This window comes from Thermovenabulum sp. (assembly GCF_049723235.1).
Lineage (GTDB): Bacteria > Bacillota > Thermosediminibacteria > Thermosediminibacterales > Thermosediminibacteraceae > Thermovenabulum.
Genome location: NZ_JBNARB010000004.1, coordinates 1 through 57,671, shown reverse-complemented (window position 1 = coordinate 57,671; position 57,671 = coordinate 1). Strand labels below are relative to the sequence as shown.

The 57,671-nt window shown below is 37.1% G+C and carries 55 protein-coding genes and 10 tRNA genes (1 of these 65 running past the window's edge); 10 read left to right on the top strand and 55 right to left on the bottom strand.

What is annotated here, in order from left to right:
• Positions 1 to 134: the beginning of a phosphatase PAP2 family protein gene (locus ACPLOV_RS03300; protein WP_424908380.1), read on the bottom strand. Its footprint begins 421 nt before the window's first position; 134 of the gene's 555 nt are visible here — the first part of the coding sequence; its start codon is at positions 132 to 134; its stop codon lies beyond the left edge, outside the window.
• Positions 135 to 145: 11 nt separating this feature from the next.
• Positions 146 to 559: a universal stress protein UspA gene (locus ACPLOV_RS03295; protein WP_424908381.1), complete on the bottom strand. Its 414-nt coding sequence runs from the start codon at positions 557 to 559 to the stop codon at positions 146 to 148.
• Positions 560 to 881: 322 nt separating this feature from the next.
• On the opposite strand from ACPLOV_RS03295, the gene ACPLOV_RS03290 reads away from it, so the two are divergent.
• The 5 genes from ACPLOV_RS03290 (at position 882) to ACPLOV_RS03270 (ending at position 5,694) form a co-directional block, all read left to right on the top strand.
• Positions 882 to 1,925 (top strand): Ldh family oxidoreductase, encoded by a 1,044-nt coding sequence (locus ACPLOV_RS03290; protein WP_424908382.1) that lies wholly within the window; start codon positions 882 to 884, stop codon positions 1,923 to 1,925.
• Between the two features lie 51 nt (positions 1,926 to 1,976).
• Positions 1,977 to 2,888, top strand: a complete 912-nt coding sequence (locus ACPLOV_RS03285) for a peptidase (protein ID WP_424908383.1) — start codon at positions 1,977 to 1,979, stop codon at positions 2,886 to 2,888.
• A gap of 84 nt (positions 2,889 to 2,972) precedes the next feature.
• Positions 2,973 to 3,818, top strand: a complete 846-nt coding sequence (locus ACPLOV_RS03280) for a fumarate hydratase (RefSeq protein WP_424908384.1) — start codon at positions 2,973 to 2,975, stop codon at positions 3,816 to 3,818.
• 18 nt (positions 3,819 to 3,836) lie between these two features.
• Positions 3,837 to 4,397, top strand: a complete 561-nt coding sequence (locus ACPLOV_RS03275) for a Fe-S-containing hydro-lyase (RefSeq protein WP_424908385.1) — start codon at positions 3,837 to 3,839, stop codon at positions 4,395 to 4,397.
• A 49-nt stretch (positions 4,398 to 4,446) separates the two neighbouring features.
• Positions 4,447 to 5,694 carry an NAD(P)-dependent malic enzyme gene (locus ACPLOV_RS03270; protein ID WP_424908386.1) on the top strand — a complete coding sequence of 416 codons (1,248 nt, stop codon included), beginning with the start codon at positions 4,447 to 4,449 and terminating at the stop codon, positions 5,692 to 5,694.
• Positions 5,695 to 5,779: 85 nt separating this feature from the next.
• On the opposite strand, the gene ACPLOV_RS03265 is transcribed toward ACPLOV_RS03270, so the two are convergent.
• From ACPLOV_RS03265 to ACPLOV_RS03060, 42 genes are all read right to left on the bottom strand, one after another.
• On the bottom strand, positions 5,780 to 6,142 hold the full coding sequence (locus ACPLOV_RS03265; RefSeq protein ID WP_424908387.1) for a cupin domain-containing protein: 363 nt from the start codon (positions 6,140 to 6,142) through the stop codon (positions 5,780 to 5,782).
• 48 nt (positions 6,143 to 6,190) lie between these two features.
• A complete protein-coding gene (locus ACPLOV_RS03260) occupies positions 6,191 to 6,421 on the bottom strand; it encodes a MoaD/ThiS family protein (RefSeq protein WP_424910636.1) in 231 nt (76 codons plus the stop codon).
• 19 nt (positions 6,422 to 6,440) lie between these two features.
• Entirely contained in the window at positions 6,441 to 8,147 is a 1,707-nt protein-coding gene (locus tag ACPLOV_RS03255) for an aldehyde ferredoxin oxidoreductase C-terminal domain-containing protein (RefSeq protein WP_424910635.1), read from the bottom strand.
• 16 nt (positions 8,148 to 8,163) lie between these two features.
• Positions 8,164 to 9,624 (bottom strand): tripartite tricarboxylate transporter permease, encoded by a 1,461-nt coding sequence (locus ACPLOV_RS03250; protein WP_424910634.1) that lies wholly within the window; start codon positions 9,622 to 9,624, stop codon positions 8,164 to 8,166.
• Between the two features lie 20 nt (positions 9,625 to 9,644).
• Entirely contained in the window at positions 9,645 to 10,127 is a 483-nt protein-coding gene (locus tag ACPLOV_RS03245; RefSeq protein WP_424910633.1) for a tripartite tricarboxylate transporter TctB family protein, read from the bottom strand.
• Between the two features lie 12 nt (positions 10,128 to 10,139).
• A complete protein-coding gene (locus ACPLOV_RS03240) occupies positions 10,140 to 10,313 on the bottom strand; it encodes a DUF362 domain-containing protein (RefSeq protein WP_068747420.1) in 174 nt (57 codons plus the stop codon).
• Between the two features lie 84 nt (positions 10,314 to 10,397).
• Positions 10,398 to 11,441, bottom strand: a complete 1,044-nt coding sequence (locus ACPLOV_RS03235; protein WP_424908392.1) for a Bug family tripartite tricarboxylate transporter substrate binding protein — start codon at positions 11,439 to 11,441, stop codon at positions 10,398 to 10,400.
• A gap of 58 nt (positions 11,442 to 11,499) precedes the next feature.
• Positions 11,500 to 12,261, bottom strand: coding sequence for a CoA-transferase subunit beta (locus tag ACPLOV_RS03230; RefSeq protein ID WP_424908393.1), 762 nt, complete (start codon positions 12,259 to 12,261; stop codon positions 11,500 to 11,502).
• A 15-nt stretch (positions 12,262 to 12,276) separates the two neighbouring features.
• A complete protein-coding gene (locus ACPLOV_RS03225) occupies positions 12,277 to 13,179 on the bottom strand; it encodes a CoA transferase subunit A (protein ID WP_424910632.1) in 903 nt (300 codons plus the stop codon).
• 5 nt (positions 13,180 to 13,184) lie between these two features.
• Positions 13,185 to 13,628 (bottom strand): hypothetical protein, encoded by a 444-nt coding sequence (locus tag ACPLOV_RS03220; protein ID WP_424908395.1) that lies wholly within the window; start codon positions 13,626 to 13,628, stop codon positions 13,185 to 13,187.
• A gap of 17 nt (positions 13,629 to 13,645) precedes the next feature.
• On the bottom strand, positions 13,646 to 14,305 hold the full coding sequence (locus ACPLOV_RS03215) for a nitroreductase family protein (RefSeq protein ID WP_424908396.1): 660 nt from the start codon (positions 14,303 to 14,305) through the stop codon (positions 13,646 to 13,648).
• Positions 14,306 to 14,338: 33 nt separating this feature from the next.
• Positions 14,339 to 15,295 carry a 3-dehydro-scyllo-inosose hydrolase gene (gene iolN / locus ACPLOV_RS03210; RefSeq protein ID WP_424910631.1) on the bottom strand — a complete coding sequence of 319 codons (957 nt, stop codon included), beginning with the start codon at positions 15,293 to 15,295 and terminating at the stop codon, positions 14,339 to 14,341.
• A 353-nt stretch (positions 15,296 to 15,648) separates the two neighbouring features.
• Complete coding sequence (locus tag ACPLOV_RS03205) at positions 15,649 to 17,601, bottom strand: sigma 54-interacting transcriptional regulator (protein ID WP_424908398.1); 1,953 nt, start codon at positions 17,599 to 17,601, stop codon at positions 15,649 to 15,651.
• Positions 17,602 to 17,762: 161 nt separating this feature from the next.
• A complete protein-coding gene (gene lonB / locus ACPLOV_RS03200) occupies positions 17,763 to 19,430 on the bottom strand; it encodes an ATP-dependent protease LonB (protein WP_424910630.1) in 1,668 nt (555 codons plus the stop codon).
• Positions 19,431 to 19,530: 100 nt separating this feature from the next.
• Positions 19,531 to 20,796, bottom strand: coding sequence for an ATP-dependent Clp protease ATP-binding subunit ClpX (clpX, locus tag ACPLOV_RS03195; RefSeq protein ID WP_424910629.1), 1,266 nt, complete (start codon positions 20,794 to 20,796; stop codon positions 19,531 to 19,533).
• Between the two features lie 17 nt (positions 20,797 to 20,813).
• Positions 20,814 to 21,404, bottom strand: coding sequence for an ATP-dependent Clp endopeptidase proteolytic subunit ClpP (gene clpP, locus ACPLOV_RS03190; RefSeq protein WP_068747410.1), 591 nt, complete (start codon positions 21,402 to 21,404; stop codon positions 20,814 to 20,816).
• A 29-nt stretch (positions 21,405 to 21,433) separates the two neighbouring features.
• A complete protein-coding gene (gene tig, locus ACPLOV_RS03185) occupies positions 21,434 to 22,768 on the bottom strand; it encodes a trigger factor (RefSeq protein WP_424910628.1) in 1,335 nt (444 codons plus the stop codon).
• A 132-nt stretch (positions 22,769 to 22,900) separates the two neighbouring features.
• Positions 22,901 to 22,984, bottom strand: a tRNA-Leu gene (locus ACPLOV_RS03180).
• A 1-nt stretch (position 22,985) separates the two neighbouring features.
• Positions 22,986 to 23,061 (bottom strand) — tRNA-Lys (locus tag ACPLOV_RS03175).
• 127 nt (positions 23,062 to 23,188) lie between these two features.
• Positions 23,189 to 24,676, bottom strand: a complete 1,488-nt coding sequence (locus ACPLOV_RS03170) for a UxaA family hydrolase (protein WP_424910627.1) — start codon at positions 24,674 to 24,676, stop codon at positions 23,189 to 23,191.
• Positions 24,673 to 26,211, bottom strand: a complete 1,539-nt coding sequence (locus ACPLOV_RS03165; protein ID WP_424910626.1) for a tagaturonate reductase — start codon at positions 26,209 to 26,211, stop codon at positions 24,673 to 24,675. The genes ACPLOV_RS03170 and ACPLOV_RS03165 overlap by 4 nt, the downstream gene beginning before the upstream one ends.
• 22 nt (positions 26,212 to 26,233) lie before the next feature.
• The gene (gene iolB, locus ACPLOV_RS03160; protein WP_424910625.1) at positions 26,234 to 27,040 is read right to left on the bottom strand and encodes a 5-deoxy-glucuronate isomerase; all 807 of its coding nucleotides are present in this window, start codon (positions 27,038 to 27,040) and stop codon (positions 26,234 to 26,236) included.
• A gap of 371 nt (positions 27,041 to 27,411) precedes the next feature.
• On the bottom strand, positions 27,412 to 28,680 hold the full coding sequence (locus tag ACPLOV_RS03155; protein ID WP_424910624.1) for an ROK family transcriptional regulator: 1,269 nt from the start codon (positions 28,678 to 28,680) through the stop codon (positions 27,412 to 27,414).
• A gap of 231 nt (positions 28,681 to 28,911) precedes the next feature.
• Positions 28,912 to 28,985: transfer RNA gene (locus tag ACPLOV_RS03150), tRNA-Gln, on the bottom strand.
• A 10-nt stretch (positions 28,986 to 28,995) separates the two neighbouring features.
• Positions 28,996 to 29,072, bottom strand: a tRNA-His gene (locus tag ACPLOV_RS03145).
• A 7-nt stretch (positions 29,073 to 29,079) separates the two neighbouring features.
• Positions 29,080 to 29,156: transfer RNA gene (locus tag ACPLOV_RS03140), tRNA-Arg, on the bottom strand.
• 10 nt (positions 29,157 to 29,166) lie between these two features.
• Positions 29,167 to 29,242: transfer RNA gene (locus ACPLOV_RS03135), tRNA-Gly, on the bottom strand.
• 6 nt (positions 29,243 to 29,248) lie between these two features.
• Positions 29,249 to 29,324, bottom strand: a tRNA-Pro gene (locus tag ACPLOV_RS03130).
• Positions 29,325 to 29,422: 98 nt separating this feature from the next.
• On the bottom strand, positions 29,423 to 29,902 hold the full coding sequence (locus ACPLOV_RS03125) for a metallophosphoesterase family protein (RefSeq protein ID WP_424909669.1): 480 nt from the start codon (positions 29,900 to 29,902) through the stop codon (positions 29,423 to 29,425).
• On the bottom strand, positions 29,884 to 30,477 hold the full coding sequence (locus tag ACPLOV_RS03120) for an XTP/dITP diphosphatase (protein WP_424909670.1): 594 nt from the start codon (positions 30,475 to 30,477) through the stop codon (positions 29,884 to 29,886). Before ACPLOV_RS03120 ends, ACPLOV_RS03125 begins: the two co-directional genes overlap by 19 nt.
• The gene (gene rph, locus ACPLOV_RS03115; RefSeq protein ID WP_424909671.1) at positions 30,474 to 31,226 is read right to left on the bottom strand and encodes a ribonuclease PH; all 753 of its coding nucleotides are present in this window, start codon (positions 31,224 to 31,226) and stop codon (positions 30,474 to 30,476) included. The genes ACPLOV_RS03120 and rph overlap by 4 nt, the downstream gene beginning before the upstream one ends.
• 35 nt (positions 31,227 to 31,261) lie before the next feature.
• Positions 31,262 to 32,257 (bottom strand): GerMN domain-containing protein, encoded by a 996-nt coding sequence (locus tag ACPLOV_RS03110; protein ID WP_424910623.1) that lies wholly within the window; start codon positions 32,255 to 32,257, stop codon positions 31,262 to 31,264.
• 62 nt (positions 32,258 to 32,319) lie between these two features.
• A complete protein-coding gene (locus tag ACPLOV_RS03105; protein WP_424909673.1) occupies positions 32,320 to 32,829 on the bottom strand; it encodes a DUF2179 domain-containing protein in 510 nt (169 codons plus the stop codon).
• A 54-nt stretch (positions 32,830 to 32,883) separates the two neighbouring features.
• Positions 32,884 to 34,776: an N-acetylmuramoyl-L-alanine amidase gene (locus ACPLOV_RS03100; protein ID WP_424910622.1), complete on the bottom strand. Its 1,893-nt coding sequence runs from the start codon at positions 34,774 to 34,776 to the stop codon at positions 32,884 to 32,886.
• A gap of 165 nt (positions 34,777 to 34,941) precedes the next feature.
• Positions 34,942 to 35,652, bottom strand: a complete 711-nt coding sequence (locus ACPLOV_RS03095) for a redox-sensing transcriptional repressor Rex (protein ID WP_424909675.1) — start codon at positions 35,650 to 35,652, stop codon at positions 34,942 to 34,944.
• 135 nt (positions 35,653 to 35,787) lie between these two features.
• Complete coding sequence (locus ACPLOV_RS03090; protein WP_424909676.1) at positions 35,788 to 37,452, bottom strand: Na+/H+ antiporter NhaC family protein; 1,665 nt, start codon at positions 37,450 to 37,452, stop codon at positions 35,788 to 35,790.
• A gap of 342 nt (positions 37,453 to 37,794) precedes the next feature.
• A tRNA-Ala gene (locus ACPLOV_RS03085) sits at positions 37,795 to 37,870 on the bottom strand.
• Positions 37,871 to 37,922: 52 nt separating this feature from the next.
• A tRNA-Val gene (locus ACPLOV_RS03080) sits at positions 37,923 to 37,999 on the bottom strand.
• A gap of 15 nt (positions 38,000 to 38,014) precedes the next feature.
• Positions 38,015 to 38,090, bottom strand: a tRNA-Ala gene (locus ACPLOV_RS03075).
• Positions 38,091 to 38,154: 64 nt separating this feature from the next.
• Positions 38,155 to 38,679 (bottom strand): signal peptidase I, encoded by a 525-nt coding sequence (lepB, locus tag ACPLOV_RS03070; RefSeq protein WP_424909886.1) that lies wholly within the window; start codon positions 38,677 to 38,679, stop codon positions 38,155 to 38,157.
• A gap of 74 nt (positions 38,680 to 38,753) precedes the next feature.
• The gene (locus tag ACPLOV_RS03065) at positions 38,754 to 39,476 is read right to left on the bottom strand and encodes an N-acetylmuramoyl-L-alanine amidase family protein (RefSeq protein WP_424910621.1); all 723 of its coding nucleotides are present in this window, start codon (positions 39,474 to 39,476) and stop codon (positions 38,754 to 38,756) included.
• Positions 39,477 to 39,547: 71 nt separating this feature from the next.
• Complete coding sequence (locus ACPLOV_RS03060) at positions 39,548 to 40,957, bottom strand: MFS transporter (RefSeq protein ID WP_424910620.1); 1,410 nt, start codon at positions 40,955 to 40,957, stop codon at positions 39,548 to 39,550.
• Positions 40,958 to 41,140: 183 nt separating this feature from the next.
• Here ACPLOV_RS03060 and ACPLOV_RS03055 point away from each other — a divergent pair, with 183 nt between their 5' ends.
• Entirely contained in the window at positions 41,141 to 41,317 is a 177-nt protein-coding gene (locus ACPLOV_RS03055) for a hypothetical protein (RefSeq protein ID WP_424909889.1), read from the top strand.
• Here ACPLOV_RS03055 and ACPLOV_RS03050 read toward each other — a convergent pair.
• The 8 genes from ACPLOV_RS03050 to fba form a co-directional block, all read right to left on the bottom strand.
• Positions 41,314 to 42,423, bottom strand: coding sequence for a CapA family protein (locus ACPLOV_RS03050; RefSeq protein WP_424910619.1), 1,110 nt, complete (start codon positions 42,421 to 42,423; stop codon positions 41,314 to 41,316). The two genes, ACPLOV_RS03055 and ACPLOV_RS03050, sit on opposite strands and share 4 nt — an antisense overlap.
• A gap of 13 nt (positions 42,424 to 42,436) precedes the next feature.
• Positions 42,437 to 43,522 carry a mannose-1-phosphate guanylyltransferase gene (locus ACPLOV_RS03045; RefSeq protein WP_424910618.1) on the bottom strand — a complete coding sequence of 362 codons (1,086 nt, stop codon included), beginning with the start codon at positions 43,520 to 43,522 and terminating at the stop codon, positions 42,437 to 42,439.
• Between the two features lie 118 nt (positions 43,523 to 43,640).
• Positions 43,641 to 44,687 carry an S-methyl-5-thioribose-1-phosphate isomerase gene (gene mtnA, locus ACPLOV_RS03040; protein WP_424910617.1) on the bottom strand — a complete coding sequence of 349 codons (1,047 nt, stop codon included), beginning with the start codon at positions 44,685 to 44,687 and terminating at the stop codon, positions 43,641 to 43,643.
• A gap of 78 nt (positions 44,688 to 44,765) precedes the next feature.
• Positions 44,766 to 45,944 (bottom strand): dicarboxylate/amino acid:cation symporter, encoded by a 1,179-nt coding sequence (locus ACPLOV_RS03035; RefSeq protein WP_424910616.1) that lies wholly within the window; start codon positions 45,942 to 45,944, stop codon positions 44,766 to 44,768.
• 57 nt (positions 45,945 to 46,001) lie between these two features.
• Positions 46,002 to 47,210: a threonine ammonia-lyase gene (ilvA, locus tag ACPLOV_RS03030; protein WP_424909326.1), complete on the bottom strand. Its 1,209-nt coding sequence runs from the start codon at positions 47,208 to 47,210 to the stop codon at positions 46,002 to 46,004.
• A 31-nt stretch (positions 47,211 to 47,241) separates the two neighbouring features.
• A complete protein-coding gene (locus ACPLOV_RS03025; RefSeq protein WP_424910615.1) occupies positions 47,242 to 47,622 on the bottom strand; it encodes a RidA family protein in 381 nt (126 codons plus the stop codon).
• 58 nt (positions 47,623 to 47,680) lie between these two features.
• Positions 47,681 to 48,379, bottom strand: coding sequence for a helix-turn-helix transcriptional regulator (locus ACPLOV_RS03020; RefSeq protein ID WP_424909327.1), 699 nt, complete (start codon positions 48,377 to 48,379; stop codon positions 47,681 to 47,683).
• Between the two features lie 152 nt (positions 48,380 to 48,531).
• On the bottom strand, positions 48,532 to 49,461 hold the full coding sequence (gene fba, locus ACPLOV_RS03015) for a class II fructose-1,6-bisphosphate aldolase (RefSeq protein WP_424909328.1): 930 nt from the start codon (positions 49,459 to 49,461) through the stop codon (positions 48,532 to 48,534).
• A 154-nt stretch (positions 49,462 to 49,615) separates the two neighbouring features.
• Between fba and hflX the strand changes: the two genes are divergently transcribed.
• The 3 genes from hflX (at position 49,616) to ACPLOV_RS03000 (ending at position 52,789) form a co-directional block, all read left to right on the top strand.
• On the top strand, positions 49,616 to 50,842 hold the full coding sequence (hflX, locus tag ACPLOV_RS03010; protein ID WP_424909329.1) for a GTPase HflX: 1,227 nt from the start codon (positions 49,616 to 49,618) through the stop codon (positions 50,840 to 50,842).
• Between the two features lie 294 nt (positions 50,843 to 51,136).
• The gene (locus ACPLOV_RS03005) at positions 51,137 to 51,412 is read left to right on the top strand and encodes an ACT domain-containing protein (protein WP_424910669.1); all 276 of its coding nucleotides are present in this window, start codon (positions 51,137 to 51,139) and stop codon (positions 51,410 to 51,412) included.
• Positions 51,413 to 51,424: 12 nt separating this feature from the next.
• On the top strand, positions 51,425 to 52,789 hold the full coding sequence (locus ACPLOV_RS03000; protein ID WP_424909330.1) for a PFL family protein: 1,365 nt from the start codon (positions 51,425 to 51,427) through the stop codon (positions 52,787 to 52,789).
• A 145-nt stretch (positions 52,790 to 52,934) separates the two neighbouring features.
• Here the strand turns inward: ACPLOV_RS03000 and ACPLOV_RS02995 are convergent, their stop codons facing one another.
• From ACPLOV_RS02995 to ACPLOV_RS02985, 3 genes are read right to left on the bottom strand one after another with little or no spacing between them, the layout of a single operon-like run.
• The gene (locus tag ACPLOV_RS02995) at positions 52,935 to 53,612 is read right to left on the bottom strand and encodes a GntR family transcriptional regulator (protein ID WP_424910614.1); all 678 of its coding nucleotides are present in this window, start codon (positions 53,610 to 53,612) and stop codon (positions 52,935 to 52,937) included.
• Positions 53,613 to 53,642: 30 nt separating this feature from the next.
• Entirely contained in the window at positions 53,643 to 54,728 is a 1,086-nt protein-coding gene (gene uxuA / locus ACPLOV_RS02990; RefSeq protein ID WP_424910613.1) for a mannonate dehydratase, read from the bottom strand.
• Positions 54,725 to 56,341, bottom strand: a complete 1,617-nt coding sequence (locus ACPLOV_RS02985; RefSeq protein WP_424910612.1) for a mannitol dehydrogenase family protein — start codon at positions 56,339 to 56,341, stop codon at positions 54,725 to 54,727. Before ACPLOV_RS02985 ends, uxuA begins: the two co-directional genes overlap by 4 nt.
• A gap of 184 nt (positions 56,342 to 56,525) precedes the next feature.
• Between ACPLOV_RS02985 and yedA the strand changes: the two genes are divergently transcribed.
• A complete protein-coding gene (yedA, locus tag ACPLOV_RS02980; protein WP_424910611.1) occupies positions 56,526 to 57,461 on the top strand; it encodes a drug/metabolite exporter YedA in 936 nt (311 codons plus the stop codon).
• The last annotated feature ends 210 nt before the right edge of the window (positions 57,462 to 57,671 follow it).

Here is a 57,671-nt window from a genome sequence, read left to right as displayed (position 1 = left end):
GCTCCTCCTAAATGGGTAATTTTTGGCATAATAATATCCAGATACTTACATCTTATTTTATGGTTAAAAAGAAAAAATAAATTTTTATCTCCATGATGTATTAAATTTAAAAATTTTTTAATATTATCCCTCACCTGAAAGCCTCCTATTCCACAACCTCCACAGGTATGCCATTTTTTTCTACCGCTTTTATCAAAGGATTGATAATATCCTTTTCCTTCGTTGTACCAAAATTATTCTGTAAAGGTTTTCCTACTATTATATGAGTAATCTTATTTTTTTTTGCGTAATCGGAAAGGGTGTTATAGACGTTTTCACCTGCTAATATTGAGACATAACCTCCCAGGGATTTTGCATATTCAAAAAGTTCAAGAAGTATTTTATGATCCTTAAGGTCTTTATTTAACTCCATTGACTTATTAACGTATACTACGCAAAATTCGCCTCCTAACTCTCTGGCCCTGTCAGCACCCCTCTTTATAAGCCTCTCGCAGCTTTTTTGAGGAGTTACACAGACCATTACCCTGTGCACCACTGCAGGGTCAAAAATAGTCATCATGGGAAAACCCCTTTCAATATATAACTACACTTTCATTATATAAAAATTAATCTTTTCTTTCAATTGAAATTAATAAAACTAAATAACATTAATTCGATTTCATTCATTCCAGGATAATTTCATATTGAAATACATATTGCATATTGCAATATTCCGAACTAACAAGCCGTAAAAATTATTGGCATTAGCTGCAGAGATTAACCATTTTAAAAGGATAAGGACTTTATTAATAATTTTTTTGTTTTTCTTTCCATTGGTATAACTCTTGCTATAAATAATAAATAAACAATTCGTGAAATACTTTGTCAAAGGAGGTGAATTCTTGGATAGTACAGTTATTCCCGTATCAAAACTAAGAGGGTTTTTAATAGAACTTTTTAAAGAAGTAGGTTTAAATAATTCTCATTCCGAGATAGTTGCAGATTCTATTTTATGCGCAGAATTAAGAGGAGTAAAGTCCCATGGGTTGGTTCGAGTATCTACTTATATAGAAAGGGTTGAAAAAAAAGCAACCAATATAAATGCAAAAATAAAAACTGAAAAAATTAAAAAGGCTACTGCATTAATCAATGCGGACCATGGTTTCGGGCAAATCGCAGGTTTCTACGGAATGAAGTTGGCAATTACCCTGGCAAAAAAATATGGAGTGGGTTTGGTAGGCATTAAAAACTCCAACCACTTTGGAATAGCCTCTTTTTATTCGATGTTAGCATTAAAACACGACATGATAGGAATTGTATTTACCAACTCTTCTCCCGCAATAGCCCCTTATGGCAGCAGTGTTCCGCTTTTAGGAACCAATCCGCTTTCCATAGCAATACCTTCTTTAAAAGAAAAACCAATAATATTAGATATGTCTACATCGGTAGTGGCAAGAGGAAAAATAAGGTTAGCCAAGCTAAAAAAACAGAAAATACCTTTCGGCTGGGCTTTAGATCCTGCCGGAAGGGATACCGATGATCCCGATTTAGCACTTAAAGGAAGCCTTGTTCCCATAGGTGGTCCAAAAGGTTCGGGATTATCTTTAATAATAGACATCCTGTGCGGAGTGCTTACTAACACCTGCCTTACGGGTGAAGTAAAAAATGTCACCGATATGACCGGTCCCTCAAAAACCGGACATCTTTTCTGTGCTATAAATATCGATGACTTTATTGAAAAGGATGTATTTAAATCTAATATTGATGAAATTATTAGAAAAATCAAATCTCTACCCTCAATTAACAATCTTCAAATATTTCTACCGGGTGAAATAGAAAACAACCTTGAAGAAAAGACTTTGAGAGAAGGTATAAATTTGGATTCAAATTTAATCGACGAATTCAACAGTTTGGCATCCCGGTATAAAATTAAAAATTTAATATAAAAATTTTCAAATAAAAATTTTTAATATAAAATTGAAAGGAGAAGGTAAAAAATGTTTGACAAAACAAGAGAATTTATGAAAAAATTAGGATTACCGGAGGGTGATCTGTACTCCCTTCCCACATCTGACAAAAGATTCCCCGATGGAGCCCATTACAGATTGGAAGTGCCTACCATTAACAGTTCGGAAGCATTTAAAGCTTTAATGGAAGAAGCGGAGAGGTTAGGAGTAACCATAAACAGGGTTGATGAGACCTATGGTTGCTTCAGACACACCTTAGAAGAACTAAAAGAATACGTAGCTATTGCAAAATACTACCGGGTCGAATTGAACCTTTCGGTAGGTCCAAGGGCTACTTACGACACCAGCGCCACAAGACTCAGTCAGCAGGGGGTTAGAATCGGTTACAGGTTGAGGGGTATGGAGCAAATAGTTAGAGCCATTGAAGATGTAAAGAGAATTGCTGAAGTAGGCTGCCGCGGGGTTTTGGTTTACGATGAGGGCTTGCTCTGGGTGCTTAATGAAATGAGGAAAGCTGGCGAGCTCCCAAGCAATATGCATTTTAAAGTATCCGCCCATTGCGGTCACGGCAATCCCGCCAGCTTCAAACTATTAGAAAACCTCGGAGCCAATTCAATTAACCCTGTTAGAGACATGACCTTACCCATGGTAGCAGCTCTAAGAGCCTCGGTCAATGTTCCATTAGATGTTCATACCGATAACCCTCCAGGATCCGGTGGTTTTATAAGGGTTTATGAAGCACCGGAATTGGTACGCGTAGGCGCACCTATTCACCTCAAGACTGGAAACTCAGTCATCAGCGGTCATGGTGAATTAACCACAGCTCAAAATGGTAGAGATATGGCAAGACAGGCCGCCATTGTAAAAGAAATGGTGGAAAGATACTATCCGGAAGCTGTACAGAGCAAAGCCGGCACACCGGATATGGCAATTCCCGAGTAATTTAATTTAAACTAAGAAAAACGCATAATGCCCCTACTATTTTATTTTAGTAGGGGCGTGAATTTATTAGAAGGAGGGAAATATATGAGGGAAATCCATGTAGACGAAATAATATCTGCAGTAGAAAAACTTTGTATTGATGCAAATATAATATTACCCGATGACGTAAAAAGAGAAATTAATAAATATTATGAAACGGAATCTTCTCCCTTAGGAAAAGAAGTTTTAAAAGATATTATTAAGAATTATCAAATTGCCGAGGAAAAGAACATTCCAATATGTCAGGACACCGGGTTTGCAGTATTTTTTGTCAAGCTTGGTCAGGATTTAAGAATAGTCGGCGGGAATTTGACCGATGCTATCAACGAGGGCGTAAGAAGAGGTTACAAAAACGGTTATTTAAGAAAATCCATAGTCAACGATCCATTAATCCATAGAAAAAATACCGGTGATAATACACCGGCTATTGTACACTATGAAATAGTTCCCGGAGATAAATTGCAAATTACTTTTGCACCCAAGGGTGGCGGCAGTGAAAACATGAGTGCTCTTCGTATGTTAAAGCCTGCTGATGGTGTAGAAGGTGTTAAAAAATTCGTTTTAGAAACCGTAGATAAAGCCGGTTCCAACCCATGTCCTCCTATTATAATAGGTGTTGGTATTGGCGGTACAATAGAAGTTGCCACATTGATAGCAAAAAAGGCTTTATTAAGACCTATCGGTCAACATCATCCTCAGCCGGAAATTGCCGATTTAGAAAAAGAACTCTTAAATGAAGTAAATAAACTCGGTATAGGACCTCAAGGATTCGGAGGTACCACAACAGCTTTAGCTGTTCACATTGAAACATTCCCCGCACATATAGCAAGCCTTCCCGTTGCAATAAATATACAATGCCATGTAGCAAGGCATAAAGAAATAGAGCTTTAGTTTATAAGGAGGGAAATCATGATTAAATCAATTAAAACTCCTTTAACTCCTGAAATCATAGACGATTTAAAAGCAGGTGATAAGGTGCTTATTACCGGCATAATCTATTCAGCAAGAGATGCGGCTCATAAACGTTTATATGAAATGATCAAAAAAGGAGAAGAGCTTCCTGTAGATATAAAAGGACAAATAATATACTACGCAGGGCCTTGTCCTGCAAAACCAGGAACTGTAATTGGTTCTGCCGGTCCTACCACCAGCGGCCGCATGGACCCCTATACACCCCTTCTTATAGAAAAAGGTTTAAAAGGTATGATAGGTAAAGGACTTCGTTCAAAAGAGGTTGTCGACGCCATCATAACTTATAAGGCAGTATATTTTGCTGCTATAGGAGGAGCGGGGGCGCTTTTAGCTGATACTATTAAAAAAGCCGAAGTAGTAGCTTTTCCGGAGCTTGGCCCCGAAGCCATTTATGAATTCCATGTGGAAGATTTTCCTGCAATAGTTGTCATAGATAAAGACGGTAACGATTTATATAAAACCGGCAAAGAAAATTACAGGAAAATAAACTTACTGTAATTTTAAAAATCTCTTTTATTTTTAAATATTTTCAGGGAGGTCATTGATTATGTCATTAAGAGAAGAAGCATTAAAACTTCATTATGAAAATAAAGGAAAACTTGAAGTTATCAGTAAAGTACCGGTAGACAGTAAAGAGTCTTTAAGCCTCGCTTACACCCCCGGAGTAGCGGAACCCTGCAAAGAGATACATAAGGACCCGGAAAAAATTTACGATTATACCTTCAAAGGCAATACGGTAGCAGTAGTTTCTGACGGAACCGCTGTATTAGGATTGGGAAATATCGGTGCAAAAGCTTCTTTACCGGTTATGGAAGGTAAAGCGGTTTTGTTTAAGTGTTTTGCCGGTGTAGATGCATTTCCTATATGTATTGATACTACCGATGTGGATAAAATTGTAGAAACCGTAAAATTAATTGAGCCGGTTTTCGGTGGCATTAATTTAGAGGACATTGCAGCTCCTGCTTGCTTTGAAGTTGAAGAAAAATTAAAAAAGTGTCTTTCAATACCGGTATTCCACGATGATCAACATGGTACAGCAATCATTACTCTTGCAGCATTATATAATGCATTGAAAATCGTAAAAAAGGATATTAATGAAATTACCGCAGTAATTAACGGTTCTGGTGCTGCTGGCACCGCAATAGCAAAAATTTTTATACGAGCCGGTATAAAGGATGTAATAATGTGTGACCGAAACGGAATTATTTACGAAGGTAGAAAAGAAGGAATGAACTGGGCAAAAGACGAGCTTGCAAAGATTACAAACAAGGAAAAAAGACAGGGAACTTTAAAAGATGCTTTAATCGATGCGGATGTTTTTATAGGGGTATCTTCAGCAAATATAGTTAGCAAAGAAATGGTAAGGAGTATGAAAAAAGATCCAATTATTTTTGCAATGGCCAATCCGGTTCCTGAAATTGACCCAAAGGATGCATATGAAGCCGGAGCAAAAATTGTAGGTACCGGTAGGTCTGATTATCCAAATCAGATAAATAACGTATTGGCTTTCCCCGGCGTTTTCAGAGGAGCTCTTGACGTTATGGCCACTCAAATAAATGAAGAAATGAAGTTAGCAGCAGCCCACGCATTATCGGAAATTATAGCAGACCATGAATTGAGAGAAGATTATATTATCCCAAAACCCTTTGACGAAAGAGTTGCCCCTTCAGTAGCAAAAGCCGTAGCAAAAGCTGCTATCGAAACAAAGGTAGCAAGGAAAATTGTCGATCCCGCAGAAATAGAAGAAAGAACAAAAATTCTTGTTAAAAAAGCTAATTCTTATTTCAAAAAATAATAATTACTATTTAATACAAGATGCAATAATCCCCCGCAAAAAAAATTGCGGGGGATTAATATTATGGCTCTATTTCTTTAAAAAATTACTTATTTAAATGTTCGGGCAACGGGGGGGCATATGCCCAAACGATTTTTATAGGTTCATCGCCCGTGTTTACAATTTCATGTTTTACTCCAACGGGAGCAAAAATGGCAGTGCCCGGCGTTAATTCATATTCCCCTTCACCTTCTACTATGAGCTTACCCTTTCCTGAAACTATAAACATAGCTTCTTCTTGATTATCATGGTTATGAGCCGGTATTTTGCTTCCTACCTCAGTTACGTTTACACCCATTGATATTTGAGTTGCACCAACGGTTTTATTGCAAATTAATACTTTAGAAACCCTGGGAGGAATTCTTTTTACACCTTCAATTTCGCTTTCATGAACAGTAAATTTACCCATATTTTCTTCTCCTTTCAATAAAATATTTTATTTTATATAATTTTTTCTTTACCCGCCCAGATAAACCGGAAATATTTCAATACTATCTTGATCAAGAATAATGTAATTTTTTTCCTGCCACTTTCCATTCACCACAATCATTCCTACTTCTTCTTCCGGTATTCTTAACTTTTTTATTAGTGACTCTAAGGTCATATTTTCCTCATAGTTAATGGTAAATTCTTTATTGCCCATTTCACTGTATTTTGCCAAATGTAAATGAAGTTTTACTTTTACCATATATTCCCCTCATTAAATTTTAAATTATTGCCTTTTTCATTTCCTCTTCGGGTACATCAAAAACCGCATTTGTAGGAGGCAGTTCTTCCTTATAGCAAAATTCAGGTAATTTATCCATACAAGGGCTTATTCCAGCTTTAATGTTAAATTCTCTTTCAATTTTCAAGGTATTAATTCCCATATCCCATATTTTTTTCGTTTCTATTTCTATTCCCAAATAATAATAGATTAAATTTTTCATCGTAGAAGGTTCTTTAAACAATGGCCCTCTTGCAAATATGCAAAATCCCAAGCTATCCAGGGTGGTCATCTTTATTTGAAGGTTTCTCGATAAATCCCCCTGTTTTTCTTTACCCAGAGGATTCACTTCGTTCCTGGAACCAAATGCATTGCCCGCTGTATGATCCGCTCCCATAGGAGATATAGCGTAAAGTACACCGTTTCCCTTTAATGCCCGCGGATCATATCCCGGAAAACCTTGCCCCTTTGCAGCAGGAATTCTATTAGCACCCAGGACTTTCCCGGTTATTTCTACACCATTTCCTAATACTCGTCCCAATACGGTATTATTTTTTATTTCTTCAAGAAGTTTTAAACAGCTTTCCTCATTTCCGTATTCCGCCAAACCCGCATCGATAGCTACTCCCAGAACACAACCCATTTCAATCGTATCAAGGCCTAAATCATTAATTTCCTTGTTTAGCTTTGCAACCGAATCTAAATTTGAAAACCCAAGATTTGACCCAACCAGAGCTATCGTTTCATATTGCAATGTGGATACAATCTTCTTTCCGCATTCATCCGGATATACATTGCTGCATCTTATAACACACCCGGGCATACAGGAAATTCCTGTTTTACCCTCTCCTCCTCTTTTTACTATGGTATCGTACATTGTTTCACCGCTTAAATTCTTGGCAAATTCAAAAGCACCAAATTTAAAATTTTTTGTAGGCAAAGCCCCAATTGCATTGACGGCATTTACTATCTGAGCCGTACCGTATTTTTTGTACGAATCTCCTGTCTTTGGATCTGCCAATAATTCTTTATTTATCGCTTTAGCAAGCTCTAAAAAAGCTTCCCTGTCATAATAATTTATTTTACTGTTCTTTGTATTTTTTACTACAATCGCCTTTAATCCTTTACTCCCCATTACGGCCCCTACTCCGCCTCTTGCGGCAAATTTTAATTCGCCGTTAGGATCGGAGGCTGCAATGCTTGCGGCACGCATTTTTCTTTCGCCTGCAGGGCCAATGCACAGGATTGCAATATCTTCGCCGTATTTTTTAAATAGCTTTTCAACAGTTTCATAGGTGCCTGAGAATTTTAATTGGTTGTCATAAGTAAGGCTAATTTTTTCCTCATCTATTTCCAAAACATATGAATTTTCGTCATCGGGTAAATTTTCGACTACGATTGCCTTAATTCCATTTTTTGAAAGGTAGGTCCCTATCAAACCGCCACTATTGGCTTCTTTAATTCCGTTGGTCAGCGGGCTTTTGCAACCAACCGATATTCTACTTGAGCTGGATACCGCCGTCCCGGAAAGCAAACCGGGTGCTATTACTAACTTGTTTTTTTCACCCAAAGGATCGCATTCCGGTTCAACTTCATCATATATTATTCTTGAGGTTAGCGCTCTACCACCTAAAAGTTCGTAATCCTTTTTTGGTTCTTCTATTTTCACTTCTTTTGTCTTCATGTTTACCCTGATTATCTTATTCATTTGCTATTACCTCCTTTCAATTATTGACAATCTTTTTCATAAGAACCGTTTGTGTAATAAAGGTGGCTATTATCAAAACCAGGAGTATAAGGCTTATTGGCCTTGTGATAAAAGATAACAACAAACTCCCCATTCCGCCAGTGCTGATTAATGCTTTTCTAAAGTTTGTTTCAATCATCGGCCCCAATATTATCGAAAGAACTATGGGGCTAACCGGATATCCGGATTTTTCTAAAATGTACCCGAGCAATCCGAATATTACCATAAAAAGGACATCGTAGATATTGTTCTGCAACGCATAGGAACCAACCACGCAGAGAATTGATATAAAAGGAAGTAAAAACCATTTTGGAAAGTTAAGCATTCTTAACATCGCATTGCTTCCCAGAATTCCCAGGAAATAAGCGATAAACTCACTTATTATTAAAAATACTATTATCATGTAAAAATATTTTTTCTCGGTCATCATAAAGGTAGGTCCGGGCAATAATCCATGAAGATAAAAGGAACCCAACATAACAGCGGTTACCGAGTCTCCTGGTATTCCAAGAGTTAAAAGTGTAGTTATTGCACCGCCAATAGCTGAGTCATTTGCTATTTCCGGAGCGGCAACCCCTTCATAAGCACCTTCGCCAAAGGGCCTGCTCGGTTCTTTAATTAACTGCTTTGACACGCCATAGCTGACGAGGGAAGCTATATCCCCACCCGTTCCCGGAAGCAATCCTATTATCGCTCCTATAGGAGCTGACCAGGAAAAACACTTTAAGGTCTTTTTAACCACGTCCATTTTGGGAAAAAGATCTTTTATATTGTAATGAAAATTATCCACTTTAAAAGTTTTCTTGCTGCTTAACTGTACGAAAACTTCCTTCATTCCAAAAAGACCTATCATAGCAACAATATAGTTTATTCCACCGCTTAAAAGAGGAGAGCCGAAAGTAAATCTCATCAAGCCCGTAATAGGATCCATTCCAATAAAAGAAATTATTAAACCTATACAGGCAGCAGCAAATCCTTTTATTATATTTTCTTTACTTAAAATGGCTACCAAACTTAGACCCCACAAGCATATTAAAAAATACTCCTGACTCCCAAATTTTAAAGCAATACTCCCTATCAGCGGACCAAATATGGCCAAGAACAATATCCCCAGCAATCCACCGATAAAACTTACAAAAAGCGCCAATCCCAAGGCTACAGGAGCTTCTCCTCGCTTTTTTAATGGATATCCGTCAAATACTGTTGCCACTGCCGCAGCCGTTCCCGGAATATTTAAGGTAATGGCTGAAATAGACCCTCCCATAACCCCTCCGCAAAAAGCACCTATAATAAACGCCAGAGCATCTATCATAGGCCACCCAAAGGTCAAAGAAACTACCAGGACTATGGTCATAGTAACTGTTAATCCAGGCAAAGCACCCATTATTAAGCCGATGATTGCACCAACCGCCATGTATAAGATTAAAAATATGCTCATTTAAAATCCTCCTTTTTCAGCTACGGCAGGATTATCTTAAAAATACCGCTGAACACAAAATCTATTACCATTACCAAACCTACCGATGAAAGAACAACCTGAAAAATTTTCTTTATATTTAATTCCTTTCTTGCAAATAAAATCATTACACAAGCGGTAAATATTATCGTGGATACATTAAAATGAAGCTTTTTTAAAAAAGAAATATATATAACCAATCCCGCAAAGTAAAACAAAACATCCTTTAATTCATTTATGACATTTTTTCTGTATTCGCTATCTTCCCTGTAATTTTTCCAGAATTTCGATTGATTGAATATAATAATAAGCAATAAAATTAATAAAGTTACTCCTATTAAAAATGGAAAAATTATCGGTGATTCCACAGAAATTAGAGGAATGTTCTGAGAAGAAGAGATGGTATATAAATTAAAAAACACCAGGAAACAAATAATTGATGTCAAAATAATGGATATTACATCCAGTAATTTGGAATAATCCATTTATTTTCACCTCTAATTTTTCTCTAATATAGCTTCATAGGGACATACGTTTTTACATGCGTAACACTCTACACATTGATTTACATCTATTTCCGATTTTCCATCAATTATTTGAGCAGCTCCCGTCCCGCAAACGGCTACACATGCTTCACATCCCTCGCATTTTTCCTTGTCCACGTAGAGCATATAAATCCTCCTTTTTTTAAGATTACTTTTTAGTCTTCGCCCCCTATTTTCCATAGGGGGCGAAGATTTCTTTTTATTTAAACCTTAGTTGGGTCTTTTTATCCCAAACTGTTCCGGATTATTTTTTGCAACACCGGCATCGAACAGTATATAGGCTGATTTTGCAGTCCAATTATCCAGGAATTTTATCGCTTCTTGTCCGCTGTAGTCTACGGGTATTAGATAAAGTTTCTTGCAGTAATCCAGCCATCTTTGATCCTTAATAGATTCATCCATGGCTTTCTTTAAAACATCGATAATTTCCTGCGGTGTATCCTTTGCTGCAAAAAGACCAAAATATGGACCATAAGGTAAGTACTTGGAAAGCTCTGGGAAAATTTTTCCGATTGCCGGGATATCAAGCCCTTCAATAGGCTCATTGGTAAAGGAAGCAAGAATCTTTATCTGTTTAGATTTATGGGCTTCCACCATTGATTGAACCATTTCTATCGTTGCATCCACCTGGCCGCCCATTGCAGCTGTTATCGCAGGTCTTCCACCTTCATAGGGAACGAATGTAAATTTGCAGCCGAGTTCTTTTTCGAGAAGGAGTCCTGATATATGTGGAACTGTAGCGGGACCAGCGGTACTTATCCTCAATTTACCCGGGTTTTCTTTTGCAAACTTTATAAAATCTTCTACCTTATCAAATTTTGAATTCGGTGGGACTGCCAGTACCGGAATGGCCTGAGCGACTATTTTGACCGGTATAAAGTCTCTTGTGGGGCTCAGGTCAATTGTTCCCATTGTCTGCCATGTAGACATGATTTCCGAACCAAAAAAGAGTGTATATCCATCCTTGGGCTGGGACAATACTTGGGAAGCAGCAGTAGCACTTGCGGCTCCCGGCATATTAGTAACTCCTATACCTACGCCCAGCTTTTCCTGAACAATAGGCATAATTCCGCGGGCGATCAAATCGGTAGGTCCACCTGCAGGGAAACCTACTATTACGTTTATAGACCTTTCGGGGTATTTGGGTTTATTCTGCTGTTGCTGGTTTGCCTGCTGCTTTTGACCGCACCCGTATAATATGGATGTTAGCAAAGCGATAATGAGAAGCAGGGAAATCATTTTTACTTTTTTCATCCCGGAAAACCTCCCAGATTAAATTTTTTTTAAAGAAAACCCTATCATCCTCCCTTCGTTATTTAATGTAAAGTTTCAACGGATCTATTGTCGTCCTTAATAAATTTATCTCCTCTTCCGTAGGCTCCTCGGTAATTTTTATTCCTTCGGGAATTTCAATTTTTATCCCCGTATTTTCGATTATTTCTTCAGCAGAAACACCGGGATGTATTGAAAGTAGCTTTATTGATCTATTTTCATCAAAACCGAAAACACAAAGATTTGTAATGATAGTTATATTTTCACACATGGGTAGACCGCTTTCTTTTCGGGAATTACCGCCGCTTAGATACCCAACACTCGTTATATAATCCACATTTTCTACCAATTTCCTTTTATCGTGCTTCATTATAATCAATAATCTCCTGGCCAAGCTCGCTATATCGGCAGCTCCACCGCTCCCATTAATATGTCTTATTCCCTTTTCAGATCTAACCAGAGTGCTGTTTATATTTCCGAATCTATCGGTCTGCAATCCTCCCAAGAATCCCACATCCACAAGCCCTTTTTGCAGGACGTTTCCTAAGGTTCCAACAAAGCTTGTAAAATACTCGCTTTTATACCATAACCTTGGATCGGCAATACCAACACCCATCTCTTCAGCTTCCGGATTGATAACACCGATTTCGTATATTATGTTTAGATTGGGAGCATGAGTATTCTTAGCAAGCAGTGCGGCAATCTGGGGTAAACCTAAACCTACAACCACATTTTCATTATCATTAATAAGCCTTGCAGCGGTTACAGCCATAAGCTCATTTGTAGTGAAATTAATAGTCATACAATATCACCCCTCTTAATATCCGTATACCGGATCTGCTAAGATTTCATTGAGACGCCTTATGCCCCCAATTTTTTCTAAGAATTCTACAAAGTCTTTTGTTCCAAATACAAATTCATTTATGAACTTTTCAAATTCATCTTTGTTCTTGTTTATCTCAGCATACTGCATTAAAAACTTCTGATCATAATCATAGAATTTGTAAACCGAAGTGGGAAATGCTCCAAAAGGCATTTCAATCACGGCTGACGTGTACATGCTCGGAATAACTACCTTTTCGGGAAATCTTTTAATGAATTCCGTTGATACAATTTTTTCAACGGTTACAAATAGTTTTTTAGCAGATTTTGCCGTTTCCACATCCCAATAAGGTCCTTCAATTATCACATTCCCCTTTTCATCCGCATATTGCGCATGTATAACCGCAAAATCCGGTTGTATTGCTTTAAGATATACGTATCTTTCACCATCAAAGGGAGAATTTTCAACCCTTACAGCATCATCGTTTTTTTCCACCAATATCCTCAACATATCGGTCCCCAGTAAAGTTTTTGTGGGGATAAAAGGAACACCCATAGAACCTGCCAGGAATCTTAAGGACATACTCATACCCGTATATTCCCTTACATCTAACTTACCCTTATCTATTGCTTCGTTAATTCTTTCGAGCCTGCCGAATCTATCAAGGGAACCGCCGCTGTACTCCAATCTTTCCACCAATCCAGCTCCCACCATCAGATCAGTGTCCATTCCAGCAACTATTTGATAAACCCTTAGTTTTCTTTTTTGCTGTCTGATCATTTCCAGTACAAAAGCTATAGGATTCCTTGCTATGGCAAAACCACCAAAAGCAATTACCGCCCCTTCATCGGGTATCTGGCTTACCACTTCAGATAAGCTCTTTACCTTATTATTCAAACAAATCACCTCTTTACTATTTCAGAGGTTGCCATTTTAGCCAATGTTACTTTGCAATTTCCATTTTCGTCTTCTTCAATGGGTAATAATTCCGGTGAGAGCCCGCTATTTAATTCCAAGCAGTACATAAATATATTGGCTAACGGGCAGGAGAGGGGTTTAATATTGGCTTTTTTAAACATATTTTTAATTTCCAGTAAGCTGCAATTTTTAACGATCATCGTCATCGAAATTTCATTTTCAGTAATGTCAATATCTTCGCAAAATCCATTGTCTATCAACCATTTTTTTATATTTTTCTTATCCTTAATCTTTTCTCCCAGTTCTCTTTCCGCAAAATCTACGCCTATTCTGGTCAATCTATATCTGGCACCTTTTCCTCTTTCATTCCAGAACTCCTTTTGTACTTCAAATATTAATTCATCCTTGAATTTTTCTAAAAAATTCATATTCATACCCTCCTTCTTTACTCGGAATAATAGGCTTCGCCGAATTTTTCATTGAATACCAAATCTTTCAGCGGTATCCTTGGACGCGGATTGGGTATTCTCGAGGGTTTTCCAATGGAAAGAATGCTTATTACCTTGTATTCTTCAGGAATTTTAAAATATTCCTTTACCTTCAGCTCATCCCTAATATCGATACATGGTGCTATTACCCAGCAAGAACCTAAATCCAGGCTGGTAACGGTTAACAATATATTTTCTATCGCGGCTGAAGTGTCGTAAGGCAAATCCCAAACATCCTTTTTACCGATTACCATTAAAATTAGGTCCCCTTCACTTACAAAACCCGATACATCACCGGAAGTCAATTTTTTGAAAGCAGCAATTTTCTTTTCCTCATCTTCCAGAGATTTAAACCTTTCCTGCATTTGTTTGCTTAAAAATTCGCCCGTAAATCTCCTGCCGCTTGCATTTTTTGAGATTCTTGCAAGGAATTTTTTGCTTTCCTCGTCTCTAACAACTATAAATCTCCAGGGCTGAGCATTTTCTCCCGATGGAGCTAACCGCGCACTTTCAAGAATTAACCTCAAATCTTCTTCAGAAATTTTTTCATTGGTATAATTTCTTATGCTTCTTCTGTCGGCAACTACTTGAAAAAAGATATCTTTTTTGGATTCCATTATCTTATCCTCCTTTGGCCAATTTTTTTATTTTCATGAAGGGTACCCTAAGGAATATATGCTCTTACCACCTTTGAAGGGGCCTTTAATTACCGCTTCTATTAATTCTTTATCCCTTTCGGTAACAAGGTTAATATCGGGCAATTTACCGGGCGGGAATTTTTCGCGAATATCGTTATGTAATTTAATTAGGTAATCTATAATCATCTCAATTCCCTTTTCGGCTTTTTTAGCATCGGCAAGAGTGGGTTTCCCGATTACACCCTGAGGATATAGTATTACTTCCAAACCACCCATCCCTATCTGGGCATGTCCTGGAATTGGATATTGATATATATCTCCACCCTTATCCACATGGCCTTCGGGCATAAAACCTACAGGAGTGCTGTCTTCCATATCCTCTTTGTTATTCATTTCCGGGAACAAAGCCAATGAAAAAGAAGCTTCTACCTCATCGGCATGCCTGAAGGGAGTTTCCCATGGACCGCCGTGAGCTTTGTCCTTTAGTTCCTGGGCAATGACGGTCGGCCAGTTTACCATACAAATTACTGCCGGAACCTGATACATTTTACCGAATTCCTGAATGGCATTTGGAATTATATACTCCTGGCCATGTCCGTTAATCAATATCTGCTTCCTGAACCCCGCATTCCAGTAGCCGGCGATTATTGCTCTAAGATAACTTACAAAGGTTACTTCCGGGATTACTATCGTCCCCGGCATACCCATTTGGTTCCAGGGATGTGAGCCAAACCACACAGGTTGAGACACCGTACACCCGGTTTCTTTTGCAACCGTTTCGGCAATCCTGGTAACTATAAAAGTATCTTCTCCGTAGCACTGGCCTTTTCCATGATATTCGGTGCTACCTATGGGTATTATGATAATATCATTTTCTTTTAACCTTTCTTCCACCTGTCGCCCGGTCATGTTTTGGAAATATATCTTATCAGCTTTATCCATAGATCCTGTGGAAAGTTTATATTTCATTCTTACACCTCCAAAATATGTTAATATTTTCTATATTTTTTTTATTTTGATTTTTGACTATATTACACCTCCTTTTATAAATTTTGATAATTTCATTTATTAATTTGTTTAAAAACTAAATATAAATATTTACTTTAATAAATATTGGCATATGTCTTATTTATCTTTAATTAAAATTGTTTTTTAATATTCCTATTATTAAATTATTGCAAAAAAAATGCCATCCAAATCAACCTTGATTTTCAAGTAATGTACAAAATTAATAATTATTTTTATTTCATTTTGAAAATTAATAATTTCATATTGAAAATATTGATTAATGGAGTATTTCAATATTTAATCTCCATTGCATTTCAATAATTAATATTTAATTCTTTTAACCTTCTCCATAGAGTAGTCGTGCTGATACCCAGTATTTCTGCTGCTTTTTTTCTATTGCCATTAACCTCTTTTAATATCTTTAATATATACTCTTTTTCCATTCTATTTAATATTCCTTTGTTCATTTTTTCACCAATATTATTAATTCCACTTTCCAAATACTTTTCCATTGCACCTGAAGATGGGTCATATATACATTCTTTATCTATATCCAAAATTTCACAAACATCCTTTTCATCTACTACATTTTTTTCTACCGTAAGCATTAATCTTTCGATAAAATTTTGAAGTTCTCTTATGTTCCCCGGCCATGAATAATTTTTAAGAATTTTAATTGCTTCCTCATTAACTTTTTTAGGAGCCATTTTATTTTTTGACGCGTATATGCTCAAAAAATATTTAATTAACAAAGGAATGTCTTCCTTTCTTTCTCGTAAAGGCGGCATTTTAATATTTATAACGTTCAACCTGTAATATAAATCTTCCCGGAATTTTCCTTCCGATACATATTTTCTTAAATCTTTATTTGTAGCCGCAATTACCCTGACATCTATCGGAATGACCTTATCGTCTCCTATCCTGGAAACCTCTTTTTCCTGAATTACCCTTAAAAGATGAGCCTGGAGGTCCAAAGGCATGTCCGCAATTTCATCGAGAAAAATGGTGCCCATATGTGCCAGTTCAAAAAGACCCGGTTTACCTCCTTTTTTAGCACCTGTAAAAGCTCCTTCCGCGTACCCAAAAAGTTCACTTTCAAGGAGATTTTTAGGTAATGAAGCGCAATTAACCGCAATAAAGGGGCCGTGTTTTCTTAAACTTTCATTATGAATGCTTTGAGCCATTAATTCTTTTCCGGTCCCTGATTCCCCGGTAATCAAAATAGTAGTATCATTTTTAGAAATCCTTTTCGCCATTTCAATAATATTTTTCATTCTCTCACTTGTTGCGATAATATCGTTAAAAGTATATTTTGCCACAAAACCTCTTGTATATTGTTCCTTTCTTATTTTTCTCTCTAATTCCTCTATTTTTGAAATATCATTAAAGGAAATAATACTTCCGATTTTATTATTATTTTCAATTAAAGGAACATAATTAAAAATTACTTTCGTATTTTTTATTTGATCATATTCTGCAATTACTTGTTCCTTCTTTTTTACCGCATCTATAATTTTTTGCGAACTAATATAATTTAAAACATTTTCACCCAGCATATCCTCGTAATTTATCATTAAAATCCTTTGAGCCGAAGGGTTAATATATTTAATTCTATCCATTTCATCCAGCAAAATTATTCCATCACTGCTGTGTTCCGCAATTGCCCTGAGCTGCATTCGCTCTTCGTTCAGCTCTACAATTATTTTCGCAATCCTGATACCTTCCGATATCGCCCTTTTAATAGCACCGGCACCGCATTCCATTAAAATGCCTTTTAGCCCCAATTCTTCAGCTATTTTTACTACTGCTTCACCGCCAATAAAATTTTCTACTCCGAATCTTTTATAAAGTTCCAATATTTTTTCCTCGATTTCTTTATGGTGCCTGATTTCGGAAAAATATATTCTGTAATCCAGTAAATTTTCAATTTCATTAATTTCTTCTATCAGATTTTTATACCCAATTATCCCAATAACATTATCATTTAATTTGATTTTCGAAATCGTCTTTATCAGGTCATTAGAAGTAAAAGAAATGGGTACAACGGTAACATCCAGCTCTTCTTCTATCATTAAGGCTGTTCCACCCCTGCTGATTATTACCTTGCATCCTTTGGTCAAAGCCCTTTTTGCCGCTTTTACACCTTCTTCTAAGTTGCCTTCATAAATTTCAATAATGTCCCCAAAACCTTTAGAAACCTTCAATGCAAGGTTTGCAACGTAAGAATTCGGCGCTATTAAGGCAACCTTTCCTTTCAACCTATCCATTTCCCTCACCCATCCCGTTCTACTTTTTTAAAAATATTAAAATATTATATATTACTTTAATTCTATTATTTGTGCTAATATCCTTTTTGTTATTTATTATTTTAATTTTTTATATAAAATATAGCCATATTTTTCCTTTTTGGAAAAATATGGCTTATTTTCTATTTAACGAGTGCCAATATTCCCTTTTCCTCGGCCTTTTTATCCCATAAAATGGCTAAATCTATTACTTCTTCAATTCTTTCTACAGGAATTATATTAGTTCCATCTATTGTTTTAAATATCTCCTGATAATTCTCCTTCGGTATCAATATTTCTTTTGCCCCTGCTTTTATCGCAGCATCTATTTTTGCGGTTACTCCTCCTACCGGTTTAACATTTCCCCTTATAGAAATCTCACCTGTCATGGCAACGGTATTTTTTACCGGTAACCCTTTTATTGAAGAGTATATTGCCGTTGCAACCGCAATTCCTGCGGATGGCCCATCCAATGGAATACCGCCCGGAAAATTTAAGTGAATGTCAAAATCCCTGGGGTCCACCCCCAAATATTTTCGCATTACCGTAAGGCAATTTTCAACAGATCCCCTTGCCGTACCTTTTCTCCTTAATTTATAAGCTTCTCCTCCCATTTCTTCTTCTTCCACAATGCCCGTAACTATTATTTTACCTTCTCCTTTTTGCACTGGAATAGCTGTCGCTTCAATTTCAATAAGTATTCCCAGATTTGGACCGTAAACCGCAAGTCCGTTCACAAGTCCCACCTGAGGAGTTTCGGGAATTTTTTTATCAGGTCTTTGAGTATACTGTCCGCAGTTGATTATCCATTCCACATCCTTTTGACCTATATTTTTTCTTTTTTCAAGAATTGCAATGCTTGCGGCCATCTGAACTATGTTTACGGCTTCTCTTCCATTGGTGGCGTATTTTTTGATTAAATCAATAACCTCTTCCTTAATTTCGAAATTAATTTTTTGCACCGCATTTTTTACAATTGTCCCTATATCTTCCGGTGATAAGGGTTTAAAAAATATTTCTACACACCTTGAGCGTATTGCTTGCGGTATCTCATTAGGGCTTCTGGTGGTAGCTCCCACCAGCCTAAAATCTGCAGGTAATCCATTTTGAAATATATCGTGGATGTAAAGGGGTATATTGGGGTCCTCGCTGTTATAATAAGCGCTTTCTAAAAAAACCTTCCTGTCTTCCAGAACCTTTAATAATTTATTCATTTGAACGGGATGCAATTCTCCTATTTCATCTATAAAAAGAATACCTCCGTGGGCTTTTGTAACTGCACCGGGTTTAGGCTGAGGGATTCCGGCAATGCCCAAAGGGCCTGCCCCTTGATAAATGGGATCGTGCACCGACCCTATTAATGGGTCGGCTATACCCCTTTCGTCAAACCGGGATATGGTGGCATCAATTTCAACAAATTTTGCATCAGGCCCAAAGGGGGACTCGGGACATTTTTTTGCTTCTTCCAGCACCAGCCTTGCCGCCGCCGTCTTTCCTATCCCCGGGGGACCGTAAATTATTACGTGCTGAGGGTTTGGACCGCACAGAGCTGCTCTTAAAGCTTTCAGCCCTTCTTCCTGACCGATAATTTCTTCAAAAGTTGTAGGCCTTGTTTTTTCTGCAAGCGGTTCTGTAAGGGAGATTTCTCTCAGTTTCCTTAATTTTTCCAGCTCTTTTTTCGATTCCCTATCTACGGTAATCCTGCTCCCCTGCTGGCTCTTTAGCAAATTTAAAAAATACAGCCCCACTATGACCACAAAGGCAATTTGGATTAAGGTCAAAAAACTTGAAGAACTATTCAAAAGCCTCACCTCCCTTTCCAGAATCCGGCTTTTAATATTATTAGCAAATAAAAATAAATTTATCCTGGAAAGGATTTCATAAAAAAAACGCAAGCTTTCAAGCTTGCGTTTATGCCGTTACTTCCTTTTTCTTTCCTTTTTTTCTTTCAGATGTTACAAGAATTGGAGGCTCCTTTTTTAATACGACTTCCTTTGTTACAACACATTTTGCAATATCCTGTCTGGATGGTATCTCATACATTACATCCATCATAATTTCTTCCATAATTGCCCTTAAGCCCCTTGCACCGGTCTTTCGCTTTAATGCTTCCTGGGCTATCAAACCGAGGGCTTCATCGGTAAACTCTAATTGAACGTTATCCATTTCAAATAATTTTTGATACTGCTTTACCAGAGCGTTCTTTGGTTCCTTTAATATTCTAATCAAAGCTTGCTCATCTAAGGCATCCAGGGTAACGATAATTGGTACCCTTCCCACAAATTCCGGAATCATTCCGAACTTAAGAAGGTCTTCCGGCATAATGTGGCTTAAAATCTCCCCTACATTTTTATCTTCTCTGCTTCTTATATCTGCTCCAAAACCTATCCCTTTTTTCCCCAATCTGTTGGCGATGATTTTTTCTATACCCTCAAAAGCACCGCCGCATATGAAAAGTATATTGGTAGTATCTATTTGAATGAATTCCTGATGAGGGTGTTTTCGTCCGCCTTGAGGAGGAACGCTTGCTATGGTCCCTTCCAGGATTTTTAGTAAAGCTTGCTGTACCCCTTCACCCGAAACATCCCTCGTAATTGATGGATTTTCTGATTTTCGTGCTATTTTGTCTATTTCATCTATATACACTATTCCTTTTTCGGCTCTTTCTATATCGTAATCAGCAGCCTGAATGAGCTTTAATAAAATATTTTCCACGTCTTCCCCAACGTAACCGGCTTCGGTAAGGGATGTTGCATCGGCAATGGCAAAAGGCACATTCAAAATCTTTGCAAGAGTCTGTGCAAGTAAAGTTTTGCCGCTTCCTGTTGGGCCAAGCATAATTATATTACTTTTTTGAAGTTCCACGTCATCTAACTTTACATTGGAATTTATTCTCTTATAATGATTGTATACTGCAACGGATAATATCCTTTTGGCTTTTTCCTGGCCTATGACATACTGATCCAAAATCTCTTTTATTTGATTGGGTTTAGGTATATCGGTAAAGTCCATTTTATTATCATCGCTGAATTCTTCTTCTATTATTTCGTTGCATAGTTCGATGCATTCATCGCAAATATACACGCCGGGGCCAGCCACCAACTTTTTAACCTGATCCTGGGTTTTACCGCAAAAAGAGCATTTTAGCTGCCCCTTTTCGTCGTTAAATTTAAACATTTTATCACCTCGTCTTGTTAGCTTTTAACCCTTTTAAATATTACTTCGTCTATTAGCCCGTATTCTTTCGCCTCCTGAGCTGACATAAAATAATCTTTGTCAGTATCTCTTTCAATTTTTTCGATGGGTTGATTGGTATGTTTTGCTAAAATCTCATTTAAAATACCTCTTAAATGCAATATTTCTTTTGCATGAGTTTCAATATCAATGGCCCTACCCTGAACTCCGCCCCAGGGCTGGTGAATCATTATTCTTGAGTTAGGAAGGGCAAACCTCTTTTTAGGAGCTCCGGCAGCCAAAAGCACCGCTCCCATACTGGCCGCAAGTCCCATGCACATGGTGCAGACATCGGGCTTAATATACTGCATGGTATCGTAAATAGCAAGTCCGGCTGTTACAGAACCGCCGGGAGAATTAATATATAGATAGATATCCTTATCGGGGTCTTCCGATTCAAGATAGAGAAGTTGAGCTATCACAAGGCTTGCCACGGTATCGTCTATTGGGGTTCCGATAAAAACTATTCTTTCTTTTAAAAGCCTTGAATATATATCGTAAGCCCTTTCCCCTCTATTGGTTTGTTCCACTACAATTGGAACAAGGCTCATAATATTGCCTCCCTTTAATTTTTATTTTTTTATTCAGTTTTTTCTTCTTCTCCTTCTTTATATATACTATCAGCTATTTTTTCTGTTACTTTTGCGTTGTCGATCAAGAATTTAAAAATTTTATCGGTTAATATCCTATCTTTAATATATTCTATGTTTTCCTCTTTTAGAGTTTTTTTATACTCAGCTAAAGATTTATTAGCTTTTTCCGCGTATTTTTGTAACTCCTGATCCAGTTCTTCTTCGGAAACGGAAATATTCTCAAGTTTTGCTATTTTTTCCAGGACTAATGAGGTTTTTATATTTTCAATAGCCCTATCCTGGAATTTATTTTTAAACTCTTCCGGTGTAAGTTTTACTGCTTCAAGGTAATCCTTTAAATCAATACCGCGAAGCCTCAAACTTACAGCAAAATCATAAATCAGCCTTTCTATTTCTCTGTCAATCATCACCTGGGGAATTTCCACCTTGGCTTTCTCCAAAAGCTTCTTTAAAATAGAGCCCTTCAGAGAGCTCTCTTCAAATTCCTTGGCTCTCTCTTCCAGTTTATTCTTTAAATCTTTTTTTAATTCCTCGAGCGTTTCAAATTCACTTACATCCTTGGCAAATTCATCATCAAGAGGCATTAATTCTTTTTCCTTGATTTCCTTTAAGGTAACCTTAAAAGTAGCTTCTTTACCTTTTAAATCTTCCCTGTGATAATTTTCGGGGAAGGTAACGGTAATTTCCCTTGTTTCCTGAGGCATCATACCTATGAGCTTCTCTTCAAAACCCGGTATGAAAGTTTTCGAACCAACAGTTAACGGATAATTCTGGGCATTACCGCCCTCAAAAGGTTCACCATTGATAAAGCCCTCAAAATCTATAACCGCCAAATCGCCCTCTTTAAGAGGTCTTTCCACATTAATGAAACGCGCATTTTTCTCCTGTAATTCTCTCAATTCTCTTTCCACATCTTCTTCTTTAACATTATATACAATTTTTTCTACTTCTAATTCTTTATAGCCATCTATTTCTACATCGGGCTTCAATGTAACTTTTGCAGTTGCTATTAAAGGTTTATTTTTTTCAATTTGCTCAATTTGAAAATCGGGATGATCAACGGGTTCCAATTTATTTTCTTCTATTCCAATTTTATACGCTTCCGACAGTGCGAATTCAGCTGCATCCTCATAAAGTATTTCCGGGCCATAATACCTTTCTACAATACTTCTTGGTGCTTTTCCGCGTCTGAAACCGGGTACATTAAATCTTTTGGCATTCTTCTTGAAAGATTTTTCGAGAGCCTTTTCAAATTCTTCCTCGTTTACCTCAATTTTTAGGGTAGCGACATTATTTTCTATTTTTTCCAAATTTACTTTCATTATGCTCCTCCTCACTCTTTCCACTTCCGTTATTGCTTTTTTATTATAACATAAATAAAATTTACAATCTATAAAATACAAAAATAATAAACAAATACCTCGGCAATATACCGAGGTTTCCCATTCCTATTATGGTGCGGGCGAGAGGATTTGAACCTCCACGGGGTTACCACTAGATCCTAAGTCTAGCGCGTCTGCCAGTTCCGCCACGCCCGCATGGTGAGCCATGGAGGACTCGAACCTCCGACACCCTGATTAAAAGTCAGGTGCTCTACCGCCTGAGCTAATGGCCCAGAAGAAATCTCATTCTACACGCTATATAATTATAATTTAAAATTATTAATTAGGCAATAGCAAATTTTTATTTTAATTCCTGATTTTATCTTGCAAGCCATCCTCCATCAACGCATAATGCTTCTGCTACAGCGTTACCCCGTTTTTAAATATTGCAATCTCCCTGAAACCCATTAATTCTGATTTAGTAGGCATACCCGAGGCCACTTTTATAACATATTCTAAAAGGTCTTTCAGCAATTTTTCCATGGTTTCCCCCGAAAGTAATCTACCGGCATCAAAGTCCATCCACATTAATTTTTTCTTATAAATCTCACTATTTGTGGCTATTTTTACCGTAGGAACAACGGTTCCAAGAGGCGTTCCGCGTCCTGTAGTGAAAAGGATTATTTGACAGCCTGCTGCTGCCAGCACAGTAGAGGCTACCATATCGTTTCCCGGGCCACTTAATAAATTTAACCCTTTCTCTTTTATTACATCGCCGTACTCCAGGACATCTACAACCGGACTCGTTCCTCCCTTCTGAGTACACCCCAAGGATTTTTCTTCAAGGGTAGTGATTCCTCCTTTTTTATTACCGGGTGAAGGGTTTTCATAGATGGGCTGGTTGTAGCTCATAAAATACCCTTTAAAATTATTTATAAGATTTACTATTTTTTCAAATACCTCTTTGTTTTTTGCTCTATCCATAAGGATAGTTTCTGCACCGAACATTTCAGGTACTTCGGTGAGTATAGTGCTGCCTCCATAGGCTATTATTTTATCGGAAAAAGCCCCCACCAGCGGATTTGCGGTTATTCCTGAAAATCCATCTGAACCCCCACATTTTAATCCTATTACCAGATCCGAAAGGGGGCATTCTTCTCTTTTAAATTGCGATGCGCATTCAATTAGCTCTTTAACAAGTTTAACACCGGCCTCTATTTCATCTTCCACTTCCTGAGCAACTAAAAATTTCACTCTCTCTTGATCGTAATTTCCCAAGACTTTTTTAAACTCCTCTACGTTGTTATTTTCACACCCTAACCCCAGAACCAATACGCCCCCCGCATTGGGATGATTAACAAGATCCGCAAGTATTTTTTGTGTACAAAAAAGGTCACTTCCCAGCTGGGAACAGCCGTAGGGGTGTTTAAGTTCGTAAATGCCGTCTATACCTCCAATACCTTCGAATTCCCTGGCAGCACGCTTTGCGATAAGTTCAGCGTTTCTGTTTACACAGCTTACCGTTGGTATTATCCATATTTCGTTTCTAATTCCCACTTTCCCATTTTTTCTGCGATAACCTTTAAAGGTTATATCGCATTGCAAAGGTTCAAATTTTATATTTTGTTGATGATATTCATATTCCAGGATTTCACCCAGATTGGTTTTTAAATTATGAGTATGCACCCATTCGCCGGCCTTAATATCGCAAATTGCATGACCAATAGGGAAACCGTATTTTATTATATTCTCGTCTTTTCTTATATCCCTTAAAGCAATTTTATGACCTTTATCTATGTCTTCTAAAGCTACAATTGAGGAGGACCCTGAGGTCAGGGCCTCCCCCTTTTTTACATCTTCTAAGGTTACGGCTACATTGTCTCCTTCGTGAATTTTTATTATTTTCATATATTTCTTTCCCCCTTTACCAGTCTATGCACGGTTTCCCTTATTCCTTCGGCACTTATCTGGTAAAGGTAATTCCCCACCTTTTCTGTAAAACCGGGTATATTATTGAGATCCTCTTCCCACAAATCGATATTACCGAGTACTTCTCTTGCAACCTCAATAGCTGATTCTAAGCTCCCGTTAAATTTTTTCCAGGTGTTTTCCAAAAATTGAAGAACGGGGAGGTCATCCTTCATTATAAATTCTCCTTTTTCCCTGCGAGCTACCATTGATGTGCCTTCTACCCTTCCGTCCTTATACACCGCAATAAGTGCTGCCATAGAGAAAGTGAGTTTCTCGGGTAATTTGCCAAATCTTCTATAGTATTCGATTATGGATGGCAGAACCCTCGTCTTGAATTTGGAAGAAGAGTTTAAAAGTATGCTGATAAGGTAATGTTTTATGAATGGATTGCGGAATCGCTCTATAACCGAATCAGCAAAATCTGTCAGCATCTTCTTGTCTAAGTCAATTGAAGGAATTATTTCATCGTAAATGATATTTTTGACGTACTCACCCATTACATCATGGTCCATCATTTCTCCAACGGTTTCAAGACCATAAAGGAAAGCTGCCGGAACCGAAGATGTATGGGCACCGTTTAAAATCCTTACCTTACGGGTTCTATAAGGCGTCATATCATCGGTCCATATAACGTTAAGTCCTACTTTTGTAAAGGGGAGTTTTTCAGAAAGCTCTTTTGGTCCCTCTATTACCCAGAGGTGGAATAATTCTCCTGTATCCAAAAGCTCGTCTTCATACCCAAGCTTTGATATAATTTCTGTTATCTCATCCTTTGGATATCCAGTTACCACACGGTCCACCAGAGTATTTAAAAAAATATTGTTTTCCTCGACCCACTTTATAAACTCTTCAGGTAAATTCCAATCTTTTGAAAGTTGTAGAACAATTTTTCTTAAGTTGTCACCGTTTCTATCAATAAGCTCACAAGGTATTATTACCATCCCTTTTGTTGGATCTCCGCTAAAATGCTTATACCTGTGGAATAGATAAGCCACCAGTTTCCCCGGGAAAGACACAGGAGGCCTTTTATCAAGGCTATCGTTTTTATCGTAATATATTCCCGCTTCGGTGGTGTTGGATATTACAAACTCGATGTTGGGATCCTCCGCACACCTTAAAAATTCTTCCCATTGAGTGTAAGGATTAATACCCCTGCTTACCGAACTAATTATTTCCTTTATCTCTGTAGGCACTCCATCTTTCAGACCTCTTAGTATTAATGTGTACAGCCCGTCCTGTTGATTTAATTTTTCTACGAGCCCTTCAGCTATTGGCTGAACAACTACAACCCGACCGTTAAACAAATGAGCTTTATTCATTTGATGAAACATCCAGTCCACAAAAGCCCTTAAAAAATTGCCTTCACCGAATTGAATAACCTTTTCAGGTAGATCTTCAGGAAAATCCTGAACCTCTAAGTCCGAAGGAAATTCGAAATTTCCCTTCAGTAATTGTTTGTTTAGCTTTACCATATTACATTCCTCCCAAAACGACTTAGTTATTTTTCATAGCATCCACTAACTTCGGGTCATCTTTGGGAGTCAACTTTCTACCGTAAGGGCCTGCCATTACCCAGAGATAATAAACTTTAAATCCCGGAGCTGCTGCTACCGGATGATAACCTTCTTTTATTACTACCGTGTCCCCATCCTTTACCAGGAAGGACTCCCTTAGCGTTAAATCATCGTTATAAATTACCTGGACGCCAAAGCCCTCCTTTGGATATACTTTGAAATAATAGATTTCCTCCATCTCTGTTTCCACAGGCGGATCGTATTTATCGTGCTTGTGAGATGGATAACTCGACCATTGCCCCGGATATGAAAAGGTTTCGCCAACTAATATGCGATCAACTTTGCCCTCCACTTTTTCAACGATAATATCGTGAACTTCCCTTCTGTAGCCATCATTACCCCGGAAATTCACTATTACATCCTCCGGGTTTACCACAAAGGGTTGGTACTGCTTTTCAGCAATAGCTGATACAATAACAATTTCAGCATTCTTACCATCGGATTCCTCTATTTCATAAACGCTATTAATTGGGATATAGACTGCTGTGGCTTTACCTGAAAAAACGTTTTCCCTTCCTCCCAGATCTTTAAAGAATTGTCCTCCCACCTTTACATTGCACTTTCCGGATAAAATTACCAGAACCTTTTCTTCCTTGCCGGTTTTATCAGTATAGCTTTCGTTATTTTCCAAATTCAACAGTCCCAATCCTACATATTTTGTATCCTCTCCTACTTTGACCACTTCTTTGTATCCTTTTTGTTTTGAAAAAGGAAAAAAAATAGGCAATTTAACTCCCTCCATTATAAAATTAAGAAAATTAATAAATATATTAATTTCTTATCTTATCAAGATATCGGGTCTTTTAATTACGAATTCTCCACAGTTTACCTCTTTTGTCGGAAAATTAGCCGAAACCGTTAAAATTTCAGGTCTTCCATTTTTTACTATAATTGTATCTTCAGATTTAACTCCTGCAATAGTAGGATTCCAGGCATAAACCTGTCCTTAAACAAAAACTAATAAAGTGAGGCAAAGTAAAACAACAACCTTTTTAGAAAAAAAGCGTGACATTTACAAAACCTCCCTTAAATTTTAATTAATGAAGAAAATAGAAAGATGACTTTAAATAAAAATTTATTACTTATTTCATCACCCCCTTAAATTCCTTCACTTTGCATTTTTTTCCCTTTTGACTGTATATAATCTACAATATCCGAATTAGATCTAAAAAGTTCTCTTAAAGCCAACGCGCAGGCTCCGATAACTCCGGAATTTTTCCCCAAGGAGGATACCTTTATAGATGTGGAAATTGCTATTTCAGGAAAAGCATGAGAATAAACCGTTTCCTTTATTACATCCATGAAAATTTCTACTACTTTTGACATCTTGCCGCCAATAAAAATGGTTTCCGGATTATAAAAGTTCACTATATTAGCTATCGCAAGGCCAACATATTTTGCAATTTGTTTTAAAAGATCATGAGCGTAGGATCCCTCTATCAATGCACAATTTAAGATATCATTGGTTCCAACTTTACCCTTTTTTTCCCATATTTCCTTTAACGGATCATCATTCTTGATAAGGGGAAGCTCGGAATTTACCCTTCGTAATATTGCAGGAATACCGCATATACTCTCAAGACACCCGCGATTTCCGCAATTGCATAACGGGCCATTTTCCATTATTACCATATGTCCTATTTCACCCGCATGACCCTGAAACCCCTGCAAAATGCGGTCCTCTAAAATTATGCCCGCACTAATACCTTCTCCGAGATTGATATATACAAGGTCTTTGTAAGATATTGCTCCCCCAAACCACCTTTCTGCAAGAGCTGAAGCATTAGAGTTATTCTCAACAAATACAGGTAAACCAACCTGTTTTTCAATTACTTCTCTAATCGGGAAATTATTCCATTTAGGCCCTAAGTTTACCGATCTTTTTACTATGCCCTCTTTTACGTTTAAAAGTCCGGGGAAAGCAACGCCTATTCCCAAAAAAGTTTTCTCTTCGGATGAATTCCTTTCAATAATACTTTTTAAGGAGTTAATTAGAATCGGAATTCCTTCTTCGGGATCGGTCATATCTATTTCAACCAAACTAATTTCACCGGGAACATTTTTTAAATCCCCAATTCCTATGGAAGTTTCAAAGCGCGTTACTTCGATGCCGAGAACATACCCTGCTTCCGGGTTAAACTTAATTTTTACCGGTCTTCGCCCCCCGCGAGATTTTGCCAGCCCCACCTCTTTTACAAGGCCAATTTCTAATAATTCACGGATTATACCGGTTATAGCAGGCGGGGTTAGCCCCGTTTTTTCCGCCAGCTCGTATCTCGAAATTACTTCATGCTGTTTAATAATGTTCAGAACTGTCATTCTATTTATTTTTTTAACGTATTTACTATTTCCAGGTATTTTTGACATGGTAATCACCCTTTATTGCAGTATTTGAAGACATTTTTATATAAATTATGGATACTTTTTTAACTTAATTAATTAACTATTGTAATATTCGATAAAACTTTCTAAAATCCTCTTTTTCTTTTAATAAAATTTTTAATGGTTCAATAATAAATGAAAGGTCGTAAAAAATCACTTTAAAAAAGAAAAACCACCTTTCGCAAAAAAGCGATTGGTGGTTTATATTTTCTCACATGGCTGGGGCGGCAGGATTCGAACCTACGATGCAGGATCCAAAGTCCCGTGCCTTACCGCTTGGCTACGCCCCAGTATTTAAAATGGGGTGGATAGTGGGACTTGAACCCACGACTTCCAGAGCCACAATCTGGCGTTCTGACCAGCTGAACTATATCCACCACAAAATGGCGCGCCCGAGGGGATTCGAACCTCTGACCCACGGATTAGAAGTCCGTTGCTCTATCCTGCTGAGCTACGGGCGCATTACTAATTTGGAGCGGGAAACGGGAATCGAACCCGCGACACCCAGCTTGGAAGGCTGGTGCTCTGCCAACTGAGCTATTCCCGCATATTATGGTCGAGGCAGAGGGACTTGAACCCCCGACCCCATGGTCCCAAACCATGTGCGCTACCAACTGCGCTATGCCTCGAAGCCTTAAGGACAATGTATAGTATACAATAATTTTTTTTTTGAGTCAAGATACTACAAACTATCAATAAAATAAATTTTAGCTTTGGCAATAAATTTTTAGATTTCAATAATTCTTGATGTAATATCTCCCCCTTGAATTTCCAACATCCCGCAGGAAGGAGAAAATCCTCCTCTTGGCAAAGTAGGGCTTCCAGGATTTAAAAAAACAATATCGTCAATTTTTATATTTAACGTTTTGTGGGTATGTCCAAACACCACAGCATCTACTTTCAATTCTTTTGCCTTCTTTATTAGCATCCCCAGATCTTCTTTAATATGAAAGTAATGTCCGTGAGTCAAAAAAATGCTTTTGTTTTGCAGTTTCAAAACTTTCTCGAATTCTCCTTCCGAAGGATAATATAAATCGCAATTTCCCAAAACCCCTATGACTTCCTTTCCAAAAATTGCTTTTATGTACTCTACATCTTGATATAAATCTCCCGCGTGAAGTATTATATCCGAATCCTTTAATTTATCCACAGCTCTTTCGATGGATTTAATATTTCCATGAGTATCACTTAATACCCCAATTCGCAAAGTATGTGCCTCCTTAATTTCTCAAGAGCATTACCTCTATGACTTATTTTATTTTTCACTTCTTCATCCAGTTCAGCCAGGGTTTTCCCTAATTCGGGTACATAAAAAACAGGATCATAACCAAACCCATTACTGCCGCAAGGGGCCAGAGTAATATAGCCTTTCAGTATTCCTTTTTCCATAAAAAATCTGCCATCAGGCAAAGCAAAACATAAATAGCACACAAATTGAGCCTTTCTTTTCTCAAAAGGTACTCCTTCCAGTTCAAAAAGCAGCTTTTTTATATTTTCCTCCGATGTGGCATTTTCTCCAGCGTACCTTGCCGTAAATATACCCGGTCTTCCGTTAAGAGCCTCTACTTCCAGCCCCGAGTCGTCTCCAAGAGAGGGTAATCCCGTCTTCTTGGCAGTCTCAAGAGCCTTTAAAATTGCGTTTTCCTCGAAGGAGCTTCCCTTTTCATCAATTATAATACCGGGGAAATCCATTAAAGAAAGCAATTGAACAGGCAAATCGGATAGCATTTTTTTAAATTCCTTAAATTTTCCCTTATTCGATGTGGCGATTACAAGCTTCATTTATTTTCAACCTCTTTATTTTCTACCTCGTTTAAAAGATCTTTTAACACATTTTTCTGCACCATTATAAGCTCATCTATTCCTTTTTTTGCCAGATCCAAAAGTTCGTTTAAATCTTCTCTAGTAAATGGGAATGCCTCGCCCGTCCCCTGTATTTCCACAAACTGACCTTTTTCCGTCATAACTACATTCATATCTACCTGAGCCTTGGAATCCTCATCAAACTTCAAATCTAAAAGCTTCTCTCCTTCTACTATTCCCACACTTACTGCAGCTACAAAACTATCAACGGGGATAGAATTTATTATTTTGCTATCCTTTAAATGCTTCAAAGCATCCACAAGCGCAACAAAGGCTCCGGTTATGGATGCAGTTCTGGTACCTCCATCCGCTTGAATAACATCGCAGTCAATCCAAATGGTCCTTTCTCCTAAGTCGTTTAAATTTACTACCGATCTAAGGGCTCTGCCTATGAGCCTCTGGATCTCCATCGTTCTTCCACTGGGCTTTAAGGTTTCTCTAACATTTCTAATTTCCGTAGCCCTTGGCAGCATCGAATATTCTGCTGTAATCCACCCTTGTCCCTTTCCGCGCAAAAAAGGAGGTACCTTATCATCCACCGTAGCAGTGCAAATGACCTTGGTATCACCGCATTCTATTAAAACAGATCCCTCCGCGTATTTGTTGTAATGACGAATAATTTTGACCGGTCTTATTTCGTTATTCTTTCTGCCATCAGTTCTTACCAATATTACCCTTCCCTTCTCAATGGTTATTAATATTTTTATATACTTTCTGGATTTACATAAAGCGGTTTTAATATGGGAGTGTCCAAAACCGTGCCTTCAGAAAGCACCGTTTTCTCTCCCTCTACCTGGATTGTGACTCTATCCACCCCTTTAAAGGAAGTAAGGGTCAATACTATGGAATTAACCACCGCTTGTTCGTTTTCCAATCCTCCTCCAAAATTTTCAAGTTCCTTAGAAAAATTCGCTATGACCTCATTGTCTTTCTTTTCAACGCTTAAAACCTTTGTTTCCTTGGGTATAACCGAAGATAATCCCATTTCAGGTTTTGGGCCTTTTATTAATTCTTGAAGGGCAGTCTTAAATAAATCATTTGAGTTTTTTACATACCTTGTTACCGGGACGAAGTAGCTAAAGGTGCCTTCTTTATTTGTTCCTCTAAAATACAGGGTAACTTTTTGCATGTTATTTATATTTTGCCCTTCCGATTCAAGATTAATATTTTCTCTTTGAAGCGGAGTATCTAATTTTGTTCCGAAAGTACTTTTCTTTATACTTTTTCCTTCCACCATTAATTCCACTTTATTTATTGTGGGAAATTCAGTCAGGGTATAAACCAGGGACAGTAAGGCGATTTTCTCTCCCATCTTATCCTTGAAATTTAAAAATTCTTTACAGAAATCCACCCTTGCCACACCGTCTTTAATAGTCATTCCCAGAATCCTCGTATTTTCAGGCAGAGTAGGTTTTAATCCCTTATCGGAAAGCTGCGTCCTTATTTCTTCCCTATCAATAAGATTTTCTATTGCAGCTTTTGCTATCCCCTCTACCCTTGGAATACTTTTGGTAACAGGAACCAGTAAATTATTCTCGTTAACATAGTATAAGACGGTTTTTCTTAAGTCCTCACTTTTCCCCTGGATTGCTTCCTCTTTATTGCTATCTTCCTTTTTTAAAAAAGTTAATATATTGCATCCCGTCAAACTAACTAACAAAAGTAAAATCAGAAGCCCGGCAATGAGCTTTTTGGGCATAAATCTACCTCCTCCAAAATATATCTAATTTTATATATATTTTGGAGAAGGATAAATATGATTTATTTATTCTGTTTAAAATAACCACCCTTTGCCGATTTGGTATCGAGAACCGTTATAAAAGCTGAGTCGTCTTCTTCCTCTATCAGAGAAATTAAATTGGGCAGGTCTTTTCTTGCGGTGGAAATCATTAAAACCTCTCTTATCCCCTCTTTTCCCATACCGTTTAGTGTGGTTACGCCGAATCCGCAGTTTCGTATTTTTTCACATAACTGGGACCTTTGAGTTATTACCTGAACAGTAGTGTATCCTAAAGCCAGTTTTTCTTCAATAAAACTGCCCACAAAATTTCCGGTGGCAAAACCTAAAGCATAGGAAAGCAGATTTAAAGGATTATTTAACTTTCCTACCACCTGTGTTAATGCAGTTATGTAAATAATTACCTCAAAAAATCCGATGACTGCAGCCTGTAACCTGTGACCTTTTACAATCATTATGGTCCTGATAGTAGCGAGGGAAACGTCTGCCACCCGGGCAAAAAATATAAATAAATACCCTGCAATTGGTGACATTTATAAGACCCCCTTAATTAATCACAAGTATAATATCAAACCTCCTCTTATCTGTCAATAAAGTAAAAATCTGAGAATGCCTTTAAATATTCCCTCCGCAGCTTTTTGCCTGAAATTGGGGTCCATCAAAAGGGAGAGGTCCTTTGGATTGCTCATAAATGCGACCTCAATAATGCAGGAAGGCATATTTGTCTCTCTTATTACCACTAAAGCCGTCCTTTCAACAATGCCAAGATCTGTTATGCCCAGAGCTTCCACCATACTTTTTTGTATTACCTCTGCAAACCTCTTTTTTTCCATAGTAGGAAAGTACAGGGTCTGTACTCCCGAAGTCTGAGGGTTTAAACTGGAATTACAGTGGATACTTACAAACAAATCGGCATTTATTTCATTTGCCATACCCGCACGAGCGTATAAATTAACGTATATATCGCTTTCTCTCGTCATCAGTACTTTTGCACCATTATCCTCTAATACTTTTTTTAATCTTAAAGCTATATCAAGATTTATATCTTTTTCATAAACACCCTGATATACGGCTCCGGGGTCACTACCTCCATGTCCCGGGTCAATTACAATCGTTTTCCCAAAAAGTGATAAAGAAGAGAATTCAATAATGATTTTATTATCCAAAGTTAATACATTATGGTGAAGACCGTAATCCCCCTTATAAATCCTCGCTACAAGTTTATTGTTATTTACATCTTCCTCAAAAATAACGTTTCCTTTCATTCCGTTAGAAAATGTAAAATCCAGTGTTTTTCCCCCGTATATTAAGTTGGTTTTATCCATTTCGATTACCAGGGTATTTCTTAAAACATCCTCATTTATAGAATACGCAGTTGTTTTATCAAGCCCAAAAATAATTTGAGTTTTTCCCTCTTTATTTTCTATGCTGACATCTAATAACTTTGCATTGCTTCTAAACTCTACAATTAACCCTTCTTCCTCTTTTTCTACAAGGAAATTAAATTCTCTTTTAATATCGAAAACTATTCTCGTTATATCCGGATTTATGGAAAACTGGCTGGATCTAATGCTTCTTACAAAATTATCACCATCAATCCTGGGAATATTGAAGGCCGGACGAGAATTATAAAGGTCCAGCACCAGCCTGTAATCATTGCTGTTTACCGACCCAAGGGTAAAGTATTTAAATTCAGTATTAGCCGGCACTTTAATAGTGAATTTTGAGCTTTCCGTACTTTTTGCGTATTCCAGTTCGTCAATTATAGTAAAAAATTTTAATTTTAGTACCCCATCTTTTACAAAGTATTCATACATAAACCCTTCTTTTTTTTCAAGAATAAGACGGGTTCCCATGTCCGTGAAAGATAGTTGTGCGTCTTTTAAAAACTTGCCGTTATATACATAAAAATTTTGATTTTCCTTAACCTTTGCGGTTAAATCTAAAATAATTGAATTTTCCTTTTCCTGAATTGAATATTCCACAGGATTTTCCGCTTCAATATTTAAAACCCCTTCATTTTCGTCCCAGTAAATATTTTTTATCTCGTTGTTTTTCTTGTATATCCTGACAATCCGGTTTTGTCCATCCCAGATAACCTTTGCCTCAAAATTTTCCGCTATAAATCTTAACGGAACAAAAACCCTGTTACTTATTATCATTGGCGGAATTTGTAACTTTGCTTTTTTGCCACCCACATAAGCGTATAATTCGTTAACTTTTAAAATAATTGTGTTATTTTTAAAAGAAAGGGTAATCTTTTTTGAAACGCTCTCGTAGTTTACCTTAACTCCTAAATTTTCAGAAATCACCCTTAACGGAACCATTGTAGTATCTTTGTAAATAAACGGCATTACATCAGAAATCACCTTTTTATCATCAATAAAGACTTCTATTGAGTTTTTTGAAGGAGCTGCAAAAACTGGAGCTTTAATTAAAATAAATAACGCCAGGAAAATTATTACGATTTTTTTCGTCAATTTACTACCTCCTCAAAACCTTTTTAAAAATAAAATTCTATTTTCATTCCAATAAATCCTTTTAAAAACCAATTTTTAAAGTAAATGTAAATTTGATGTAATAAAAACAAAAATAAATAAAATTAAAAAATAAAAACCGGTTTAAACCGGTTTTTATTTTTTAATTTATGGAAGTTTTTTTATTATTTTTTCTTTTACTTCAAACCTCTTGCTCTTCTGTTTAATTAACCTTTCCATTAGTTTATTTTCATTTATTTTATAACTTAAAGTAAATAAACTATCTATCAGATGGACATTTTCAACCATAATATGTGGTGGTACTTTAATCTCAATTGGTGCAAAATTCCAAATACCCTTTATTATAGTACCGCTCAATATATCAGCTACCTGCTGGGCATTTTCTTTCGGAACTGCTATTATCGCAATATCCACATTGTTTTCATTAATAACATAAGATAATTCCTCTAAATCATATACCGGAACTCCGTGAATTCTTAACCCCGTCAATCTCGGGTTTATATCGAACATGGCAATTATTTTGAATCCGTGAGACTCAAAATCCTTATAATTTGCCAGTGCCTGTCCCAAATTTCCGGCGCCAATAATAACCATCTTGTGTTCCGTATGTAGTCCTAAAATTTTTGCTACTTCATTATACAATTGTTCCACATTATATCCATAACCCTGCTGTCCAAATTCTCCAAAATTATTCAAATCCTGTCTTACCTGTGATGCAGTAAAGCCCAGCATCTGCCCCAATTCCTGGGACGAAACTTTTTCCACATTATTCCTCAAAAGTTCCCCCAAGCATTTATGGTATTTGGGAAGTCTTCTTATAACGGCAAGGGAAATTTTCTTGATTTCTTCTTCCGCCATAATATCACCCAAAATTCTTATTTGCATTTGTTTTTGATATTATCATAAATTATTAATATTGTCAAAAATTTATTTTAATCATTTTTAAAATAAATTTTAAAAAAGGGGATTTCTCCCCTTTTAAAATTTCACTATTTAAGCATTTTTTATTTTTTCTATTTCCTTTGCATATCTTGCTTCCCCAAACAACTTGTGCATCACATATACCACACCGAAGAAAAGGGCTACGGTTATAACCCAAACTATAAAAGGATTTTTATAAAAACCTACAATTAGAAAACCTACGGCAGAACTTATTGCAGCGGTAAGCGCATAGGGAAGCTGAGTGTTTACGTGTTCTATATGAGGGCAAGCTCCCCCGGTAGAAGACATTATTGTCGTATCGGAAATAGGAGAGCAGTGATCTCCAAAAACACCACCGGATAAAACAGCGGCAATTACGGGGAGTAAATCAATTTTCATAGCAACTGCTAAGGGAACTACTATGGGGATCATAATTGCCCAGGTGCCCCAGGATGTGCCCGTAGAAAAAGCTATAAATGCCGAAAGCACGAAAATGGTAAATGGAACAGCCCATGCAGGGAATGTTTCCGACATAATACTCGAAACGTAAATACCCGTTCCCACTTCCTTACATATTGAACCAATGGTCCAGGCGAGCGAAAGAATGAAAAGCGCTACCATCATGGATTTTGCTCCCTGAATTACTGCTTCCATGGAATCCTTTAACCTGACAACTCCCCTAACCGAATAAAAGACTGCAGTTAACAGCAATGTCAACGAAGCACCCCATACGAGAGCAGTGGCTGAATCGCTGTTCATCACAGCGGTGAAAAATCCAGCTTTTCCATCAAAAAATCCGCCGCTATATGCCATGCATAATATTATTATTGCAATCAACCCCAATAAAGGTGCTACCATATCTATAGCAGAACCTTTTTGCGATTTTTCCAAGTTTTCAAACTCATCACCGGGCGGATTTTTCATGATTGAAGTGTCCCAGAGGCCGAGACCAGCAAGGGCTCTGTACTCGGACCTTGCCATAGGGCCGTACTCCAGATCGGTAAAGGAGGTCATAAGCACCATAAGAACAATAAGCCATGGGTAAAAATCATAAGGGATCATCTGCACGTATACCGTGTACGGATTGAGGTTAAGTTTAAACTGATCAAAAAGCGGAACCAGCAACGAAGCTACGTAAGCTACCCATGTAGAAATAGGTACCAGTGTACAAACAGGAGCTGCAGTGGAATCTATTATAAAAGACAATTTAGCCCGGGAAACTTTGAATCTATCGGTTACCGGCCTTAAAGCAGTACCTACCGTCATGCAGTTGAAGTAGTCATCCATAAAAATTAATACCCCGAGGCACCAGGTAATAAATAGGGCTACACTCCTGCTTTTTATATGTTTTTCTGCCCATTTTCCAAAGGCTTGCGGACCGTTTGCCCTGGAAACCATACCTACCAGAGAACCCAATAATGCGGTAAACAGTAATACCCTGAAGTTCCAGGATGGATCTCCGGCGGTATTAATAATGGTTTCCATTGCTTTCTTAAATGCTTCCCATATATTACCGCCTGTTAAAATTAAAGCACCGCTCATTATGCCTATAATTAAAGAACTCAATACCTCTTTTGTGATTATAGCAAGGCTTATAGCCAGAACCGGAGGCAAAAGAGATAATGCACCGTAATGTGCGGGTTTTTCTTCTTTCTGGCCCTCATCAGCCAACATAGGTAATGTAAAAGCCAGCAAAAGTAAGATTATAAGTAAAATAATAATTCCTTTTTTTGTCAAGATTGATCCTCCCTTCAAAATAATAATTTATATATATTTTTAAAAATCTTTTAACACCTCCTTATAATATAATCAAAACCCTTTTTTCTAAAAAAGCAAATTTCGTGCCATTTTATAACTTTGTTACAATTTTTACAATTTGTAATTTATACAGCCAGGAAAATTAAAAAATTTTTTTATATGCCCATATTTTGGCTTATTGCCAAATGTTATGCATTTATTTTATCAATTTATCCTCGTTTTGACAATATCAATTAATATACAAAAAAACGCCCAATTTAGGGCGTTTTTAATATTTATATTATCATATATTTTGATTGTCAAATTAATTCTTAAATAAAATGGTGGACGTGACGAGACTTGAACTCGTGACCCCCACAATGCCATTGTGGTGCTCTCCCAACTGAGCTACACGCCCACTGCTTTTTAAGAATAGCATATAAAGCGATTTTTGTCAATATTGAATAATATGGTGGGGAATTAGGGATTCGAACCCCAGACCTCTACGATGTGAGCGTAGCGCTCTAACCATCTGAGCTAATTCCCCACACTCATAAGATGATGGTGGACGTGACGGGATTCGAACCCGTGACCCTCTGATTGCGAACCAGATGCTCTCCCAGCTGAGCCACACGCCCACAATTTTAACATTTTATATTATACATTACAAATTGAAGAATTTCAATAACAAAACCATATTTTTTACTTTATCCTCCCTATTCTATCCAACGGCCATATTCTAAAGACAGCTTTTCCCACGATGTATTTTTTTGGCACGAACTTGTTAACCCAGAACCGGCTATCTTTTGAGTTATTTCTGTTGTCTCCCATCATAAAAAAATACCCTTCGGGCACTTTGTAAGGACCAAAGTTTCCTACCATTGGTTCATTTAAGTAATTTTCTTTATATTCCTTTCCATTAACAAAAAGCACACCTTCTTTTATCTCAATGACATCTCCACCCAGTCCTATTAACCTTTTTACGAAGGTTTGAGATGGATCATCCGGATATTTAAACACTACTATATCGCCCCGCTGCAAAGGTTTAATACGATAAATGTATTTATTGACCAGTATTCTATCCCCAATATTTATAGTAGGTATCATCGATCCCGTTGGTACTATCATTGGTTCAATGATATAAGCCCTTATTGCTAAGGCAATTACTAATGCAATAGCAATGGATTTTATCCATTCCATTAATTCATTTTTTAACTTATTTTCCATGCTACCACCTTTTCAATTTAGCTTTAACAAAAATACTTTTATATTATACCATAAAAAATTGCTTTTTGAATAATTTAAAAATACTCTATCAACGCGTTTTTAATTTCTCCGGAAATTAATTCTTGAAAATCAGAAGTTTTTAATAATTGGCGGTCCTGGGAATTGGTTATAAAACCTACCTCGATAATTACACCCGGAATTCTCGTGTTACATAGAAGAAAAAGCGATGAATTGGGATAAGGAATTCTAAAAGGAACCCTTTGCCCGGAAGAAATGTAAGCTTTTTCTAAATGTTTTTGAAGGATTTCGGCCAATCGCCGGCTTTCATAACTTTCTCTGTAGTAAAATACCATGGGACCTCTGACATTAGGCGCCCCTTTTTCTGAATTAACGTGAATGCTTAAAAAGATATTTGCGCCAGAGTTATTAATGATTTCAGCTCTTTCAATTAAATCCCTTTTATGTCTTGAACTGCTCTTATTATTTCTACCATCCAGGGATTCATCGGTAGTACGGGTCATTATAACCCTGGCTCCTTCTAATTCCAGGGCTCTTTTTAATTTTAAAGAAATCGAAAGATTAATATTTTTTTCAAGGGTACCATCCTTATGAAAAGCACCGCTATCAATACCTCCATGCCCCGGATCGATAACCACAACTTTTCCAGCCAAGGATTTTTTGATATGAAACACGCTAATTATTTGCGCTCTATGGAATTGAACATAATAAATTAAAAAAAATATAAGAAGCATTAATAATATTTTTTTACCTTGCCACTTTTTAATTAAATCCTTCATGAAATTCCTCCCCTGGTAACTCACTTTATAATAAAAAGATATTTACCGGGGAGAAATCTTATGATTTAAAATCAGCCTTTTTCTTCATTCCTTCCCCTTGTGGACGAGGCCAAAAGGCATAATAAATCTATTAATGCCGCTAACAGCAAAGTATCTTTTATACCGTAAATAAAGGCTAATTGGTTGATGTTCGAACTACCGGGCAAAATTCTGAGATGATAATTTTGCCTTATCGAAAGTAATCCTCCCGACAATGCAGTACCTAAGACCATACCCGTATTGCGCATAGTAGCCAGCACCCCGGAAGCAACACCCTGTTTATCCTTGGGTGCGCTTCCCATAACCGAACTGTTATTGGGAGTTTGAAAAAGTCCATTTCCTATGCCGAACATTATTAATCTAATAATAACATCGGTGGCTTTAATATTTAATGGCATTTTCGAAAGAAACAAAAGGGCTAAGGTGCATATCCCCGCACCGGTGGTGCTAAGAATCAAAGATCCCAACCTATCGGATAAAATTCCGCTAATTGGCGCTACTAAAAGAACGGTTAAAGGAAAAGCCGTCATTATAATTCCTATTTCCTTTGATGAAAATCCTGAACCCGAAAGATAAAAAGGCATTAAAAAGATCATCATATACTGAGCTGTAAAATTTAAAAGACAGCTCAGGTTGCTTGCCGCAAACATTCGGTTTTTAAAAAGTGTGAGATCCAGCATAGGATGGGAATAACTCTTTTCTCTTAAAACAAAAAATATAAAAGAAAATAGCGCTAACAAAATTAAAATTACAGATTTTAATGAACTTATACCAAACTCCTGTCCTTTACTCAAAAAAGTGAGCGTAGAAAATAAAAATACAAAAGCTAAAAAGGCTCCTTCAATATCGAAGGGCTCCTTTTTACTTCCCTCAAATACCGGTAACACATTGTAGGATAAAATCACCCCTAAGATGCCTATGGGGATGTTTATCAAAAAAATGGAACTGTGGCCGTAGTAAGTAAGCAAAAACCCTCCCAAGGAAGGTCCAATGGCTAAGCCCACCGCAACAGACATCGCATTAAATCCCAGGGCTTTTCCTCTTTCATTTTTAGGAAAGGTGTTAGTAATTATTGCAGGAGCCACCGCCATCATCATCCCCGCCCCTGCAGCCTGTAATGCCCTGAAAAGAATTAGAACATAGATGCTCCTGGCAAGACCGCAAAACAAGGAAGAAGCGGTAAAAACACCCATTCCTGAAATGTATAAGCTTTTATAACCCACCAAATCTCCCAGGCGTCCAAAGGTTAATAAAAGGCTGCTTAGTACCAATAAGTAAGACATAGAAACCCAGCTCACGGTTGTAACCGGAGCGTTAAACACTTTTGAAAAAGTAGGCATTGCGATATTTACTACACTTGCATCTATAGGTCCAAGCATACTTCCTATTAGTACCGCAAAAAGAATTCTGTATCTATTTTCCAATATTTTTGTGTTTTCCATTTGATCGCCTCCTATTGTGAAAAAGATATTTTTCTTATTTTCTTAATTTTCTTGATTTTTTATCTTATTCAGTATATATTTATATTAGAAAATACTTTTTTTAAGAATTTTAATTACAATAAAGATTATGATAATTTTCTTTATTTGCCAACAATTATCTTTTCCGTGAAAGGAGGGTATACTATGAAAGTTCCCGAGAAAAAAGATTTTACTCAGATAGCGGAATGTCCTTATTTAAAATGCGAAGAAACGTGTTACGGCATTGCATGTTATTGTTCACTGGAAGCTGTAGGAAAAAAAGAAGCCTGTTCTTTTGAGGTAAAAAAAGCATGCGAAGAAGAACACCAATGCACCGTTTAATTAGGCGGTTTATTGCCTTTTTTAACAACATATTTTACAAGACCGTTATCCCTATATCGATGAACCCATGTAGGAATTTCTTCTACGTCTTTTACATCTACCTTATTATCTTTTTTGTTTACCTCTAAAATTATTTTCAGTATTAAACCTTCATCGGTATAGGGTAATTTTTGTGCCGAAATAAAATTACCCAGCGAATACCGTATGTATTTTTTTTGAACCCCATTGTTATTTTCGAATGCCACAAATTCTCCGGGCTGAACCACATGGGGATGACTGCCCAGTACTATATCCGCACCTTCTTTTATTGCCTTTTGGGACAAATCTTTTTGAAATTGCGAAGGTGTTCGCTGATATTCGTTTCCAAAATGAAAATATACAACTAAAACATCGACTTTTTTCTTTGATCTACTTATATCATCCAGAATTTTATTTTCATCAATTATATTTACCAGGAAAGGTTTTTTAACGGGTATCCCATTGGTACCGTAGGTATAAGCCAAAAATCCAATTTTTACATTTTTAACTTCAATTATTCTCAGAATATCTTCTTGTTCATTTGAATTGGTCCCTACGTTTATAAGACCTCTTTCTTTTAATACCTGAATGGTCCTTAAAACCCCTTCTTCTCCTCTATCCATAGAGTGATTATTAGAGGTTACAACAATATCAAATCCGGCGTTTTTTAAAGCATCGGCTATTTCATCGGGAGCATTAAAAAGTGGGAAACCGGTAAATCTTCTTTCTTTTCCTGCAAGGGTGGTCTCTAAATTTGCTATTGCTACATCCCCCGATAAGATATCTTCCCTTACCTCGTCAAAAAAATAATCGAAATTATACTTTTGAGTTTTTTCGTCGTACCCCGAACGTATCTGGGGAACGTGCATCATAACATCCCCTGCAGCAATTAAAGAAATTTCTACGGTTTTAGAAGTTTCTTCTATATCTTCTTCCACGGGAACATTATTTTCCTTTTCTTTATCACTTACAGCAAAAACCGTCATTTCTTTAAAAATTCCTATTTTAAAATGCCACAATATAAAAAAAGAAAAAAATAATAAAACAGGTATTAAAATAATAATAATAAACTTATACGATCGCTTCATTTTCCGACCTCTCTTACAATAAATCTTCTCTTCCTATCTTTTTCAATTGCTCTACCACCTTTTTTACATCCTGGGCTTTTCTCTTGGGGCATACGAGAATTGCATCCTGAGTTTCAACAACAATCATATCTTCTAATCCCACCGCAGCCACCATCCTGCCGTTAGAAAATATGATGCTATTTTTTGTTTCTATTTCCACATGTTCTCCTCTTATTATATTACCGTTTTCATCGGGAGGGATGACACTCCCAAGGGAATCCCAGCTTCCCACATCACTCCACCCAAAATCGCAGGGAATTACGGCTACATCAAGGGCCCTTTCCATAATCCCGTAGTCTATAGAAATATCGGGCAGTTCTTTGTACACCTTCTCCAATTCCTCGTATCCCTTATTACTATAAAGCACATCTATTATCGATTTTAATTTATAATAAATCCTGGGAAGGAATCTTTCAAAATTATTTAAAATTACCCGTGTTTTCCACACAAACATACCGCTGTTCCATAGATAATCACCACTTTCAATATACTGCTTCGCCTTCTGTACATCGGGTTTTTCAACAAATTCCTTCACTTCATAAGCCGTTTTTATTTCATTAATTTTTATAGGACTTTCTTTATCGAATTTAATATAACCGTAACCCGTGGAAGGAAAAGTGGGATTAATTCCCATGGTTATTAGTTTATCCGTATTTTCAGCAATGCAAAAAGCAGCATCCAATACCTTTTGAAATTCATAAACATTTTTGATATAGTGGTCCGAAGGAAATACTCCGATACAAGAGTCCTTATCCCTTTTTTCAATTATCATTGATGCGTAGGCAATGCAAGCTGCTGTATTCCTGCCGAAAGGCTCTACCAAAATATTTTCTTCGGGAATTTCCTTCATCAGTACCTTTTTTAAAGTAAGCTCCTGAGCCTTATTGGTAACAATAATTATTTGTTCCGGTGGTACCAAATCCATTATTCTTTTTATTGTATCATTAATCATGGTGTCTTCGCCAGTAATATTTAAAAATTGTTTGGGTTTGGATTTTCTGCTCAGCGGCCAGAATCTCGTTCCTCCACCGCCGGCCATTATCACACCATATCTTTTCATAATATCCCCCCAGTTTATTTGAACGTTTTTATTATTTCCAATCTAAATTAATATTTATCTTTAATAATTAATATATCATAAAATTGAAAAAAGGCGGTAATATTTTCCGCCTAATCATTTATTCGAAAATTTTTCTAATATTCTCTTTGAAAGGAGGATATATAATACCTTTTTCAGTAATAAAAGCGGTAATATTCTCATGGGGAGTCACATCAAAAGCAGGATTAAATACCTTAATCCCATCGGGAGCGGTCTTTTTTCCAAAACTTTGAATAACCTCTAAAGGGTTTCTTTCTTCAATCGGTATTTTTTCACCGCTTTCGGTGTTAAGGTCAATAGTAGGCGTAGGTGCTGCTACGTAAAAGGGTATCCCAAAGTGTTTAGCTAAAATGGAAAGCCCTAAGGTGCCAATTTTATTTGCCGTATCTCCGTTTGCCGCTACCCTGTCGCAGCCGACTATCACCGCATTAACCCATCCTTTTGACATTACACAGGCGGCCATATTATCGCAAATTAAAGTTACATCAACCCCGGCTTCTTTTAACTCCAACGCAGTCAAACGGGAACCCTGGTTTACCGGCCTGGTTTCATCGGCAAATACTTTTATTTTCCATCCCTTTTCGTACGCTAAGTAAATTGGAGCAGTCGCCGTACCGTATTTTGCGGTCGCTAACTGTCCAGCATTGCAGTGAGTCAGTACTCCGTATCCGTCCTTTAATAATTGTAAACCGTATTCACCTATTTTCCTGCATATTTGTTCATCTTCCCTGTGGATTTTTTGAGCTTCTTCTTTTACAAGGTTTTTAATCTCCCAGATGGGCCTATCCTTGGATTCAACAATCCTGTTCATTATCCTGTTTAAAGCCCAGAACAGGTTTACAGCAGTAGGTCGCGAAGTGGAAAGGTATTCCGCTTTATTTTTCATATAGTTGTAAAAACTTTCAAAGCTATCCCCGGGAGCGCTTTTTGCCGCAAAATACATGGCATAAGCCGCTGCAATCCCTATCAGGGGTGCTCCTCTAACTTCCAGGGTCTTTATACTTTCCCATACTTCTTCGGGAGTACTTTTTTTATTATACAGTATTTTATCGGGCAATTCCCTTTGATCCAGTAAAAATAAATTTTCCCCATCCCATTTTAACGGCAATAGTCCTTCTTTTGGCATAAAAATTCCCCCGTCATGATTTTTATGAATATTTTATCATGGCGGGGGATTTTAAACAAGTTTTAACACATAATTATATTATGCAGCCTTTAATTTCATCCTTGAGGCAATTTTATCCACAATTAATGCTATGGCGTTATCTCCGGACACATTGCAGGCTGTGCCGAAGCTATCCTGAGTGAGGTAAAGGGCTATCATCAATGCAAGCTGGGCTTCTCCAAAACCGAGCATGCTCTGCAAAATACCGAGTGCTGCCATAACAGCACCTCCGGGAACCCCGGGAGCCGCAACCATAGTAACCCCCAGCATTAAAATAAATCCAGCCATTTTGCCTAGAGTAACAGGCATACCCGAAAGCATCATAACTGCTATTGAACAGGTGGTCAATGTAATTGTACTGCCCGAAAGATGAATTGTGGCACAAAGGGGCACGACAAATTCTCTAATACCTTCGGATACACCATTATTTTTCGCACATTCCAGATTTACCGGTATGGTAGCTGCCGAAGACTGAGTTCCGATAGCTGTTAAATATCCCGGTATCTGGTTTTTCAAAGCCATTATCATGCTCTTTCCACTGTAAAGGCTTGCCACAAAGAATTGAAGCAAAATAATTGTAAGGTGCATAGCTATTATAAGAACGAAAACTTTTCCGAAAACGCTTAATATCTTCGCTACTTCTCCCGCATGAGTCATGTTGGCAAATATTCCTGCGATATGAACGGGTAAAAGTGGAATAATCAGCTTTTCAATAACCATCTGTACAATCTTCTGGAATTCAGAAACAACGTTGTATAAATTTTTTTCCTTCAATGAAGCCATGCCTATTCCGAGGATAAATGCGATAACCAGAGCCGACATTACTCCGAATAGAGGCGGTATCTCGATAGTAAAAAATGGTTTCAGGAGTTTTTCTTCGGGATTTGTCGCTGAAAAGGATGATGAATAATGAATGAATTTGGGTAAAACATTTGTGGAAACTGTAAAAGCAAAAAAGCCGGAAATCAAAGTGGAAATATAAGCTATGACCGTAGTAATTGCAAGAAGTTTTCCTGCTCCATTGCCCAGCTCAGCAATACCCGGTGCTACAAATCCAACAATGATGAGAGGTATGGCAAAACTCAAAAAATTGCTGAAAATTGAGTTAAAGGTAGCAAAAATTCTCACAACCGGTGCGGGCAAGAAAGCACCGATTAATATACCAAGAATGATAGCCGCTATCAATCTCGGTAAAAGACCCAAATTAAAACTCTTCATCCGGTTTCCTCCCCCAAAAAATAAAAATATATAAATATAACATTAAAATTATAATTATTATTGAATAACAATGGTATAATTATTTTCTTCCAGAATTGTTTTTAATTTACTCACATGCTCTTCATCCGCCGTCTCCAATTCCAGCTCTACCTTTGCATAACCGATTAGCACATCTTTTGACGACCTGTGATGGGTTACCGATAATACATTTGCTCCTGTTTCTGCAATCAATGCCAATAGTTTTGATAATGTTCCGGGCCTATCGGGAATAAAAGTATCAATAAATACTTTTCTTCCTCCTTTCACGAGGCCTTTATCTATTACCCTTGCAAGAATGTTTACGTCTATATTCCCTCCGCTTATCACCGCCACTATTTTTTTGTTTTTATAATTATTTAGTCTGTTTAATACGGCGGCGACGCTTACGGCACCGGCACCTTCTGAAACTACTTTTGCTCTTTCAAGGAGCAGTAATATGGCATTGGCAATTTCATCTTCATCCACAGTTACAATTTCATCCACATATTTTTGAATGATACTGAAAGTTAAATCTCCCGGTGTTTTTACGGCAATTCCATCGGCGATGGTAGGAGCTCCCTCCACAGTAGTAATTTTTTTATTTGATATGGATTCTGCCATGGAAGGGACATTTTTGGTCTGCACACCGATTATTTTTGTCTTAGGATTGATACTTTTCACAGCAATGGAAATACCTGAAACAAGCCCACCACCGCCAATTGGAACCACTACAGCATCCACATCAAAAAAATCTTCCATTATTTCTAACCCTATTGTCCCCTGACCTGCTATTACATAGGGGTCATTGAAGGGATGAATAAAAGTTGCCCCGGTTTCCTGCTGTATTTCTTTAGCTTTAGCATATGCCTCGTCGTATACACTGCCATGAAGGACTACCTGGGCGCCGTAACTCTTAGTCGCCGATACTTTCGATAAAGGAGCATGTTTTGGCATTACTATCGTTGATTTAATACCGTATAAAGTGGCACTGAGAGCAACGCCCTGAGCGTGATTGCCTGCTGATGAAGCAATTACTCCTTTTTGCTTCTCTTCGGGCGTCAAATGGGCTATCTTGTTATAGGCTCCTCTAATTTTGAAGGACCCGGTTTTCTGCAGATTCTCCATTTTCAAGTATACGGTATTCCCCGACATTTCGCTTAAAGTGGTGTTATGAACAAGACCGGTTTTATATGCTACATTTTTAATAATCGCCCGGGCGTCCTGGATTTCCCTCAAAGAAATATCCATTTTTTTCACTCCTAAGGATCGATATTAAACATTACCTGTGGGCAATTACTTCGATTTCTATCAGGGCACCTTTTGGAAGCTTGCTAACTTCAATAGTAGACCTTGCAGGAGGGTTTTCGGGGAAATATTTTCCATAGATTTCGTTCACTTTTGCAAAGTTATTAATATCGGTGATGAATATGGTGGATTTTACCACGTTTGAAAAATCCATTCCTGCAGCAGCCAGGATATTTTTAATATTTTCCATTACCCTGGTGGCCTGGGCTTCTATCCCTCCTTCCACCATTTCCCCAGTGGTAGGATCCAGTGCAATCTGGCCGGAAGCAAAAAGAAAGTCTCCCACCATCACTGCCTGGGAATAGGGGCCAATAGCTTTGGGTGCCTGATCGGTTTTGATAATTTTCTTTTCCATAAAAACACACTCCCTTTCTTTTAATTTTTATTTTTTATTTTTTTTATAAAAAAGATATTTATTCAAGCTTATTTAAGTACCTGTAAATTGTGTTTTCCGACGTTTTTAGCCTCTTTGCCACCTCTGTTACCGCTCCTTTTATTAAAAACACTCCCTTTTGGTTAAGCTTTTGGACAATGCTCATCTTCTCTTCCGGCGACATTCTTTCCGGAGGAATATCCACTTCTGAAATGGCTTTTTTAATCATTGTCTGCATTAAATCCTCTAAGGAAATTGTCAAATGCTCGTAAACTTCCGAATTATTCTCCCCTCTCTCAGAATTTGCATTTTCTTTTTTTGCAAAATCATATTCTGCTTTTTTATCCCTATCCATTATAAAACTATTTAAAAATTCCCGGGCATTTAAAGCTCCGGTTAAATCCACATTTATGCACAGCATTCCGATTAAATTCCCATTCAGGTCTTTTATAAAATAGGTAGAAGACCTTAAAATCTTCCCATCCACTGTTTTTGCCGAATAATTCAAAAGATAATCTTTTGTGAGATACTCTTTATCATTAAGCAATTTTATCCCCAGGTCGGTTAAAGGTCCCCCCACCTTTCTTCCGCTTATATGAGAGTTTTTGATCGCTACTATGGACGATTCCACATTGGTTACATCGTGAAGAACAACTTCACAAAAGGGCCCTACAATCCCTGCGATAAAATCTACTAAAGGTATATAAGATTTTAATACCTCATTATTTGCCAAAATCATTACCCCCTTTAATAATTAATTCAACATCATTATAAAAATTCCTTCTTTTAATAAAAAAATTTTTTTATGATAATATTTTAGTTTTATGTTGATTACAATAATTAAACCCCTCAAAGCTTGCTCAAGCTTTAAAGGGGTTATATGAATAATAATTATAATTTATTACTGGACCCGAGAACATTTCTTATTTTGTGTTTTACCATTTCTTTAATTGCTTCCCTGGCAGCACCTAAGTATTTTCTCGGGTCAAATTCCGATGGATTTTCTGCCAAATATTTTCTAATCATTGCCGTCATTGCAAGTCTTAAATCGGTATCTATGTTTATTTTACAAATACCAAGGCTTGCTGCTTTTCTCAACATTTCCTCCGGAACTCCCTTTGCACTGTGGATACTGCCGCCGTATTTATTGCAGGCCTCCACAAATTCAGGAAGGACCGTAGAGGCCCCGTGCAGTACCAAAGGAAATCCCGGAAGCCTTTTCATTATTTCTTCCAACCGTTTAAAATCTAAGTAAGGTTCACCTTTAAATTTATAAGCTCCGTGGCTTGTCCCAATGGCAATTGCTAAGGAATCCACTCCTGTTCTTTCTACAAACTCTAAAGCCTGATCCGGATCCGTAAAGGTAGCTTCCCTTTCACTAACACTTATATTATCTTCTACCCCGCCTATCCTTCCAAGTTCTGCCTCGACTACTACACCATGCTCATGGGCGTAATCCACTACCTTTTTTGTAAGGGCTATGTTTTCTTCAAAAGGAAGTTTTGAACCATCTATCATTACCGAGGTAAATCCATCATCAATACATGCTTTGCAAATCTCAAAACTTTCACCGTGGTCAAGGTGCAAGACTACAGGCAACCCGGTATCTTCAACTGCAGCCTCTACCAATTTTTTTAAATAAATAGGTCTTGCGTACTTTCTTGCCCCTGCAGAAACCTGTAAAATAAGGGGAGAGTTTTCTTCCTTCGCTGCTTCTACAATTCCCTGAATAATTTCCATATTATTTACGTTAAAAGCACCTATTGCATATCCACCTTCATAGGCCTTTTTAAACAATTCTTTTGATGTTACCAGCGGCATTTTTTACCCTCCAATTTTTCATATTAATTCTTTAAAAATTATATAACATATTAATGAAAATGTGTATCATTTATTTTTTTATTATGTGAAATTATTTTATTTCCAATGCTATAATAATTATAAATAATTAAAAAAAGAATGGGGAGGGCCTATTTTGGCTTTCAATACAAAAGCCATAGTTGCAGGGATAATAAAAAATATTCAAGATGAAGAAAGCATCGTAGAGTTAGAACTTCTTGCAAAAACCGCAGGGGCTGAGGTGGTTGCTAAAATAGTTCAAAGAAAAACATCTTATGACCCTGCTTTTTACATCGGAAAAGGCAAGGCACAGGAAATTGCCGAAGTGGCAAAAGCCCTTGAAGCAAACGCGGTAATTTTTAATGATGATTTAACTCCTGTGCAGATTAGAAATTTAGAAAATCTAATCGAGCTCCAAATAATCGATAGGACAACTCTTATTTTGGATATTTTCGCTCAAAGGGCAAAATCGAAAGAAGGGAAAATTCAGGTGGAGCTCGCACAACTTCAGCATTTATTACCCCGCCTTACGGGTAAAGGAATAGAACTTTCCAGATTCGGTGGCGGCATAGGAACAAGAGGACCCGGTGAAACAAAATTAGAAACCGATAAAAGGCACATAAAAAGAAGAATTGCCTACCTAAAAAAGGAATTACAAAAAATAAAAGATAGCAGACACCTTTTAAGAAGTGCAAGAAAATTTCCTGTTATATGCCTGGTTGGATATACGAACGCCGGAAAATCCACATTGATGAACGCTTTGACCGATGCAAAGGTTCCCAGCAACGACAGGCTCTTCGATACCCTGGATACCACCACCAGACTTTTAATACTCCCCGACGGGAGGAAAGCACTGCTTTCGGATACGGTAGGTTTTATTAGAAAACTTCCCCACGAGATTGTCGAAGCTTTTAAAGCTACCTTAGAAGAAATAAAAGAAGCAGATTTGCTTTTACTTGTGGCGGATGGATCCAGCAGGAATTTTGAGGAAGAAATAAATACTGTATTTAAGGTGCTTAAAGATATCCAAGCAGATAATAAACCAATTGTCATCGCTATTAATAAAATAGATAAAATTAATTCTTCTTGTATCCTCCCATTAAATTCAAAAAATACCGTGGAAATTTCTGCTTTATACAAAAAAAATTTAGATGAACTGCTTAAAATGATTTGCGAAAACCTTTCAAAAACAAGAAAATTTGCTGAATTTCTTATCCCATACGATAAGTTATCTATTGTTGATATTATTTATCAAAATGGATTAATTTTCTCAAAGGAATGTTTACCCGAAGGAGTAAAAATACAGGGAGAAATAGAAGAATTCGTAATTAATAAATATAAAAACTTTTTGGTTAACAAATAAAAAAAAATTTTAGTCGAGCACTTGATATTTATATTTATTTCGTTTTATACTTTAATATAATAAAGTATTAACGGGAATTGTTTCCTTGATTTTTTATTTTTTGGAGGTGGACAAATTATAATGGAAATACTTGTTACCTTAGATACGGTTAAAAACTACGGAGAAAATAAAATCATTAAACTCCCCCCCGGTACCCTTGTAACAAAAGAAGCCAGTATTTATGCGGCAGCACACGGTTTAAAAATTTATATAGGTGATGAACTTTTAGAAGCTCCAGCCCCTTTTAACGGGACTTTGGCACAAAAAGCAGTAATTTCTGTAATCGGAGAAGATAGAATAGGTATTATAGCCGGAATATCCGACGTCCTTGCATCAAATAACATCAACATTTTCGACATTACACAGACCTCTATTGAAGGCCTTTTTACGATGATAATGGTGGTGGATATTTCAAAAAGCACCGTTAGTTTTGAAGAGTTAAAAAAATTACTCGCCGAACGAGGAAATTCCCTTTCCGTAAGGGTAGATGCTCAAAGGGAAGAAGTATTTCGATACATGCACAGGATTTAGGAGGAAAAAATCATGAGTTTTACGAGGGATGAAATTATAGAGACAATAAGGATGGTGCAGGCAGAAAATTTAGATATAAGGACTATTACCTTAGGGATAAGCCTTAGAGATTGTTGCGACCTTGATATTAATACAGTCGCCAAAAAAATCTACGAAAAGATTATGAAAACCGCTGAAAAATTGGTACCCGTCGCGCGGCAGTTAGAAGCAGAATTTGGAATTCCGATTGTAAATAAAAGGATTTCGGTTACACCCATTTCTATCATAGCCGAATCCTGCTTGGAAAAAGACCTTATGCCACTGGCAAAAGCGATGGACAAAGCTGCAAAAGACCTGGGGATTGACTTTATTGGAGGTTTTTCGGCACTTGTTCATAAAGGTTTTACCAGGGGGGATATAAATCTTTTGAACTCCATTCCCGAAGCCCTTTCCCTTACCGAAAGGGTATGTTCTTCGGTTAACTTAGCTTCCAGCAGAGCAGGTATTAATATGGATGCCGTCCTTGCCATGGGAAATATTATCAAAAAGACCGCCGAGCTAACGGCTGAAAAAGATGGTATAGGCTGTGCAAAACTTGTGGTTTTCGCAAATGCGGTGGAAGATAACCCGTTTATGGCCGGTGCTTTTCACGGTATCGGAGAACCGGAAGCATCCATTAATATTGGAATCAGCGGACCAGGGGTTGTAAATACGGTATTAAGGCGTATGGGTGAAAAGGCGGATTTTGGGGAAATAGCTGAAGCAGTAAAAAGAACGGCTTTTAAAATAACCCGTGCAGGTGAATTGATCGGTCGGGAAGCGTCTAAAAGATTGGGAATTCCCCTCGGAATAATAGACCTTTCCCTTGCTCCCACGCCGGCAATAGGTGATAGTATAGCGAACATCCTGGAAGCCATGGGCCTTGAACGTTGCGGTGCTCCCGGAACTACCGCTGCCCTGGCTCTTTTGAATGACGCTGTTAAAAAAGGAGGTGCGATGGCTGCCTCTTATGTGGGAGGACTTTCGGGAGCTTTTATCCCCGTAAGCGAGGATGCGGGTATGGTAAAGGCAGTAGAAGAAGGCGCTCTTACCCTTGAAAAACTTGAAGCAATGACCTCGGTATGTTCGGTAGGACTTGATATGATTGCGATTCCGGGGGACACCCCGGCAGAAACCATTGCTGCCATTATTGCCGATGAAATGGCAATAGGAGTAATAAACAAAAAAACTACTGCTGTTCGCATCATTCCTGCCCCCGGTAAAAAAGCTGGTGACAGAGTAGAATTTGGAGGCCTTTTGGGAAGGGCTCCCGTAATGCCTGTTAACAAATTTGATTCATCCCTTTTTGTGAAGCGAGGCGGCAGGATCCCTCCGCCCATTCAGAGTCTGACCAATTAAAATTTAAAAATGCCCGGAAACGCTTTTTGCACCGGGCATATATTTAACGCCATTAAACAGGGAGCTCAGGGTAAACTGGTTGGATGTTGTTGACGATGAAAAGGAAGAACATATAGAAATAATTTCAGGCGAAGGAGCTTTTATATCATTTAAAATACTCGGGGTAAAGCTGCTTTAAATAATTTTGATCGTAGATAACCCTTGTAAGATGTTCTTCCATTAATTCTTCAGCTTTTTTTTCATTTCTTTCTTTAATTGCTTTTAAAATATTTTTATGGTCATTTACCGTCCTTTGCATGTCCATCACTGCAAAGTTGAGAATCCTTATCCTGTCAAAGTGCGACATCATGCTTCTAATGAGATTAAAGGTTAATTCCTTTTTGCACGCTTTAAAAATTATCTCGTGAAACTTATTATCCAAAAGGAGCAGCTCTTTATAATCTTTACGTTTTACTGCCAATTCCTGCAATCTAACATTATCTTCCAAAAACATCAAATAATCTTCCGTAATTGTTCCACAAACTAATTTTATTACAGCCTTTTCCAGAATGCTTCTGGCGAAACGGGATTCTTCTACCAAATCCAGGTCTATTTTTGAAATATATGTCCCTTTTTGAGGATATATTTCCACAAGAGATGCTTTTGATAATTCTATAAAGGCTTCTCTAACCGGGGTACGACTTACACCCAGCAAAGATGCTATTTCACTTTCACTTATTTGCTGCCCCGGTTTCAGATTTAAATAAATAATGTTATGATATAAAACCCTTATTACAAATTCTCGGGCATTTTCCTTTGGATACCTTTTAAGAATTTCTAACATTTTAGCCCTGCTTTCATAGGTTTTGGTAAATCAATCTTCATTTTTACCGGAGATTTTCTCTAATGCTTCCCACAATCCCTGTAAATATACAGCACCCAAGGCTCTATCGTATAGACCATAGCCGGGACGCCCAGTTTCTCCCCATATCATTCTCCCGTGGTCCGGTCGGATGTATCCGGTAAACCCGCTTTCGTAAAAAGCTTTCATAATTTCAAACATATCAAACGACCCACACTTGGATAAATGAGCGCTTTCATAGAAGTCTTTATCCGATTCAAACTTAAGATTTCTTACATGGGCAAAATGAACCCTGCCTTCCTTCACAAATTCCCTTATTATTGATGGAATATCATTTTCTCTATTTGCACCAAGAGAACCCGTGCAAAGAGTAATTCCATTATAAAGACTATTATTTAACTCAAGGAATTTCCTTATATTGTTTCTATTAGTAATAACTCTGGGCAGGCCAAAAACCGGCCATGGAGGATCATCCGGGTGTATTGCCATTTTTATATCGTACTTTTCCGCATAGGGAATTATACAATCCAAAAAATATTTCATATTGTTCCAGTATTGCTCCTCGGTAATATTTTTATACCTCTCTAAGGTTTCCGAAATCTCCTTTAATCTTTCCGGCTCCCACCCGGGTAATTCCACTTCTTCTGGTTGTTCGGTAAATTTTTCAGCAAAGTTTTTGGGTTGTATTTTTAACACTACATCATGTTTATAAGCCATAGTTTTAGAACCATCTTCTAAAACCCTCTCAAGTTCCGTCCTCAACCAATCAAAAACCGGCATAAAATTATAACATATAACTTTTACTCCAATTTCTGATAGATTTTTCATCGTTATTATGTAATTTTCAATATATCTATCCCGGTCTTTTTCTCCCAATTTAATATCTTCATGAACATTTACGCTTTCTATTACTTCCAAACTGAGTCCATATTTTTCCACTTCTTCCTTCATGGCTTTTACTCTTTCTTTGGGCCAAACTTCTCCTACCGGAATATCCATCAATGTTGCTACAACACCCGTTACTCCCGGAATTTGTCGAATGTACTCAAGGGGAATTTTATCAAATCCCTTTCCGAACCATCTAAATACCATTTTCATTGGCCATTTACCCCCAATTCGGTAAATTCTTTTAGTGTTCTCCTTACAGCACCAACACCGCTAACTAATTTCTCAAACATTTGCTCTACTTTTGAAGCCAAACCATAGTCATAAAGATTTATTCCGAAAATTTTCTCATCGGATAATATCGGTTTTAAAAATTCCGTAAAAGGCCCTTTTTCCCCAAGAGAAATTTTCTTTATATGCCTTTGCAATTCGGTAAGCATGGGGTCGGGGCTTGGAATAAATTCTTTCCCTTCGTCATCTATCCCCATCAAATATCTAAGCCAGCCAGCAAAAAACAGAGGAATGTAGGTTAAACTTTTTAAATCCTTATTTAAACGAACGTAAGCTTTCAAGGTTTCCCCAAAGCGCACCGGTATTTTTTGAGATGTATCACAGGCTATCCTTTGCGGAGTATCAGGTACAAAAGGATTGGGTAATCTTTTTTCTATAACTTCCTTTATAAAATCCTCGGGGTTAATAATTCCCGGATTTATTACCGTCGGAAGACCTTCTTCGTATCCAATTTTTTCCACAAGTGCCTTTAAATTTTCATCCCGCATTTCCTCGTAAATAAATGAATAATTTAAAAGGCATCCGAAAATTGCTAAAACCGTATGAAGAGGGTTAAGACATGTACAGACCTTCATTTTTTCTGCTTTTTCTACCGTTTCCCTATCGGTAAAAAATACTCCTGCTTCTTCTAAGGGTGGCCTTCCATTAGGAAAATTATCTTCAATGACAAGATATTCAGTTGGTTCAGCATTTACAAAGCAGGAAACATATGTATTTTTGCCGGTTTTATAAATTTTTACATCTTCCAATCCATCGGCTTTAAGTAAATCCATAACTTTTTCTGAGGGTCGTGGTGTTATCTTATCGATCATACTCCAGGGAAAGGATACCATTTTTGAGTCACATAAATAATCTAAAAAACCTTTTTCTACCTTTCCTTTTTCCATCCATTTTTCAGCGAAAAACTTCACTGCCTCATAAAGTTTTGTCCCGTTATGGGCAATATTATCCATACTTACCAGTGCTAAAGGCAATTCACCGGCTAAATATCTTTTATAGCATAAATAAGCTATAGTCCCCATTACACTTCTGGGTTTTTCAGGAAAATTATCTATATCGCTTAGTACTTCTTGAAAATACTCTCCTTTTGCATTTTCTAATGCATAGCCCTTTTCCGTAATTGTAAAAGATGCTATCTGCAAGGAGGGAGATATAAAAATTCTTTCTATTTCATCCATATTCTCTTTAACACTTAACGCACTGACTATGCTTGCAATTACGCTTTTTTCAATTTCCCCATCCTCTTTCAAAGTTACTAATATGCTTAAATTTTCATAAGGCAAATATACCTTTTTTATTACTTCATCATCGTAAGGAGCACAGGCTATGATTCCTTTATCGCTTAATCCTTTATTTAAAAGATTTTGCTGGAGGGAAGCCAAAAAAGCCCTGAATATATTTCCGGCACCAAAATGAATCCATACAGGTTCTTTTAAAGTTTTTTCTCGTACCTTTTGTACATCAAATTGGGGCAGTTTATATCCTTTTTCTTCCCAAATTTGTCTTTTTTTAAGTGAATCAAGATTTAATTTCATGCTAACACCCACTACTTTAGAATTTGTTAAATTATTTTTACTAATATACTACCATGTTAGTATATTTTAGTCAATAAAAAAATAAATTATAATTTTTTCTATTAAAACAACAAAAATTTAATTCTTTATATTATAATATTGGAATAAGTTAAATAAATGAGTGTAAATGACAAGGAGGATTTTCATGGATAATCCTGTAATCAAAACGAATGAAGTTTTGAGCAATAGAAAAAAATTTCAGGTATTGATTGCTTTATTTTCCGTATACCTTTTCTGGGGCGGAACCTACCTAGGAATAAAGTTCGCTATTGAAACAATCCCTCCGTTTATAATGGCTGGAACCCGGTTTTTATTGGCAGGCCTTATTTTATATTTCTGGTCACTTTTATCAGGTTATAACAATCCTACGAGAAAACAGTGGTTCAGTGCGGGAATAATCGGTACACAGCTTCTATTTTTCGGAAATGGATTTGTGGTATTGGCCGAACAGCTTGTTCCATCAGGAATTGCCGCTACTATTATCGCAACTGTGCCTTTGTGGATTATTTTATTAGAATGGTTGTGGAAAAAGCAAAAAAGTCCAAACAAAGGCGTTATTCTGGGAATAATTTTGGGTTTTGCCGGTATTTTAATTCTTGTAACAAACTCTTCGGGTACGCCAGATAAAAATAATATTAATCCTCTTGGTGTAGCATTATTGTTGTTTGCTTCTTTTTCTTGGTCCCTGGGTTCATTATCTTCAAGAACCGTAGATCAGCCCCGATCCCCATTATTATTTACTGCAATGCAGATGATTGTGGGTGGAATTCTACTTTTCCTGGCTTCAATATTAAAGGGCGAATGGGCACATTTTAATATCTTTGATTTGTCCTTCCGGTCTTTTTTATCACTACTTTATTTAATAATTTTTGGTTCAATTGTAGCCTATAACGCGTATATATGGCTCTTAAAAAATGCTGATTCTGCCCTGGTCTCTACCTATGCTTTTGTAAATCCCATTGTAGCCGTATTTATTGGTTGGCTTATAGCCGGTGAACAACTTACAGTAAATACATTAATAGCCACAATAATAATCATTTTAAGTGTTATAATAATTACCATATTTAGAAACCGTAATTAAAAAATATAATCCTTTTAATTTGTTGACTATTAATAAATCTTAATATATCTATAAGATTCTAAGTGTGGGAAAAATAAATGTAAAAAATACAAAAAACCCCTTATAAAGACATTAAACTCTTTATAAGGAGTTTTTTTTTATCCTATAAATTGATATAAATTTGGTAGCCCTAAGGGGACTCGAACCCCTGTTTCCGCCGTGAGAGGGCGG

Bases quoted from the DNA above. Each gene is read 5' to 3' on its own strand.
- ACPLOV_RS03295 (WP_424908381.1), bottom strand. From the start codon at position 559: ATGATGACTATTTTTGACCCTGCAGTGGTGCACAGGGTAATGGTCTGT.
- ACPLOV_RS03285 (WP_424908383.1), top strand. From the start codon at position 1,977: ATGTTTGACAAAACAAGAGAATTTATGAAAAAATTAGGATTACCGGAG.
- ACPLOV_RS03280 (WP_424908384.1), top strand. From the start codon at position 2,973: ATGAGGGAAATCCATGTAGACGAAATAATATCTGCAGTAGAAAAACTT.
- ACPLOV_RS03275 (WP_424908385.1), top strand. From the start codon at position 3,837: ATGATTAAATCAATTAAAACTCCTTTAACTCCTGAAATCATAGACGAT.
- ACPLOV_RS03270 (WP_424908386.1), top strand. From the start codon at position 4,447: ATGTCATTAAGAGAAGAAGCATTAAAACTTCATTATGAAAATAAAGGA.
- ACPLOV_RS03265 (WP_424908387.1), bottom strand. From the start codon at position 6,142: ATGGGTAAATTTACTGTTCATGAAAGCGAAATTGAAGGTGTAAAAAGA.
- ACPLOV_RS03260 (WP_424910636.1), bottom strand. From the start codon at position 6,421: ATGGTAAAAGTAAAACTTCATTTACATTTGGCAAAATACAGTGAAATG.
- ACPLOV_RS03255 (WP_424910635.1), bottom strand. From the start codon at position 8,147: ATGAATAAGATAATCAGGGTAAACATGAAGACAAAAGAAGTGAAAATA.
- ACPLOV_RS03250 (WP_424910634.1), bottom strand. From the start codon at position 9,624: ATGAGCATATTTTTAATCTTATACATGGCGGTTGGTGCAATCATCGGC.
- ACPLOV_RS03245 (WP_424910633.1), bottom strand. From the start codon at position 10,127: ATGGATTATTCCAAATTACTGGATGTAATATCCATTATTTTGACATCA.
- ACPLOV_RS03240 (WP_068747420.1), bottom strand. From the start codon at position 10,313: ATGCTCTACGTGGACAAGGAAAAATGCGAGGGATGTGAAGCATGTGTA.
- ACPLOV_RS03235 (WP_424908392.1), bottom strand. From the start codon at position 11,441: ATGAAAAAAGTAAAAATGATTTCCCTGCTTCTCATTATCGCTTTGCTA.
- ACPLOV_RS03230 (WP_424908393.1), bottom strand. From the start codon at position 12,261: ATGACTATTAATTTCACTACAAATGAGCTTATGGCTGTAACCGCTGCA.
- ACPLOV_RS03220 (WP_424908395.1), bottom strand. From the start codon at position 13,628: ATGAATTTTTTAGAAAAATTCAAGGATGAATTAATATTTGAAGTACAA.
- ACPLOV_RS03215 (WP_424908396.1), bottom strand. From the start codon at position 14,305: ATGGAATCCAAAAAAGATATCTTTTTTCAAGTAGTTGCCGACAGAAGA.
- iolN (WP_424910631.1), bottom strand. From the start codon at position 15,295: ATGAAATATAAACTTTCCACAGGATCTATGGATAAAGCTGATAAGATA.
- ACPLOV_RS03205 (WP_424908398.1), bottom strand. From the start codon at position 17,601: ATGGATAGGTTGAAAGGAAAGGTTGCCTTAATAGCGCCGAATTCTTAC.
- clpX (WP_424910629.1), bottom strand. From the start codon at position 20,796: ATGTTTAAATTTAACGACGAAAAGGGGCAGCTAAAATGCTCTTTTTGC.
- clpP (WP_068747410.1), bottom strand. From the start codon at position 21,404: ATGAGCCTTGTTCCAATTGTAGTGGAACAAACCAATAGAGGGGAAAGG.
- tig (WP_424910628.1), bottom strand. From the start codon at position 22,768: ATGAAAGTAAATTTGGAAAAAATAGAAAATAATGTCGCTACCCTAAAA.
- ACPLOV_RS03170 (WP_424910627.1), bottom strand. From the start codon at position 24,676: ATGAAAATAATAAAAATTCACGAAGGAGACAATGTAGCCGTAACCTTA.
- ACPLOV_RS03165 (WP_424910626.1), bottom strand. From the start codon at position 26,211: ATGGTAAAGCTAAACAAACAATTACTGAAGGGAAATTTCGAATTTCCT.
- ACPLOV_RS03155 (WP_424910624.1), bottom strand. From the start codon at position 28,680: ATGTCAAAAATACCTGGAAATAGTAAATACGTTAAAAAAATAAATAGA.
- ACPLOV_RS03120 (WP_424909670.1), bottom strand. From the start codon at position 30,477: ATGAAGCTTGTAATCGCCACATCGAATAAGGGAAAATTTAAGGAATTT.
- ACPLOV_RS03110 (WP_424910623.1), bottom strand. From the start codon at position 32,257: ATGCCCAAAAAGCTCATTGCCGGGCTTCTGATTTTACTTTTGTTAGTT.
- ACPLOV_RS03105 (WP_424909673.1), bottom strand. From the start codon at position 32,829: ATGTCACCAATTGCAGGGTATTTATTTATATTTTTTGCCCGGGTGGCA.
- ACPLOV_RS03095 (WP_424909675.1), bottom strand. From the start codon at position 35,652: ATGGCGGAAGAAGAAATCAAGAAAATTTCCCTTGCCGTTATAAGAAGA.
- lepB (WP_424909886.1), bottom strand. From the start codon at position 38,679: ATGGAAAATAAGTTAAAAAATGAATTAATGGAATGGATAAAATCCATT.
- ACPLOV_RS03065 (WP_424910621.1), bottom strand. From the start codon at position 39,476: ATGAAGGATTTAATTAAAAAGTGGCAAGGTAAAAAAATATTATTAATG.
- ACPLOV_RS03060 (WP_424910620.1), bottom strand. From the start codon at position 40,957: ATGGAAAACACAAAAATATTGGAAAATAGATACAGAATTCTTTTTGCG.
- ACPLOV_RS03055 (WP_424909889.1), top strand. From the start codon at position 41,141: ATGAAAGTTCCCGAGAAAAAAGATTTTACTCAGATAGCGGAATGTCCT.
- ACPLOV_RS03050 (WP_424910619.1), bottom strand. From the start codon at position 42,423: ATGAAGCGATCGTATAAGTTTATTATTATTATTTTAATACCTGTTTTA.
- ACPLOV_RS03045 (WP_424910618.1), bottom strand. From the start codon at position 43,522: ATGAAAAGATATGGTGTGATAATGGCCGGCGGTGGAGGAACGAGATTC.
- mtnA (WP_424910617.1), bottom strand. From the start codon at position 44,687: ATGCCAAAAGAAGGACTATTGCCGTTAAAATGGGATGGGGAAAATTTA.
- ACPLOV_RS03035 (WP_424910616.1), bottom strand. From the start codon at position 45,944: ATGAAGAGTTTTAATTTGGGTCTTTTACCGAGATTGATAGCGGCTATC.
- ilvA (WP_424909326.1), bottom strand. From the start codon at position 47,210: ATGGATATTTCTTTGAGGGAAATCCAGGACGCCCGGGCGATTATTAAA.
- ACPLOV_RS03025 (WP_424910615.1), bottom strand. From the start codon at position 47,622: ATGGAAAAGAAAATTATCAAAACCGATCAGGCACCCAAAGCTATTGGC.
- ACPLOV_RS03020 (WP_424909327.1), bottom strand. From the start codon at position 48,379: ATGATTTTGGCAAATAATGAGGTATTAAAATCTTATATACCTTTAGTA.
- fba (WP_424909328.1), bottom strand. From the start codon at position 49,461: ATGCCGCTGGTAACATCAAAAGAATTGTTTAAAAAGGCCTATGAAGGT.
- ACPLOV_RS03000 (WP_424909330.1), top strand. From the start codon at position 51,425: ATGAGTTTTACGAGGGATGAAATTATAGAGACAATAAGGATGGTGCAG.
- ACPLOV_RS02995 (WP_424910614.1), bottom strand. From the start codon at position 53,612: ATGTTAGAAATTCTTAAAAGGTATCCAAAGGAAAATGCCCGAGAATTT.
- uxuA (WP_424910613.1), bottom strand. From the start codon at position 54,728: ATGAAAATGGTATTTAGATGGTTCGGAAAGGGATTTGATAAAATTCCC.
- ACPLOV_RS02985 (WP_424910612.1), bottom strand. From the start codon at position 56,341: ATGAAATTAAATCTTGATTCACTTAAAAAAAGACAAATTTGGGAAGAA.
- yedA (WP_424910611.1), top strand. From the start codon at position 56,526: ATGGATAATCCTGTAATCAAAACGAATGAAGTTTTGAGCAATAGAAAA.